The sequence below is a fragment of the Rhodococcus sp. P4_C10 genome (genome assembly GCF_056402135.1).
The window spans coordinates 1-53,133 of sequence record NZ_JBFUHZ010000019.1 but is presented as its reverse complement, the minus strand read 5'-3'; the positions used below and the strand labels follow the sequence as shown (position 1 = coordinate 53,133).

Annotated in this window: 67 protein-coding genes (1 of these 67 only partly in view); 14 read left to right on the top strand and 53 right to left on the bottom strand. The window is 68.5% G+C overall.

From position 1 onward, the window contains the following. The 42 genes from AC1DWC_RS15410 to AC1DWC_RS15205 form a co-directional block, all read right to left on the bottom strand. Window positions 1-448: the 5' portion of a hypothetical protein gene (locus AC1DWC_RS15410; protein ID WP_477909367.1), read on the bottom strand. 266 nt of this gene lie to the left of the window's left edge; 448 of the gene's 714 nt are visible here — the first part of the coding sequence; it begins with the start codon at window positions 446-448; its stop codon lies beyond the left edge, outside the window. Window positions 449-454: 6 nt separating this feature from the next. Further along, window positions 455-829, bottom strand: coding sequence for a hypothetical protein (locus AC1DWC_RS15405; RefSeq protein ID WP_477909365.1), 375 nt, complete (start codon window positions 827-829; stop codon window positions 455-457). 4 nt (window positions 830-833) lie between these two features. Continuing rightward, a complete protein-coding gene (locus tag AC1DWC_RS15400; RefSeq protein WP_477909363.1) occupies window positions 834-1,214 on the bottom strand; it encodes a hypothetical protein in 381 nt (126 codons plus the stop codon). Then, window positions 1,211-2,608, bottom strand: a complete 1,398-nt coding sequence (locus AC1DWC_RS15395; RefSeq protein ID WP_477909361.1) for a C39 family peptidase — start codon at window positions 2,606-2,608, stop codon at window positions 1,211-1,213. Before AC1DWC_RS15395 ends, AC1DWC_RS15400 begins: the two co-directional genes overlap by 4 nt. Continuing rightward, window positions 2,605-3,015, bottom strand: coding sequence for a phage gene 29 protein family protein (locus AC1DWC_RS15390; RefSeq protein ID WP_477909359.1), 411 nt, complete (start codon window positions 3,013-3,015; stop codon window positions 2,605-2,607). Before AC1DWC_RS15390 ends, AC1DWC_RS15395 begins: the two co-directional genes overlap by 4 nt. Further along, window positions 3,015-4,703, bottom strand: coding sequence for a Gp37-like protein (locus tag AC1DWC_RS15385; protein WP_477909357.1), 1,689 nt, complete (start codon window positions 4,701-4,703; stop codon window positions 3,015-3,017). The genes AC1DWC_RS15390 and AC1DWC_RS15385 overlap by 1 nt, the downstream gene beginning before the upstream one ends. Further along, complete coding sequence (locus tag AC1DWC_RS15380) at window positions 4,700-5,623, bottom strand: hypothetical protein (protein ID WP_477909355.1); 924 nt, start codon at window positions 5,621-5,623, stop codon at window positions 4,700-4,702. The genes AC1DWC_RS15385 and AC1DWC_RS15380 overlap by 4 nt, the downstream gene beginning before the upstream one ends. A gap of 3 nt (window positions 5,624-5,626) precedes the next feature. Further along, window positions 5,627-9,442, bottom strand: coding sequence for a phage tail tape measure protein (locus tag AC1DWC_RS15375; RefSeq protein WP_477909353.1), 3,816 nt, complete (start codon window positions 9,440-9,442; stop codon window positions 5,627-5,629). A 10-nt stretch (window positions 9,443-9,452) separates the two neighbouring features. Next, entirely contained in the window at window positions 9,453-9,854 is a 402-nt protein-coding gene (locus tag AC1DWC_RS15370) for a hypothetical protein (RefSeq protein WP_477909351.1), read from the bottom strand. After that, entirely contained in the window at window positions 9,851-10,396 is a 546-nt protein-coding gene (locus AC1DWC_RS15365) for a hypothetical protein (RefSeq protein ID WP_477909349.1), read from the bottom strand. The genes AC1DWC_RS15370 and AC1DWC_RS15365 overlap by 4 nt, the downstream gene beginning before the upstream one ends. After that, complete coding sequence (locus AC1DWC_RS15360; RefSeq protein WP_477909347.1) at window positions 10,386-10,679, bottom strand: hypothetical protein; 294 nt, start codon at window positions 10,677-10,679, stop codon at window positions 10,386-10,388. Before AC1DWC_RS15360 ends, AC1DWC_RS15365 begins: the two co-directional genes overlap by 11 nt. A gap of 76 nt (window positions 10,680-10,755) precedes the next feature. Continuing rightward, complete coding sequence (locus tag AC1DWC_RS15355; RefSeq protein WP_477909345.1) at window positions 10,756-11,568, bottom strand: Ig domain-containing protein; 813 nt, start codon at window positions 11,566-11,568, stop codon at window positions 10,756-10,758. Window positions 11,569-11,598: 30 nt separating this feature from the next. Then, entirely contained in the window at window positions 11,599-12,012 is a 414-nt protein-coding gene (locus tag AC1DWC_RS15350) for a hypothetical protein (protein WP_477909343.1), read from the bottom strand. Next, the gene (locus AC1DWC_RS15345) at window positions 12,009-12,284 is read right to left on the bottom strand and encodes a hypothetical protein (RefSeq protein WP_477909341.1); all 276 of its coding nucleotides are present in this window, start codon (window positions 12,282-12,284) and stop codon (window positions 12,009-12,011) included. The genes AC1DWC_RS15350 and AC1DWC_RS15345 overlap by 4 nt, the downstream gene beginning before the upstream one ends. A 4-nt stretch (window positions 12,285-12,288) precedes the next feature. Then, complete coding sequence (locus tag AC1DWC_RS15340; protein WP_477641553.1) at window positions 12,289-12,618, bottom strand: hypothetical protein; 330 nt, start codon at window positions 12,616-12,618, stop codon at window positions 12,289-12,291. Further along, window positions 12,605-12,976 carry a hypothetical protein gene (locus tag AC1DWC_RS15335; protein ID WP_477909339.1) on the bottom strand — a complete coding sequence of 124 codons (372 nt, stop codon included), beginning with the start codon at window positions 12,974-12,976 and terminating at the stop codon, window positions 12,605-12,607. Before AC1DWC_RS15335 ends, AC1DWC_RS15340 begins: the two co-directional genes overlap by 14 nt. Window positions 12,977-12,990: 14 nt before the next feature. After that, a complete protein-coding gene (locus AC1DWC_RS15330; protein ID WP_477909337.1) occupies window positions 12,991-13,365 on the bottom strand; it encodes a lipase chaperone in 375 nt (124 codons plus the stop codon). A gap of 1 nt (window position 13,366) precedes the next feature. Beyond that, complete coding sequence (locus tag AC1DWC_RS15325; protein ID WP_477909335.1) at window positions 13,367-14,275, bottom strand: major capsid protein; 909 nt, start codon at window positions 14,273-14,275, stop codon at window positions 13,367-13,369. A 13-nt stretch (window positions 14,276-14,288) separates the two neighbouring features. Then, window positions 14,289-14,663: a capsid cement protein gene (locus tag AC1DWC_RS15320; RefSeq protein WP_477909333.1), complete on the bottom strand. Its 375-nt coding sequence runs from the start codon at window positions 14,661-14,663 to the stop codon at window positions 14,289-14,291. A 2-nt stretch (window positions 14,664-14,665) separates the two neighbouring features. Continuing rightward, entirely contained in the window at window positions 14,666-15,922 is a 1,257-nt protein-coding gene (locus AC1DWC_RS15315; RefSeq protein WP_477909331.1) for a head maturation protease, ClpP-related, read from the bottom strand. Then, window positions 15,919-17,217: a phage portal protein family protein gene (locus AC1DWC_RS15310; RefSeq protein WP_477909329.1), complete on the bottom strand. Its 1,299-nt coding sequence runs from the start codon at window positions 17,215-17,217 to the stop codon at window positions 15,919-15,921. Before AC1DWC_RS15310 ends, AC1DWC_RS15315 begins: the two co-directional genes overlap by 4 nt. A gap of 10 nt (window positions 17,218-17,227) precedes the next feature. Further along, window positions 17,228-18,754, bottom strand: coding sequence for a hypothetical protein (locus AC1DWC_RS15305; protein ID WP_477909327.1), 1,527 nt, complete (start codon window positions 18,752-18,754; stop codon window positions 17,228-17,230). After that, window positions 18,732-19,070, bottom strand: coding sequence for a hypothetical protein (locus AC1DWC_RS15300; RefSeq protein ID WP_477641449.1), 339 nt, complete (start codon window positions 19,068-19,070; stop codon window positions 18,732-18,734). Before AC1DWC_RS15300 ends, AC1DWC_RS15305 begins: the two co-directional genes overlap by 23 nt. Before the next feature lie 106 nt (window positions 19,071-19,176). Next, window positions 19,177-19,542: a hypothetical protein gene (locus tag AC1DWC_RS15295; RefSeq protein WP_477909325.1), complete on the bottom strand. Its 366-nt coding sequence runs from the start codon at window positions 19,540-19,542 to the stop codon at window positions 19,177-19,179. Further along, entirely contained in the window at window positions 19,539-19,694 is a 156-nt protein-coding gene (locus AC1DWC_RS15290) for a hypothetical protein (protein ID WP_477909323.1), read from the bottom strand. Before AC1DWC_RS15290 ends, AC1DWC_RS15295 begins: the two co-directional genes overlap by 4 nt. Window positions 19,695-19,811: 117 nt before the next feature. Then, window positions 19,812-20,786 (bottom strand): DUF4185 domain-containing protein, encoded by a 975-nt coding sequence (locus AC1DWC_RS15285; RefSeq protein ID WP_477909321.1) that lies wholly within the window; start codon window positions 20,784-20,786, stop codon window positions 19,812-19,814. A gap of 418 nt (window positions 20,787-21,204) precedes the next feature. Then, entirely contained in the window at window positions 21,205-22,386 is a 1,182-nt protein-coding gene (locus AC1DWC_RS15280) for an RtcB family protein (RefSeq protein WP_477909376.1), read from the bottom strand. 19 nt (window positions 22,387-22,405) lie between these two features. After that, a complete protein-coding gene (locus tag AC1DWC_RS15275) occupies window positions 22,406-23,077 on the bottom strand; it encodes a DUF7341 domain-containing protein (protein ID WP_477909319.1) in 672 nt (223 codons plus the stop codon). Further along, a complete protein-coding gene (locus AC1DWC_RS15270; RefSeq protein WP_477909317.1) occupies window positions 23,074-23,442 on the bottom strand; it encodes a hypothetical protein in 369 nt (122 codons plus the stop codon). The genes AC1DWC_RS15275 and AC1DWC_RS15270 overlap by 4 nt, the downstream gene beginning before the upstream one ends. Further along, entirely contained in the window at window positions 23,439-23,771 is a 333-nt protein-coding gene (locus AC1DWC_RS15265) for a RusA family crossover junction endodeoxyribonuclease (RefSeq protein ID WP_477909315.1), read from the bottom strand. The genes AC1DWC_RS15270 and AC1DWC_RS15265 overlap by 4 nt, the downstream gene beginning before the upstream one ends. Before the next feature lie 254 nt (window positions 23,772-24,025). Further along, a complete protein-coding gene (locus AC1DWC_RS15260) occupies window positions 24,026-24,400 on the bottom strand; it encodes a hypothetical protein (RefSeq protein WP_477909313.1) in 375 nt (124 codons plus the stop codon). Window positions 24,401-24,532: 132 nt separating this feature from the next. Continuing rightward, on the bottom strand, window positions 24,533-24,916 hold the full coding sequence (locus AC1DWC_RS15255) for a beta-sandwich lipoprotein (RefSeq protein WP_477909311.1): 384 nt from the start codon (window positions 24,914-24,916) through the stop codon (window positions 24,533-24,535). A 32-nt stretch (window positions 24,917-24,948) separates the two neighbouring features. Further along, window positions 24,949-25,386 (bottom strand): hypothetical protein, encoded by a 438-nt coding sequence (locus AC1DWC_RS15250; RefSeq protein WP_477909309.1) that lies wholly within the window; start codon window positions 25,384-25,386, stop codon window positions 24,949-24,951. Then, entirely contained in the window at window positions 25,383-25,703 is a 321-nt protein-coding gene (locus AC1DWC_RS15245) for a hypothetical protein (protein WP_477909307.1), read from the bottom strand. The genes AC1DWC_RS15250 and AC1DWC_RS15245 overlap by 4 nt, the downstream gene beginning before the upstream one ends. A gap of 91 nt (window positions 25,704-25,794) precedes the next feature. Next, window positions 25,795-26,760 carry a hypothetical protein gene (locus AC1DWC_RS15240; RefSeq protein ID WP_477909305.1) on the bottom strand — a complete coding sequence of 322 codons (966 nt, stop codon included), beginning with the start codon at window positions 26,758-26,760 and terminating at the stop codon, window positions 25,795-25,797. Beyond that, window positions 26,757-27,644 carry a YqaJ viral recombinase family protein gene (locus tag AC1DWC_RS15235; protein ID WP_477909303.1) on the bottom strand — a complete coding sequence of 296 codons (888 nt, stop codon included), beginning with the start codon at window positions 27,642-27,644 and terminating at the stop codon, window positions 26,757-26,759. Before AC1DWC_RS15235 ends, AC1DWC_RS15240 begins: the two co-directional genes overlap by 4 nt. Further along, entirely contained in the window at window positions 27,641-27,856 is a 216-nt protein-coding gene (locus AC1DWC_RS15230) for a hypothetical protein (protein WP_477909301.1), read from the bottom strand. The genes AC1DWC_RS15235 and AC1DWC_RS15230 overlap by 4 nt, the downstream gene beginning before the upstream one ends. Beyond that, window positions 27,856-28,191 (bottom strand): hypothetical protein, encoded by a 336-nt coding sequence (locus tag AC1DWC_RS15225; RefSeq protein ID WP_477909300.1) that lies wholly within the window; start codon window positions 28,189-28,191, stop codon window positions 27,856-27,858. The genes AC1DWC_RS15230 and AC1DWC_RS15225 overlap by 1 nt, the downstream gene beginning before the upstream one ends. Next, window positions 28,188-28,382, bottom strand: a complete 195-nt coding sequence (locus tag AC1DWC_RS15220) for a hypothetical protein (protein ID WP_477909298.1) — start codon at window positions 28,380-28,382, stop codon at window positions 28,188-28,190. Before AC1DWC_RS15220 ends, AC1DWC_RS15225 begins: the two co-directional genes overlap by 4 nt. Further along, window positions 28,382-28,780 carry a hypothetical protein gene (locus AC1DWC_RS15215; protein WP_477909296.1) on the bottom strand — a complete coding sequence of 133 codons (399 nt, stop codon included), beginning with the start codon at window positions 28,778-28,780 and terminating at the stop codon, window positions 28,382-28,384. Before AC1DWC_RS15215 ends, AC1DWC_RS15220 begins: the two co-directional genes overlap by 1 nt. After that, a complete protein-coding gene (locus AC1DWC_RS15210) occupies window positions 28,777-28,947 on the bottom strand; it encodes a hypothetical protein (RefSeq protein WP_477909294.1) in 171 nt (56 codons plus the stop codon). The genes AC1DWC_RS15215 and AC1DWC_RS15210 overlap by 4 nt, the downstream gene beginning before the upstream one ends. Continuing rightward, a complete protein-coding gene (locus AC1DWC_RS15205) occupies window positions 28,948-29,091 on the bottom strand; it encodes a hypothetical protein (RefSeq protein WP_477909292.1) in 144 nt (47 codons plus the stop codon). It abuts the gene before it with no gap. Between the two features lie 169 nt (window positions 29,092-29,260). Here AC1DWC_RS15205 and AC1DWC_RS15200 point away from each other — a divergent pair, with 169 nt between their 5' ends. Further along, the gene (locus AC1DWC_RS15200) at window positions 29,261-29,977 is read left to right on the top strand and encodes a hypothetical protein (RefSeq protein WP_477909290.1); all 717 of its coding nucleotides are present in this window, start codon (window positions 29,261-29,263) and stop codon (window positions 29,975-29,977) included. Between the two features lie 104 nt (window positions 29,978-30,081). Here the strand turns inward: AC1DWC_RS15200 and AC1DWC_RS15195 are convergent, their stop codons facing one another. The 5 genes from AC1DWC_RS15195 to AC1DWC_RS15175 all read right to left on the bottom strand — a co-directional run bounded on the left by AC1DWC_RS15195 (window position 30,082) and on the right by AC1DWC_RS15175 (window position 31,968). Further along, window positions 30,082-30,297, bottom strand: a complete 216-nt coding sequence (locus AC1DWC_RS15195) for a hypothetical protein (protein ID WP_477909288.1) — start codon at window positions 30,295-30,297, stop codon at window positions 30,082-30,084. Continuing rightward, entirely contained in the window at window positions 30,294-31,058 is a 765-nt protein-coding gene (locus AC1DWC_RS15190; RefSeq protein WP_477909286.1) for a phage antirepressor, read from the bottom strand. Before AC1DWC_RS15190 ends, AC1DWC_RS15195 begins: the two co-directional genes overlap by 4 nt. After that, window positions 31,055-31,243 (bottom strand): hypothetical protein, encoded by a 189-nt coding sequence (locus AC1DWC_RS15185; protein ID WP_477909284.1) that lies wholly within the window; start codon window positions 31,241-31,243, stop codon window positions 31,055-31,057. The genes AC1DWC_RS15190 and AC1DWC_RS15185 overlap by 4 nt, the downstream gene beginning before the upstream one ends. A gap of 69 nt (window positions 31,244-31,312) precedes the next feature. Then, window positions 31,313-31,498, bottom strand: a complete 186-nt coding sequence (locus AC1DWC_RS15180) for a helix-turn-helix domain-containing protein (RefSeq protein ID WP_477909282.1) — start codon at window positions 31,496-31,498, stop codon at window positions 31,313-31,315. Window positions 31,499-31,737: 239 nt separating this feature from the next. Continuing rightward, window positions 31,738-31,968: an XRE family transcriptional regulator gene (locus AC1DWC_RS15175; RefSeq protein ID WP_477909280.1), complete on the bottom strand. Its 231-nt coding sequence runs from the start codon at window positions 31,966-31,968 to the stop codon at window positions 31,738-31,740. A 169-nt stretch (window positions 31,969-32,137) separates the two neighbouring features. On the opposite strand from AC1DWC_RS15175, the gene AC1DWC_RS15170 reads away from it, so the two are divergent. The 4 genes from AC1DWC_RS15170 (at window position 32,138) to AC1DWC_RS15155 (ending at window position 34,868) form a co-directional block, all read left to right on the top strand. Next, complete coding sequence (locus AC1DWC_RS15170) at window positions 32,138-32,560, top strand: hypothetical protein (RefSeq protein ID WP_477909278.1); 423 nt, start codon at window positions 32,138-32,140, stop codon at window positions 32,558-32,560. Further along, on the top strand, window positions 32,535-32,927 hold the full coding sequence (locus tag AC1DWC_RS15165) for an ImmA/IrrE family metallo-endopeptidase (protein WP_477909276.1): 393 nt from the start codon (window positions 32,535-32,537) through the stop codon (window positions 32,925-32,927). Before AC1DWC_RS15170 ends, AC1DWC_RS15165 begins: the two co-directional genes overlap by 26 nt. Before the next feature lie 45 nt (window positions 32,928-32,972). Further along, window positions 32,973-34,163, top strand: coding sequence for a tyrosine-type recombinase/integrase (locus tag AC1DWC_RS15160; protein WP_477909274.1), 1,191 nt, complete (start codon window positions 32,973-32,975; stop codon window positions 34,161-34,163). Window positions 34,164-34,565: 402 nt separating this feature from the next. Then, window positions 34,566-34,868, top strand: coding sequence for a hypothetical protein (locus AC1DWC_RS15155; RefSeq protein ID WP_477909272.1), 303 nt, complete (start codon window positions 34,566-34,568; stop codon window positions 34,866-34,868). 285 nt (window positions 34,869-35,153) lie between these two features. Here AC1DWC_RS15155 and AC1DWC_RS15150 read toward each other — a convergent pair whose 3' ends face one another. Continuing rightward, window positions 35,154-35,519, bottom strand: coding sequence for a PH domain-containing protein (locus tag AC1DWC_RS15150; RefSeq protein WP_072845466.1), 366 nt, complete (start codon window positions 35,517-35,519; stop codon window positions 35,154-35,156). Window positions 35,520-35,646: 127 nt separating this feature from the next. On the opposite strand from AC1DWC_RS15150, the gene AC1DWC_RS15145 reads away from it, so the two are divergent. The 4 genes from AC1DWC_RS15145 (at window position 35,647) to AC1DWC_RS15130 (ending at window position 38,541) form a co-directional block, all read left to right on the top strand. Next, complete coding sequence (locus AC1DWC_RS15145; RefSeq protein WP_477909270.1) at window positions 35,647-36,069, top strand: DUF2752 domain-containing protein; 423 nt, start codon at window positions 35,647-35,649, stop codon at window positions 36,067-36,069. 199 nt (window positions 36,070-36,268) lie between these two features. Then, window positions 36,269-36,466, top strand: a complete 198-nt coding sequence (locus AC1DWC_RS15140; RefSeq protein ID WP_072845468.1) for a hypothetical protein — start codon at window positions 36,269-36,271, stop codon at window positions 36,464-36,466. Window positions 36,467-36,574: 108 nt separating this feature from the next. After that, window positions 36,575-37,225: a GntR family transcriptional regulator gene (locus AC1DWC_RS15135; protein WP_477909268.1), complete on the top strand. Its 651-nt coding sequence runs from the start codon at window positions 36,575-36,577 to the stop codon at window positions 37,223-37,225. Between the two features lie 62 nt (window positions 37,226-37,287). After that, window positions 37,288-38,541, top strand: a complete 1,254-nt coding sequence (locus tag AC1DWC_RS15130; RefSeq protein ID WP_477909374.1) for an MFS transporter — start codon at window positions 37,288-37,290, stop codon at window positions 38,539-38,541. Here AC1DWC_RS15130 and AC1DWC_RS15125 read toward each other — a convergent pair. Next, on the bottom strand, window positions 38,538-39,461 hold the full coding sequence (locus AC1DWC_RS15125) for a tyrosine-protein phosphatase (protein ID WP_477909266.1): 924 nt from the start codon (window positions 39,459-39,461) through the stop codon (window positions 38,538-38,540). The two genes, AC1DWC_RS15130 and AC1DWC_RS15125, sit on opposite strands and share 4 nt — an antisense overlap. A gap of 262 nt (window positions 39,462-39,723) precedes the next feature. Here AC1DWC_RS15125 and AC1DWC_RS15120 point away from each other — a divergent pair, with 262 nt between their 5' ends. Further along, window positions 39,724-40,341 (top strand): TetR/AcrR family transcriptional regulator, encoded by a 618-nt coding sequence (locus AC1DWC_RS15120; RefSeq protein ID WP_477909264.1) that lies wholly within the window; start codon window positions 39,724-39,726, stop codon window positions 40,339-40,341. A gap of 69 nt (window positions 40,342-40,410) precedes the next feature. On the opposite strand, the gene AC1DWC_RS15115 is transcribed toward AC1DWC_RS15120, so the two are convergent. The 3 genes from AC1DWC_RS15115 to AC1DWC_RS15105 all read right to left on the bottom strand — a co-directional run bounded on the left by AC1DWC_RS15115 (window position 40,411) and on the right by AC1DWC_RS15105 (window position 46,645). Further along, window positions 40,411-41,754 (bottom strand): M1 family metallopeptidase, encoded by a 1,344-nt coding sequence (locus AC1DWC_RS15115; RefSeq protein ID WP_477909262.1) that lies wholly within the window; start codon window positions 41,752-41,754, stop codon window positions 40,411-40,413. Continuing rightward, window positions 41,754-45,644 carry a Pls/PosA family non-ribosomal peptide synthetase gene (locus AC1DWC_RS15110; protein WP_477909260.1) on the bottom strand — a complete coding sequence of 1,297 codons (3,891 nt, stop codon included), beginning with the start codon at window positions 45,642-45,644 and terminating at the stop codon, window positions 41,754-41,756. Before AC1DWC_RS15110 ends, AC1DWC_RS15115 begins: the two co-directional genes overlap by 1 nt. 203 nt (window positions 45,645-45,847) lie before the next feature. Continuing rightward, window positions 45,848-46,645, bottom strand: a complete 798-nt coding sequence (locus AC1DWC_RS15105; RefSeq protein WP_477909258.1) for a PaaX family transcriptional regulator C-terminal domain-containing protein — start codon at window positions 46,643-46,645, stop codon at window positions 45,848-45,850. Window positions 46,646-46,868: 223 nt separating this feature from the next. On the opposite strand from AC1DWC_RS15105, the gene AC1DWC_RS15100 reads away from it, so the two are divergent. The 4 genes from AC1DWC_RS15100 to AC1DWC_RS15085 all read left to right on the top strand — a co-directional run bounded on the left by AC1DWC_RS15100 (window position 46,869) and on the right by AC1DWC_RS15085 (window position 52,770). After that, window positions 46,869-48,500, top strand: a complete 1,632-nt coding sequence (locus AC1DWC_RS15100) for an acyl-CoA dehydrogenase family protein (protein ID WP_477909256.1) — start codon at window positions 46,869-46,871, stop codon at window positions 48,498-48,500. A gap of 84 nt (window positions 48,501-48,584) precedes the next feature. After that, a complete protein-coding gene (locus tag AC1DWC_RS15095) occupies window positions 48,585-50,114 on the top strand; it encodes an acyl-CoA synthetase (protein ID WP_477909254.1) in 1,530 nt (509 codons plus the stop codon). 322 nt (window positions 50,115-50,436) lie between these two features. Then, window positions 50,437-52,410: a CocE/NonD family hydrolase gene (locus tag AC1DWC_RS15090; protein WP_477909373.1), complete on the top strand. Its 1,974-nt coding sequence runs from the start codon at window positions 50,437-50,439 to the stop codon at window positions 52,408-52,410. Between the two features lie 84 nt (window positions 52,411-52,494). Further along, on the top strand, window positions 52,495-52,770 hold the full coding sequence (locus tag AC1DWC_RS15085) for a DUF1905 domain-containing protein (protein ID WP_477909252.1): 276 nt from the start codon (window positions 52,495-52,497) through the stop codon (window positions 52,768-52,770). A gap of 140 nt (window positions 52,771-52,910) precedes the next feature. Here AC1DWC_RS15085 and AC1DWC_RS15080 read toward each other — a convergent pair. Then, on the bottom strand, window positions 52,911-53,133 hold a 223-nt coding region (locus AC1DWC_RS15080; protein ID WP_477909250.1), incomplete at its 5' end, for an HNH endonuclease signature motif containing protein.

Genomic DNA, 53,133 nt, shown 5'->3' with positions numbered 1-53,133 from the left:
ACAACTGCCCGTCGGCAATCCAGAGCCCTCTGCTGGCCAGGTAGATCGAGCCGTTCACGATCGTGGCCCCGACGAGCGCGCCGATCTGGCGATCGACCGGGATGCGGATGTCGCCGGCGATCGCGGGCGACTGGCCGCCGTCCGAGTACGAGTGGCCGTAGCCGATGACGCCTTCGAGCTTCTGCGTCTTGCTCTGCAGGGTCGAGATGTCTTCCTGCTTCGCCTGCGCCCACTGTCCGATTCCGGCGAAGTGGCCGTTGGGGTTGAAGATGCCGAGCAGCGCGTTGGTGATGCTTCCGACGAACGCGGCGATCGGGTTGACCTTCACCTGGATGCGTCCGCGCTGCTCGGCCTCGTACTCCGACTGCTGCTTGTTGGACCACGCCGCGATACCGCCGAGACCGTTGAGAGTGCCATCCGGGGTGCGTTCTGGGAGAGAGGAAGCCATCGGCGATCACACCTCCTTGCCCACCGTCGCTGCGAGAAGCTGACGGCGCGTTTCCAGCAGCTCAGCCCGAATGAATGTCATGTCTTCCTCGTGCTGGGTGCGCATCGCGGCGATCTCCTGCGAGTGCCGATCATCGGCCTTCTGTCGCTCCTCGCGCGACTCCTCGAGCTGGGTGCGCAGCAGCTCCACCTCGCCGAGCAACTGTCCGTACGCGCGGGTGTCGCGACCGGTTGCCCACCGCCACGCGGGGACGACCGTTGCCCGGGCGGACGGAATCGCGAACCGCGCGAGGAGCAGGACTGCGACCAGGACGCCGACGGCGATCACGACGGGGTGGTGCAGCGACTCCGACGGGATGCCGATCTCTGCGTCGTCCGCCATGCGCCTACCGCCCCAGCCGCTGTTCGAGCCCGGCACGAGCCCGGTCGACGGCCGCGCCGCCAGCCAGGACGGCCTGATCGAAGGCGGCGGCCCCGGCGTTGATCACCTGACCGACCGGCGGCAGCGTGTGCCCCCGGGCGGCGTAGGCGTCGAGCGCATCCGTGATCACCTGCACGCCGTCACGCGAGATTTGCGCCGGCCGCGGCGAGATGTTCGAGGCGGCGAGTCCGCCGGTCGCGACGGCGAGGAGACTCGCCACCGCGGTCGCGATGTTGGCACTCGTGCCGGGGTCGATCACCCCAGCCGTGACGAGCACCAGCAGCACCGCCCCGACGACCGGGTTGACGACGTAGATCCACTTGCGGGCAGTCGGGGACGTGATCACTTCGCGCCTCCGATCTTGTTCTCCAGTTCGGCGATCCGCTGCTCGTTCTCCGCGGCGATCCGGTGCGCGTGGAAGGCGTGGTAGTCCGCGGTCCGCGCGTAGGTCGGCGAGTCGAACTCGCCGCGCGGCTGGCCGCCGAGGAACTCGTCCTCGACGAGCGACGGCCGGCGGCCACAGATCGCGTCGTACAGCTCGCGCTGCTGATCTTCGGTCAGTGCCATCAGGAACCCCTCCTCGGGGAGTAGCGCGGCACCCATGTCGAGGCACCGCTGGTAGCGGGTACTGCGGTCTGCGATGCCGTTCGTGCCACCGTTGATCGCGCGCGTTGCGCCGTCGAGGTTGCGGGCATCGGAGAGCGCATTGAGTTGCGGCCGGGCGACGGTCCAGTACCAGACCGGCCCGAGGAATCCGTACCGGTCGGATGCGAGCTCGTCGGGCCGATCGACGAAGAACGTCGGCGTCGGCACGAGTCCGCGGCCGTGCGCCCATCGTGAGCACTCGGTGTAGTTGTGGCGGCCGGTCACCTGGATCGGACCGCGGCCCTTGAACCGCCGACCGTCGCCCGGCTGGACGTTGCCGAGATCGGCGCGGCCCTCGTACCCAGAGCCGTCGGCGATCTCCTCCATGTACCGGAGGCCGGCCGACTCGTGGCCGAGCTGCGCACACCACATCGCCGCGCGTTCCACCGTGGTGCACCCGGCCTCGCGCATCGCCGCGGTGAACCCGGGCAGCAGCGCGGCGTACCGCTCGAGTGAGACGCCACCCCCCATCGCCTGCGCCAGGGCTCGGGCATCCATGCCGCGCGGCGGCGGGGGAGGCGGCGGCGCGGGCGCCGGGTCTACGTCGGCGTACGCGTACCCCTTCGGCGGGATCAGCGTGCACAGCTGGTCGAAGCTCATCCAGTACCCGAACGGCGGGAACCCGGAGTCGGCGATCCACACCGCGCGCCCGACCGGGCCCGCATCGTCGTAGCCCATCACCGTGAAGTAGTGGTAGACGTCGCCGCCACCGTACGCGGGCGAGATCGTCGACGGCGCCACCGCGCGCGGATAGTTCGACGGCGGTGCAACAACGTTCGCGATGACGCCCCACCCGGCATCGATCGACCGGACGAGGTCGCGCCACAGCCGCTCGCACTGCTCACCGGTCGGCGGGTCGTTCGGCATCGCCACCGACGTGTACCGGGCATCGGGCACGCGGGCGTCGAGGACCCGCTCGATCAGCCCGACGAAGTCGGTGCCGTTCCAAGTGGTGCCGATCTCGCGGGCGAGCTGCGCCTCGTCGACATGGATGCCGCGCGAGTTCAGCACCACCTGCGCCGACGCGGGCCCGCACCAGTAGCTCGTCTCCTGGCCGACGATTGTGCGGTCGTAGGGCAGTCGCTTCTGCGTCACTGGGCGTCTCCTCCGCTCTGCATGGATTCCTCGGCGCGGATCGTGTCGAGCGCCTGGTCGAGTTGGGATCGCAGTTCCTGCGGCATCTTCCGGACGAGGTCGACGGCTTCGATGCGCGGCGGGTCCGGCTCGTCGATCGGTACCCACTTGGCGTTGCCGGTCATCCAGTGCGCCTCGGTCTGCGGCAGCCGCAGTTTCAGAGTCGGCTCGGCCATGTGCCCGCAGTTGTCGCACTTCAGTCGGGCCCCGAGGTCGTGCAGACGCTTCGAGACGAGGCGGTAGTACGCGAACGGCAGCATCGCCAGCGCCCCCTTGAGTTCGGGCCAGCTGACGCACATCCACCAGAACATCTGCTCCGGGTCGTCGAGGTCGCAGTTCTCGCGCTGCGGAATGTCGTCGGGTTCCATCAGAACACCCCCGCTTCCTTGAGGTCGGACTTGGTTTTGTCGATGTGGCGCATGAGCCGGACGAGCGGATCCTGTTGCAGCCGTTCGCCGCCGAGCACGATCTCGTACTCGGGGAACTTGTCGGGGTCCCACTCGAGGACGGTCTTCGACACCCGCTCGACGTGGACTCGCCGGGTCAGGTCGCCGGGGATCCGGGTCACGACCCGGTCACCCTTGTCGAAGTGCCCGACGCCGGGTGCGCCGACGACGTACGGCGCGGCGTTGGTGATCTCCATCGCGCCGGAGAAGATCGTCCGCGTCTCGTACGCGCCGGCGCGCAGCACCATCAGCGAGTCGAGCGTGTACGCCTTCCCGGCGCTGGCGATGAAGTACTCGAAGTACCGGAAGTCGCCGGAGACCTGTGCGCGCTGGAACAGCTTCACCGCGATCCAGGCGAGGATGGTGTCTTCGTAGAACGGCTTGAGCAGGGCGTCGATCGAGCCGCCGACCGAGCCGACCTGCAGCGCGTTGCCGACGATGTCGAAGATGCCTTGCACCAGGGCCGACTGGGTCTCATTGACCCCCGGCATCGAGTGACCACCGGTGACGAGCTGCACCGCGGTGGCCGGCCGCTGCTTGAAGCTCGAGCGCCGCACGCCCGGACTGTCGGGCGGGTAGTAGACGTACGGCACCCGCGCGTCGGTCAGGCGCTTGCCCGGCACCCGGTAGTCGGCGACCACCGGCATGTCGGTGATCTGCTCCTCGAGGTTCTCGACGAAGTCCTCGGTGTACTGCCGCACGGTGCGGATCAGGCCGTCGAAGAGCGTGCCGCCGTTCGAGGTTCCGGCCTCGACGCCGGACTTGTCCTCGATCCACACGACGAGCGCGCCGTGCCGGACCTTCGCCCCGGGCCACGGCGGCGGGTCGCCGGTGAACCAGCGCCGCCACCGCAGCGACAGTTCGGCGTCCTCGAGGATCGACTGCGCGGCCTCGTGCCAGTACTTGAACCGTGACGTGAGGATCGCCCACGGCACGCCCTTGGCCATCCACTCCATGAAGCTGGTCGGCTTCACGACGACGGTCCAGTTGGCCATGTTGTTGCCCGACCACCACGCCGAGGGATTCAGCGGGTCGTCGGGGAACGTGAGCAGTGAGGAGTTCTCGCGGACGAGGTTGATGTGCAGCGCGGTGAGGCACACCCACGGCGCCGGGCCCGCGAGTCCGAACACCTTGATCGGCTGGAACCCGGCCGGCATCACCGGCGTGGCCCACAGCAGCTTCGTCTTGAGCTGCTGGAAATCCGACAGGAACGTCGCGGTCAGCTCCGAGTAGCCGAGCTCGTCGGTGTCGACCGACACCTCTTCCATGAGGCCGGACCACCGGTTGCCCATGTAGTCCATCGAGACGAGGACGTTGCGCTTCTCGCCGCGCTTGATGCGGCCGTACATGTCGTTGAGCCACTGCGCCTGCGGCAGCGAGAAGTCCATCTTCAGCGTGGCGGTCCCGGTGTCGTTGTCCGGGTCCTCCCACCGCGCCCGGTTCTCGCACTCGACGATGTGCACGAGATCGGCGTTGCCGCCCGTCCACAGACGGACCAGCGGCGGGACGCGGCGCAGCCGCTCGAGGTCCTGGTGCGCGCGCTCGGTGGCCTCCATGATCGCCGCGCACTGCTCGGCGAGGCTCAGGTTGAAGTCGACGGCGGCGGTCAAATCAGCTCACCTCCCCACGGTTTCGGCCACAGCCGCGGCTGATGGAGTTCGGCCCGGGCGCCACCAGACGGCGCTCCGGTGTAGGAGATCGGCAGCAACGTCTTCGGCGTGTACGGCGGGATCTTGTGCATGAAGAAGTTCCGGCCGCCGTTCTCGCCGAGAAGGTTCACGCCCGACCAGGATTCGAGCATCAGCCGCATCGGGTCGTAGTTGACCCGAGCCCCTGCGTGCACGGAGCTGATCGGTAGCAGCGGGATGACCCGGTTGCCGAACTCGCCGCCCGGCACCCGCTTGCCCTTCGGCCCGATCCACGACGGATCGGGGATGTTCCACTGGGCCCGCGTCAGCGTCCAGCACTGGAGCATCGTCAGCGGCGACGGGTTCGACACCTGGATGTGTCCAGACGCCGACGTGGTTTTGCCCTCGAAGAATGTGATCTTCTCGCGGCCCTCCCAGAACGGCATCCCGGCCCGGACCTTGTAGATCGGGTTCTCGTACTGCTCGTCATCCATCGTCGGGTCGAACTCGGGGTCGAAATCCGTGTCGTCGTACCGCTGGATGAACAGCCGGCGGATGTCCCGCTTCGAGCTGACGACCAGCCGCGCGAGCTGCTCGTTCGGGTCCCACTCATCCGGGGTGTCGGTGATCATCTGGTCGAGCAGGCTGTCGAGCCACTCGATCCCGTACGGGGTGTCGTCGCCGAACAGGTGCATCCCCAGCGCGAGGTCGCGCCACGCGAAGTTGCGGCCCTTGAAGCTGCCGCCGCGCTGCCGAGCGGCGCGCCGCCAGTCACCCAGGATCGGCGCACCGTAGATCCCCTTGACCTGGCCGGCCGCCAGGATGACACCCTGACGGCCGGCGTTACGTCCTGCGAGGTCGAGCCTCTTGCCGTTGGCTCCGAGGAGCGCAATGTCAACCACGCCTCAACCTCCGTATCGCAGAATGGCGATGCTGTCCCGCTCCGCCTGATCTCGTTGCCACGACGCCTGATCCGCGATCGTCTGGCTGTTGTAGTTGTTCACCACCACCCGCGGCCCGCCGCCGCCGACGCCCGCTCCGACGAGCTCGTCGACCTTGTCGACATTCGCCTCGGCGACCTTCCAGTGCGCGTCCTTGAGGACGTACTCGGGTTCGGTCAGGCCGTTGAACCCGAAGGTGCCCGGCTCCCAGACGCCGCCGGTGTCGAACAGTCCCGTGCTGTCGACGAGGGCCTGGCCGCGACTCATCTGCTGCGCGTAGCGATCTGGGAACGCGGACCGCTGCACGGACTGGGCGACGGCGCCGGGGTCCATCGACTCCCAGCCGGACGGGAACTGCTCGAAGAACATCAGCGCCGACTCGAACGGAGTCATCCGCTGAGCGACCGTGCCCCACGCACCGTTGTTTCGCTGCTGGAACAACCCGACCGAGTCGTAGTCCGAACCGACCGCATCGTGCGGGAAGTTCAGCGACTCGGGCACAGAGTTGTTCGCCCACATCTTCAGCGGGTCGCCCGCCTCGACGAGTGCGGTCGCCTCGCCGATCACTGCGGCCGCCTCGCCGAGGCCCTTCTCGTTCGCCGCACGGGCGATCTCGTAGGCGTACAGGTCGGCTCCGGCACGGTCGCCCGGGCCGCGATCCTGCACGGTGCTCGGGTCGATCGCCGACTCGGCCACTGACGCCGGGAGGTCAGCGCCCGGCGTCGACGGCGGGGCCATCGACGGCGCGCCGGATCCCGGCGTGGTCACCGTGCTGGTGCTCGTCTTCGTGTCCGCCTTGATCGTGTAGCGGTCGGCCAGGTCGAGATATTCGCCGAGCCCGAAGATCTCCAGCGACGAATCTGCCCACACACCGGCCACGTCGGTGAACATCGACTTCCAGCGATCACGCGCCGAGAACGTCTGCTCGAGCTCGCTGGTCGGCGTCGTGGTCGACGTCGTGGTTGTGGTCGGTCCGGTGCTGTCGGGACCGGACGGCCCCCAGTCCGGTACGGGCCCGGTCGGCGCCGAGTCCATCCGGACAACCTCCGGTGCCAGCGGCGCCGGCGCGGCCGGCGGCTCGTCCATTGCCGCGTGCACGTGGTGGGTATGATCTCCCGCGCCCGCGTAGAACGAGCCGGGCACGACCTGGCCATCCTTGATCTGCCGATCAAATCGAGGGTCGTCGTAGATCAGTTCCCGCAGCTGGTTCTGGTAGTGGTCGGCGAGGAAGTTCGCGAACCCGAGCTGGTCGTCCGTGTTGCCCGAACCGTTCGAGAAGTCCGCGGCCTTCCCCGCGCCGTGGTAGTCATTCGCGCCGGGGCGGAAGCCATCGGTGAGCTGGAGCGCCGGGAAGGTCCTGCTCGCGAGATCAGCGAGGCCGCCGACGACGCCGCCATCCTTCAGCCCGGTGAGCTGCCCAGCGTTGAGTGCTGCCACGATCGCGGCACCGCCGTTGCTCATCACGTCCTCGCGGACGATGCCCTCGCCGTCGGCCACCCGGACTATCGGGATGCCGGCGGCGTTGACGCCGACGATGCTGTCCGAGCGGCCATCGCCCGGACCCCACAGCTGACCGTCGCCGGTGCGCCCGGCGATGGTGCCGCCGTCACGCAGCAGCGGCAGATCCGGGGTGTCGAGGGAGAGTTGGATGCGCTTGTTGATGACCGGGATCGTGAAGTCGAAGCTGAGCCGGAAGTTGTTCCAGCGCTGGATGACCCAGTTCAGCGCCGACTTGAAGGCGTTGGTGATACCGTCCCACATTCCCGAGGCGGCGGAGCTGATCCGGCCCGGCAGCCCGGTGACGTATCCGACGAGGTCGTTGAACTTGCCGACGACCCAGTCCTTCGCCTCGCCCGCCTTGGTGCCGATCCAGCCCAGCGCGGCCCCGAAGGCGTCGATGCCCGTCGAGACGGCGCCCCACATCCAGTCCCAGCCAGCCTTGATCGCATTCCAGGCTTCGGTGACGATCTTCTGCCCGACCTCGGTCTGGGTGAAGAACCAGACGAGCCCGCCCACGAGGGCGGTGACGGCTGCGATGACGAGGCCGATCGGGTTCGCGGTCAGTGCCGCGTTGAGCAGCCACTGCGCAGCGGTCGCTGCCACGGTCGCGATCCGGGCCGCGCCTTGCGCGATTGCGTATCCGGTCAGCGCCAGGGTGTTACCCGCGAGCGACGCCGCCCCCGCGCCGGTGGCCGCGGCGGCTACACCCTGCGCGACGGCATAGCCCGCGATCCCGATCTTGGCCGCAACGAACCCAGCGGCCAGGACACCGACCGCGACACCCATCGCCTGGGTGGCGCCCTGGTTGTCGACCATCCACTGCGCGATCGAGCCGAGGGCATCGGTCAGCCCGCCCTGGATGGTGTTCTTGAGCTCCGTCATCGCGTGGTTGGGACCGGAGTTCAGGGTATCGGCGGATTGTTGCGCCGAGCCTGCGAAGCCCGCCATGCGGTCCTCGGCGCCGGTGAGGCTCTCAAGGAACAGCGGGATCTGGTCGACCGACAGGTCCTCGAGCGGCGTGCCGAACAATGCGATCGCCGCGTTTGCTTGATCAGCCGGCATCTCGATTTCGAGGAGCGCCTTGGCGGTGTCCTGCAGCGCGATCTGGGCATCCTGGCCACCCATCGCGACCATGTTCGACATATCCTGCGCGTCCAGCCCGATCGACTTGTACGCATCGGCCGACGCCTTCGACATATCGGAGCCACGAATCGTGAACTCCTTCAGGGCATCCCCGGTCTTGTCGAGGGCGAACTTGCCCTTGTCGGCCGCGGAAGCAAGGAGGTTGAACGACTCCTGCCCGTCGAACCCGAGGGCTCGGAAGTTCGTCCCATACTCATTGAGAATCTCGGGCAGCTCGTCACGCATCGCCGCCGGCACCCGCTGGAACGAGGCTGTCATCAGGTCGAACGCCTCGGTCGAATCCTTCGCGAGACCATTCGTCACGAGCTGCGACGCGGTCTGCACGGACTCGTTGACGTCGGTATCGAAGATCTTCGAGAAGCTCAGCGCCGACGCCGAGATCTGGTCGATCGACTTCTCGCCCTCGGACCCCGCCGTGACGAAGGAGGTCGCGACGACCGAGACCGCGTCTGCGGCCTCGTCCATCGAACCGGTCAGGCCCTGCTTCCAGAGGCTGCCGGCCATGTCGCCGTACTGCGCTGCGAGGTCACCGGTGGCGCCGAGCTGCGCCGCCAGCTTCGACTCGACGTCCATGTTGTCCATGGCCTGCATGCCGAGGCCGATCGCACCGCCGATCCCGGCCGCCGCGATCGCGAATTTCCCCAGGTCGTCAACGCCGCCCTTGATCTTGTCGCCGAGCCCGTCGAGGGCGCCGCCCCACCTACGCGTCGACTCCTCGCCCTCGTCGGCCGCGTTGGCAGCACGGGCGCGGGCCGCAGTGAGGTCGTTGACGGCCTGGACTCTGGCCCCGGCGGCCCGATCCGAGTTGCGCTGCGCAGTCGCGAGCCGCTCCTCGGCCGCCGCGAGCTGGGAGGCCGACATGTTGCTCTTGTCCCGGAGCTCCTCCAGCTTGGCCTCGGCGATCCGGACCTTGCCGGCAGCGTCGGCCTCCTTGTCCCGCGCTGCGGCGAGCTTCCCGGACGCCTTGCTGACGGCAGCCTGTGCGGCCTCGAGCCCCGAGGCCATGCCCTCGCCGGCCGCGCGCCCGGCAGCCTGCCCCGCCTGCCGGGCGGGGCCGGCGAGCTCGCTCGTCATCGTGCCCGCGACACCACGCATCGACGGGATGACCTGCAGTGTTGCCCAGCCGATAGTTTCCACAGGCCGCCTCCTATTCGGTTGTGTCGAGCTCCCGGGCCCGTCGTGCCTTGGCCCGCTCGAACGCGCTTCGCTTCGACTTGTGGCTGCGCGCGGTCTGGCGCTTGACCATCTCCGTGCGTCGCGGATGCTTGACTCGTGGCTTTCGGCCGCGGCCCGCGTTGGCCTTCTGCTCCCACAGGTCCGCGATCAGGTGTTCGGTGATCGACCAGGGCTGCGTGCCGCCGTTGTCGGCGATCGCGAGAGCGGACGTGGCCGGCAGGTACTGGATCAGGACGTACAGCAGGCGCAGCGTCAGCTGCGCGGTACCCCCGCCCGGCCGCCACAGATCACGGAGGTCGACCCGATGGAAGCGGCGCAGGTCCGCCTCGATCGGGTCGCCCTTCGTGCGCAGCAGGTCGAGCAGGCCAATCATTTTCCCGGGGTGCCGATCCCGACCGCGTCGGTGAAGAGGTTCATCACCTCGAGCGCGGCCTGCGCCGGAGCCTTGCCCTCGGCCTGGGCTCGTGCGGCGAACCAGCCGAACCGGGCGTCGCCGAGGAGTCCCTTGACCATCATGAGGGGGCTCTTCTGGATCGCACCGATCTGCCAGTCCCAGGAGTCGAACAGGTCGGACTGTTCGATCCGGATCTCCTCGCCCCACAGGGTGAGGACGATCGTCGATCCGCCCGAGGCCGCCTCGGCCACGCGGGCATCTCGCTTCGCGGGATGGTCCCGGGGCTCGGGTGCGTTCGCGGGGATCTCCTTGGCTTTCCCCTTGCCGCGGTGCTTCTTTCGTCGTTCGGCCCGGTTCGGGTGCGAGCTGTCGGCGATGGTGAGAAGGTGGTCGACCGCAGCGCCAACCGCGGCGGGGGCATCGACGTGGGCGATCAGTCGGCGAGCGGCCTCGATGTCTTCGGCGGTCGGCTCGTCGGTCGTGTCGTCGTCGAACGAGTCGAAGTCGTCGTCAGAGGGCATGTGCAGCTCCTTGGGTCGTGCGCCAGACGTCGGGCGCGATTGCCGCGACGACGAGGTCGGCGGCGTGGTCGGGGATGCCTGCGGCGAGCAGGCCGGCATGTGTGGCAGAGATCAGCTCGGCGAAGTCGGCTGCCGACTCCGCAGCCGCGGCCTCGTGGGCGTCGATCTGTGGTGCGAGTTGGGCCGCTTTCGCGACCTTCGCCCGGTCTCGCGGCGTGACCGCAGGCATGCCGAGACGCGCAGCGACCGAGGTGATCTCGGCGTCGGATGGAACGCGGGGCATTGCGCCTCCTGTGCAGCTGGTGTGCAGCAGTGGTGACCGGCCGCCCSCGGGCTGCACTCCGCGGGCGGCCGGGGCATCAGGTGGCGGTGACCGTGACCGTGATCGACTTGGTTGCCTCGACCGCCGGCGTGGCCGAGTCGGTCACCTTGAAGGTGATGCTCGGGGTGCCGGCCGCGGTCGGCGTACCGGAGAGGACGCCGTCGGTCGCGAGCGTCAGGCCGGTGGGCAGGGTGCCCGTCTTGGTCCACGTCTTGGCCCCGGTGCCGCCGGACGCGGTCAGCGTCTGCGAGTACGGGGTTCCGACGACGCCGGCGGGCAGCGTCGACGTGGTGATCGCCAGTTCGCCCTCGGTCTCGACGCGGATGAACACGTCGCCGTTCGAGTCGTTCGCGTGGTGGCAGGTCATCTCGTACGACTCCTGCCCGGCCTCGGTCTTGCCGCTGTGCGAGGACAGTTCGAGCAGCGCGGACCGGGTCGTGACGAGGATGTCGACGTAGCCCTCGTCCTCGAATCGGTAGAGCACGTAGAACCGCAGGCCCTTCGGTGCGCCGATGCGCTTCGGCCCTGAGCCGGGAAGGACGAACTTCCGGGTGACGGCGTTGTCCTCGAACGCGGTGAACCCGGTCGTGACCGATCCGCGGCGCGCCTTGGACCGGTACCGCGGGTGATTGAATCCGTCGTAGTGGATGATCTCGAGCTCGGTCGAGATCGGCACACCGGCGTCCGCGTCCTGCAGGCCGATGAACAGCCACTTGGGGTCGATCGGGTCGTCGACGTTGGCAGGCACCAGGGCCTCGATGTCACCGCCCGGGACGTCGGTCGCGGCGATGACGTACGTCTCGGCCCCGTCCCAAATTCTGGTGGCGTCGGCATTGACTTGAGCGGTCATGGAAAAGCACCCCTTCCAAAGGGTTTCGGGTCACGGCGTGACCGGTGGGAGTGGTTTCGTGCGAATGGTGGTGTTGACCGTGAACGAGGCCATGTCGCCGCCGTTGCTGGGGTCGAGGGCGTCGATGATCGACGAGCCGGGGGAGACCTTGACGCCGGGGACGCGCAGCGCGAGCAGCCATCCCAGGCACAGGCCCGCGAGATCCCGTGCGCGTGTGCGGCCGTGGGCCCACACCGTGATGCGGATCTGCGGCTTCGTGGCCACCGGCCACCGCATCGGGCCGCCGTCGTCGAACACGACCACGGCGGGCGGATGAGTCTCCGGGGACCACTGCGGCGGCAGGACGAGCTGGACGGTGACGTCCGGTTCGGGCACTGCCAGGCGAGCCGCGAGGAACTCCTTGACCGGGACCGCGGCCTCGGCCGGCTGTCGCTGCGCCTTCACCGCGACGTCACCGTCAGGCCGACGGCCGCCGCGGCGCGCGTGAGCGCGCCGTCGGTGGCCTGCATCGCCGCGCCTCGCGGGTGCGCGATGGTGACGGACGCGGCGCCTCGGTCGGTCGTGTACGGGGTGACGCGCACCTCGACGTCGGGGCCGACCGTTGTTCGTACCGCCGCGCCGAGTCGCTCCGCAACGGCGGTCGTCATCTGGGCGACCGGTTCCGACTTGAGGATCTTGCTGACGCCCGCGCGGTTGAGCCGGAAGGTCTGTGCCATGCGACTACCCCTCGCCTCTCGAAGCGGTGATCACTGGACCCGCCAGCTCGGGGTCCTCGTCGACCCAGTCGTCGGCGTGACCGTCGATTGCCCACTGCACGCCACGGGCCTCGACGACGTCCGTCGCGGTGATGGGCCGCGAGATTGGACCGGGCGAGAAGATGCGGATGCGTGTCACCTTGATCCGCCGGCCGACCTCGCCGACTTCCTCGCTGCCGAGCGGCTCGATGACGCAGCCCTCGATGTCGAAGGTGGTGCCACTGGCCGGGACTGGGTCGCGCTTGCTGTCGAGCGTTGTGCCCGGCCGGACGGTGACGGTCTCACCAGCACTCATGGAAACCTCCGTCCCCGAACGTGGCGCGCGGCTGCGCGGCCGCCGAGATCCCGAGCTGCTCCTTCATCCACGGCAACCACGTGAGCGCGGCGTCCGGGTTGGCGAGCGTGCCGGACTTCGACCGTGGGCCGAGCGTCTTGGAAAACGAGCTGTACCCGGCGTGGTCGCCGGGTTGCAGTGCGTTCCTGACGACGGCGATCGACACGATCTTCGCCGCTGGGTCGCCGTCGGCGATGCCCGGAGCCTTGCCTCGGATCCACCGTTCGGCCGCGCCGAGGAGCAGGGTGGCCCAACTCTTTTCGGTGGTGGTGAGGGGGCGCCAGTTCTGTTCGATCTCATCGGATGTCGCGAAAGGCATGACACCCCCTCCCGTCAGTTCTCGGCTTCGGCAGCGTCGACGAGCGCGATGATCGCGTCCTTATCGGACTTCACCGTGTCGACCCGGTCGGCGTCGATTCCGATCGCCTTCGCGTAGGCCGCCCACTTCTCAGCGGTCGCGGTGGCGCGGGGCCGGCGCGGCTGGTCGACCGTTGGCTCCTTGATCTCGTCGGCTGGCGGCTGGTCGGCGTCGGGCTCGGCGTCGGGCGCGGGCGCCGGCGGCTCGGGCTGGTCGAACGCTCCGGCCGCCGTGCCGCGCGCGATCTCGGACTCGGGGAGCTCGACGGAGTCGCCGAAGTAGGCGAGCCGCCGCTTACCTTCGTCGTTGCGGTACTCCCAGACCGCGACTCGGATCTTCTTGCGCGCCATGTCAGCCCGCCAGCCCGGTCAGCTTCTTGATGGAGTACGGGTTCGTGACACCGAAGATCGGCTGCACGTAGGACTGGACCCAGTTCTTCCGCGTCTTCTCCTCGCGCCAGGTCTCGGTGGTCAGGCCCTGCTCGTAGTCGAGGAACCCGACCTGGCCGCGAGCGACGGCGTAGCCGGTGCCGGCGGCGACGCGGTTCGACGGGAAGATCTCGAGTCCGGCCTCCTTGAGGATCTCGTCGAGATCCGGACCGTAGGCGATCCGCAGGTTGTGCTTCTCCTGCGGGTTGAGCAGCCACAGGTCGTAGACCACGCCGAGCTCTTCGACGTCCGCGGCGAGCTGCACCTTCGCGAAGTCCGCGAAGGGGCGCTGGTTGTTCGGCGTCGGCGTGGTGCCGGTGAGGGTGACGTCGGACCAGTTGTTGCCGGGAACGACACCGGCGCCGCCGAGACCGGTGATCGCAGCGTCGAGGGTCGCGACCGTGCGCTGGTTGACCTTGCGGACGATGGTGTTGCCGAGCTGAGTCACCTGGTTGTTGAAGTGCACAACGTCGTTGCGCGACTTCGCCTGATCGGTGATCCAGAACTTGCCGCCCCAGTCCTCGGCCGCCGCGACCTTCGGTTCGCCGCGCTCGCTGCCGACGATCGCGTACTCGGCGCCGGCCGCACGCTCTTCGACGTCGCGGGTGGTGTAGAGCTCGTTCTTGGTGACCTGGTCGTAGATCACCGCGCCGGACGCGACCGTCACGCCCGAGGTCGCGAAGATCTTGTCAATGATGAACTGCTGCAGGGTCAGGTCGGCGATCCGCTTGGTGATGCGGCCCGGCTGCTTGAGCGCGGTATCGACGGTGAGGTTGCCCCCGGAGACGGTGGGCGCGCCGAGCGGGTAGGAAACGGGTGCGGGAGAGGTCATGTCGTCCTCGCTTTCAGTAGAGGCTGATCTCGGCGTCGCCGCCGGATGTGGCTGCGGTGACGGCGTAGCCGACGGCCACACCCGATGCCTTGGTGGCGGCCTGGCCGTTCGCGCCGACCTCGACCTCCGCGAACGCGGCGATCGCGGCGGCGGCGGTCACGAAGACCACTCGGCCCGATCCGCGCTTGACGTCGACCAGCTCGCCGCTGGCGGCGTCGCGGCCGGACACTCCGCAGGTGCGGCCCGCGGCGTCGGCGTGCGCGACGGCGATGTTGCCGGCGGCCCGGTTTCCGGAGATCTTGAGGAACCGCTTCCCGGTCACCGCAGCGGACGCGCGGCCGGAGATGTCCTGGCCGGGGCTGTAGATCTCGATGTTCTCGTTCGCCATGATCAGGCTCCCTTCGTGGAGGTGGTGTTGAACCAGCCGAGGTCCTGCGCCGAGTTCTCGGTGCCGACGCCGTGGCCGACCTCCTCGACCGGGACGAGGCCGGGCGCGAGGGAGGAGAGGGTCTGGCCGGCGCCGCCGGGGTCCGCGGTCAGTGCCGCGAGCCAGTGGTCCTTGCGGGCGGCCGCGATGCGGCCGTCCTTGATCGCGGCGGAGACCAGCGCGGTGCGCGCTTCGGTCTCCTGCTGCGCGCGGGCCTGGGCGCCGCGCTGCGCGTCGAGGCGGAGCGCGTCGAGCACCGACGACTCGACCGCGACCACACCAGCGGGCAGGGTGGCCGCCGACGCCGTCGCGCGGTTGTCGGTCCCGGTCTCGGGCGCGGTCTCCTCGGGGGCGGTCAGCTCGTCGAGCACCGCGTCGAAGATCTCCTGGTCGGTTGCGTCCTCGGGGAGGCTCAGAGCCTCACGGAGTTCACTCGTCTGCTCGTCCGTGAATGCCACGTCCGAACCTCCTCTTTCGGTGGTGGTGTTCGCGCCCGGGGACTCGGGTGCGGTCCTCGCCACGGGGGCGAGTGGCTTGGGCGCCGGCGCGGCGCGGCGCCCGGCGTAGTTGAAGATCGACAGGTCGAACGACGCCTTCGCGTCGACTTCCTCGTCGGGTTCGCTCGTGGGCTTCGCCTCGACCCGGTCGGCGAGGCCGGCCGCGACCGCCTCGTCGGCGGAGTACCAGGCCTCTTCCTTCATCACGTCGCGCCATTCGGCGGCCGTGGTGTCGGTGCGCTCGGCGTAGATCGAGGCGATGTTGTCGCTGACCCGGTCGAGATCGGCAGCCATCTTGCGCATCTCGGCGGCGTTCCCGGAGCAGTAGCCCCAGGCGTCATGGATCATCATCTCCGCGTTGCGGCACATGACGACTTCGTCGCCGGCCATCGCGATAAAGCTCGCCGCGGACGCTGCGAGGCCGTCGACGTAGACCGTGATCCGGGCCTTGTGGTTGCGGAGCGCGTTGAGGATCGCAATGCCCTCGAACACGTCACCGCCGGGCGAGTTCACCCGCACGGTGATCGAGTCGGACTCGATCGCGGACAGGTCTTGGGCGAACTGCTTCGAGCTGACCCCGCCGCCCCACCAGTCGTCGTAGCCGATCTCGTCGTAGATCAGGATCTCGGCGACGTCGCCGTCGGTTCCTGCGTTGCGGATCTTGTACCAGTCGCGGCGCCGGTCGGCGCGAGGTCCGGACGGTGGCCGGCCTGCTCGGGTCACGAGGGCTCTCCTTCGGTGGGCGCGGTGTCCGCGCGGTTCGGGTCGGCATCGCCAGCGCCGTTCGCGGTCGGGATGCCGAGGGACTGACGGACAGTGATCTTCACGACGTCGTCGGCGTCGAGCAGCCCGGACTGCACGAGCATCGCGAGTGCCGCCGCGGTGGCGTCCTGCCGAGATCCGATCTCGTCGAACACGATTCGCGGGGCCGGTTCGTCTTCACCCCAGTTCACGTCGACCAGGTCCTCGACGATGTGCGCAGTCGCGGTGTCCGCGATCGTCTCGGCGAATGCGTTCAAGGACTGCACGAACGGGTCGGCCAGCACCGACGCGAGTGCGTGCGAGCCGCCGCGGTCGAGGTTCAGGAAGTGCGCCAGCCCGGCGAGGGCGATCTGCTTGTCCTGGTAGTCGATTGCCTGCTGGATGTCGGGCAGGTTGCCCTGCACACCGAGCAGCTCCAACGTCTGACCATTCGCAAGGCCGACGCCGGAGTTCATGCCGCCGCGGAACTTCGCCGCGATCTCGTGCATGTGGTCGACCTCGGCCTGGTCGTCCGACTTCGAGGCGGTCCCTACCGGGACGCCCATGCCGTTGCGGCGGGCGGCCGCGGCCTGGATCCGCATGAACTCGTCCTTGAGGATCCAGTGCTTGTAGGCCGGCCGCAGGATCGACTCGCCCTGCCACTGACCGGCTTCCGGATCACGGACGTACGCGACGAGACGATTGACCGGGATTGTGAACCCGTCCGGGATGAACGCCGCCGCAGTCAGCGGACCGGCCGGCGGCGACTGCGTGATCGACTCGAGTCCGCCGTCGAGAGCGACGGTGATCTTCGAGATCGTCTTCTGCGGCCGCGGCGCCAGCTTCCGAATGTGTGCCCGGTCGTTCTCGTCGATCCGGTACACCTGCTCGAAATAGCTGTGCCCGTAGCGCAGCATCAGGAGTACCTGCTGCAGGTGGTTGTTCCATGAGAACCGGCCCTTCGTGCGTGAGGTCGCCAACGCTCCGTCGGCGCCCGCGATCGACAGGCCCAGGTCACGCGCGACGAACTCGACGATCTCGTCGCGGGCCCCGTTCGGGTCGATGCGCCACGTGGTGCCGCGGATCGGCAGACTGATCGCCTGCAGCAGCGACGACACGCGGCCGTCCTCTCGGGACATCCGGCTGTAGACGTGCACGGACTCGGGCCACTGCAGGTCCGGGACATGCTCGTCCTGGTCCCACTGCTGCCAGTCGGTGCCGTTCCCGTTGACGTACCCGACCTCGGCGACCGGGCGGGCGGCCATCACTTCGGCCATGGGTACCTCCTCAGAATGCGACAGCGAACACGTCGAACGCGTCGTGGTTGTCGTAGGCGCGGGCCCCGTCGGTGACGGGCTGCGCCGCGGTGCCTGCTGCCCGGGCCTCGAAGGTGAGCAGCGCCCACCGGGCCAGGATCACGGCGAGCAACGGCGCGACAACTGGATCGCCGGCGAACGCGTCGACCACCCAGTCACCACGCGGCAGGGTCCGCTTCTCAGCTGCCGCGAGTGCCTGCTCGAGCACCAGTTGGCCGGTGTGGCAGATGAGTCCGTCATCGGCGTCGTCGACGAACCCGCTGCACATCAGCGCGGCCTGGTTGGTGCTGGACTTGATCAGCTCGATGCCGGCGTTCGTCATCAGTGGCTCGAGGACCACTGCCGGCGAGCGGCCGTCCGTGGCGATCGCGCACGGCTCCACTGCCTCGTCGACCCGGCCGAGCAGCGCGACGATGTCGGGGTTCGACGCGATCCTCAGGTATGCGACCTCGACGTGGATCCGGCCGTCGTCCGTTCGTTGCGCGCCAGCGATCACCCACTGGGTGCCGATGCGCGCGAGTCCGATTCCGACCGTTCCGACCAGCTCGGGCCAGACGTCGACGAGGCCATTCCACTGGTCCTCTGCGACGATCTGCCACGTCTGCGTCTCGTCCTCGGGTTCCGGCCAGTCGCCGCGGCCGAGAGCCTCGACGTCGAAGCCCTTGCGGCCCGCCGGAGTCGACAGGTTCCGCATGATGTCGAGGATCTTCTCCGCGGTCTGGATCACCCCGAACGACGGATTCGCGTAGCGCCAGGTCTCCTCGGCGTCGCGCGGCATCTCCTCGGGCGCCATGTACTCCGCGAAGTACAGGCCCGCTTCCTTCTCGAGTCCGCGCCTGCGGACCGCCGCGAGGACCAGTCCGTTCGAGTGCTCGTCCTGATTCACCGCCGACGAGGCGTAGATCCGCTGCGGGTTGTTCGCGGCCATCTGCGTGAACGCCATCGCCGAGATCTCGCCGTCGGTGAGGTTGTACGCCTCGTCGTAGACGATCAGGTCGACCACGGTCAGGCCGCGGCCGGTGTCGTTCGAGCGGGTGCCGAACGAGATGACCGCACCCGACTCGAGTTCGATGATGCCCTCGCCCTGCGAGCACGTAGCGCGGACGACCCGACGTTTGAGCCACGGTCGGCCCTTGATCAGGGCCATCATCCGCCGCCACCCGTCGCGGGCGGTCTTCCACCGCTGCGCCGTGTAGATGATCGTCTCGCCCAGCTTGAACAGCCCGTACAGGCAACGCTGGATCAGGACCTCGGACTTGCCGTTCTGCCGCGGAATGATCAGGCAGCACGTCGGATGCGTCCAACGGCCTGACGCCGTCCTCGACAGGATCGCGTGCTGCGCCTCGACCTGCCACGGCATCGCGATCGACCCGACGCGCCGGCCGAGCTCGACAGCCTTCTCGCCGTGCATGACATCGCCGTCGAGGACAGACAGGTGGTGCGGCTCCTGGCGACCGGTCAGCGTCGGGAAGTCATCACAGATCAGCGAGGCCGTCATCGCCATCACCGGCAGGCGCGGTCCCCTTCTGCGACTGGATCGACGACACCAGCTGGCGAAGCGCGTTCGCCTGCTGCCTCGACTCCTGCAGCGCCGAGTCGACCCGGATCTCGAGGATGTCATCCTCACCGCGCACCTCGACGAGGCTCAACCAGCAGTCGGAGTCGCCTACGAGCACCCGGTCGAACTGGTCGAGACGGTCCTTGATCCGGGCCGCCTCGACGATCAGCGCGGTCAGCGCGTACGGCTCGTCGTCGGTGTGCAGCGAGTCGTACAGGCGGCGGCCGGCAGAGCCGAGAGAGTCCAGGTCAGCCACACGACCACCCCCTCCCCGGCCCGTACAAAATCCGGGCTGTAAAAAAATGCCTGACTGGACCGTGGAAGTCAGGGACCCTCCCCCCCTCGATAATCTCGAGGGGGGGTCAGGGCCAGCCGATGAGCCGGATTCCGAGGCCGTCGTCGCCTGATAGGCCGCCTGCGGGGTCTGATCCGGTGATGGCGGGTCTGAGGTGGTCTCGGCTGCCGTCCTGGCGCTGTTTGTTGCAGCGGCCGTGGAGGAGTCGGTCTGCATGCGTGCCACCATGTGCCCGGGCCTGACTGTGATCGGCCGCGAGCGATCCGGATGCCGCGTCGGTCGAGGTTGGGTCGTAGTCCCAGTTGCGCGTGCGGTCGCGGTACATGGGGCGGTCGCACCACCAGCATGGTGTGCCGTCGACGTGGGCGCGGAGGAGTTGCTCGCGCTGCTTCTGGTGTGTCCAGCCGAGGCCGCGGTCCGTGGTGGTCTTCATCGTTCGTCTCGTTCGTCTCGTGCGGCGTTGAGCGCGTCGAGCTCGATGTCGATCTGAGCTTGGACGACGTGGACGCGCTGCTCGTTGTTGTCGAGGCGGGCGTCGCGTAGGCGGATGCGGAGGTCGCAGAGGCGGTCGTACACGGTGGGCATCGCTACCTCCTGCTGTCGTATATCGATCGCTCGTCGAGCCAAGTCACCGCACGAGTCCACAGGCGAGCACGCCGACGCGCGCGGCCGCAGCCACGCGCGTCGGTGTGACGATCGGCTCTACGCAACCAGACCGTCGAACTGCATTGCCCAGTACGGCCAATTGGTGGTCGTGTTCCACTGCGAAACAATGAGTTTGAGGTTCGTCAGGGTGCTCTCCGGGTGGATGAATCCGCCGTACAGCTGCGGAAAGCTGGGCTTGCCGGTCCACCCCGGCGCCACTCCCCAGACGTGCTGCTTGGGGGCCGACCACACGCCATCGAGGCTCGTTGCGGTCCGTGTGGAGATGCAGTAGCCGACGACATCGAAGTAGGACATGACCCACTTGCTGCCGACCTTCCGTACGGACAGTTCACCGATGGAGCCCATGCCCGGGAAGATCTTGGTCGGGTACTCGGGACCCCAGTGCCAGTTGCCTCCGGCGAAGTTCCAGTACTCGTAGGTGGACTTGTTTCCGATGTCCGATGCGCGGAACAGGATGGGCCCGTCCGAGTTGTTTCGGCCCCAGGGCTTGGACATCATGTAGTGCTTGCCGCCCTCGCTGCCACAGAAGACGATGTTGGTGAAGTTGATGTCATCAAAGGTGACCAGTCCATCGTGCATCACAGGGTTGGTACTGTTGTCCCAGTAGCAGATTCGGCCGCAGTTAACCGTGCCGGCGTGTACATCCTTCACCGATGCGTAGGCCAGGTAGTTGTTGTTGCTTGCACTCATGACATCGGTGGGAATCCGGGTTCCCTCGAAACCAAGCCCATTGTTGGCGTTGTGCGCGTAGTTGAGCATCTGCGTTGCGTAGCTGCCGCCGTATGCGCCGTTGAAGGTGATGCCGTTGGCGATGGATCCGCCCGGACCGTAGAGCATGACCGGAGATCGCCAACCTGCGCCGCCGACGCCGTTGTTGTTGAACGTATCCCCGAGGACGTAGCCGACCGTCCCGTCCCAGCGCTTGTAGGGGATGGCGAGATCTGTACCGCCGACGCCGAACTGGCCGCTGCTCGTGCCGGTGCCAGTGATGACTGTGCCGTAATTGGCCATCGAAGAACTCCTCTGATAGTTGAACTTGCTGGCGCCAGACAGCACCCCGAGGGGTCGCCAAGTCGGCATGCAGTAGTGCCTCCTCCGCTGCGCGGCGCCGGTCCGGCGGGAGGAAATCGAGGGGAACAGCAGATCTGGGCACAGCTCTGCCAGGGACTATTTTCGCTGGGATGTAGGCGAATTGAGTTCGCAGAGGCTTGGCATCAATTTCGCCTGCCGAGGTTGATGCGCGTTGTTGTCGCTGCCGTCGCGCTCACCGATGGGGAGCTGGCGTGAAGGGTTCAGCGATCCAGGCGCGCCCCTGGACGTTCGGGGTCCGGATACGACAAACGCCAGACCGTGTCTTGGAGACACGTCTGGCGCAAGTCGAACTATATCAGGAAATCACATCAGTGCGATTCGGATCCCGGTGTGTCGATCACGTGCCCTTCACGTTGAGGATCTGGCGCAGCTCGTGCATGACCTCCACCAGATCGTCGGCGTCGGCCATCACCTGGTCGATGTCCTTGTAGGCGTCGGGGATCTCATCCACCCACTCCTCGCCATGCCGGTACTCGATGCCTTCCATCCGGGCAGCGAGATCGGTAGCGGTGAACCTCTTCCGGGCTTCGGTTCGGGAGAACCTGCGACCAGCACCGTGCGGGGCGGATGACAGGCCCGGGCGGCTGCCCTTCCCGGAGACGACGTACGAGCGGGTGCCCATGCTTCCGGGAATGACGCCGCGGACGCCTTCGTGGGCGTTGATCGCTCCCTTCCGGGTGAGCCACACCTTCTCGCCGTAGTGCTCTTCCTGCTCTGTGTAGTTGTGGTGGCAGTTGATCCGCTCGTCCTCCACCACCTCGGCCCCGATCCACTCGCCGAAGACGTGAACGAAGCGGTCCATCATCTCGGCGCGGTTCAGGTAGGCGAACCGCTGCGCCCACCGCAACTCGCGGATGTACTCCCAGAACTCGGGGACGCCTTCAGGGAGGTACGCGAGGTCACGGTTCGGCAGGTCGATGTGCCATGTCTTGCACAGCTGCTGGGCAACCTTGATGTGCTTCTGCGCGATCTTGTTTCCGACGCCGCGGCTGCCAGAGTGCAGGAACAGCCACACCCGGCCGGTTTCGTCCAGGCACAGCTCGATGAAGTGGTTTCCACCTCCGAGGGATCCGAGCTGCTCTCGCCACTTGGGGGAATGGGTGAGGTCGACGTCGTCCTTCTCGGCGCGAGCCTCGAGTTCGGCGATCTTCGGCTCCGCGTACCACTTGCCGAGGGCGTCGGTCAGGTTGTAGTTGCCGGGCGACAGCGGGATCGACTGCTCGATGGTCTGCCGGAGTTCGGCGAGTCCCCGACTGTTGGCGTCGACGTCGGCCTTGGTGAACTGCGTTCGGACCGCGATCATCCCGCATCCGATGTCCACGCCGACGGCTGCCGGGATCACTGCCGCCCGGGTGGGGATCACGGTTCCGACGGCGGAGCCTTTGCCGCTGTGCGCGTCGGGCATCAGCGCGACGTGCGGGTGGACGAACGGCATCGACGCCGTCTCCTGCGCTTGGCCGAGGGTGTTGTCATCGAGGTGCGATGCCCAGTTCAGCAGCTTCTGGTCGAGCTTGGCGATGGTCACAGTGTCCACTCTTTCAGGTAGTCGGGGCTGTGTGCGAGCGGTTTTCGTCCTCGGTGATGACTCCTTCGATCGGCGTGCAGTCGATGACCTTGGCGAGGTGCATGAAGTACTCGAGGCCCCAGTGGTGGCCGCACGCGGCGCAGCTGCAGCCCATCGACGTCACGTTCAGCGCTGCGGCCCTGACGTGTTCGCCGAGCGTGTCGACGTTGGTGATCCACTTTTCCCCGCACGCGGGGCATGGTGCGTCGAGGGGGAAGTGGGTGCGGCTGCCGTCGAGCAGCGCGTCAGCTTCGGTGACCCACCCGGTGATCACGGCGGCGACCTGCTCGAGGTATTGGCTGTCCTGCGGGCGCCAGCTCGCGCCGGTGAGCGCGTCGAGACGCTCGACGGTCCCCGCCTTGGCGGCGGGCCACCACGCCTTGACGGTGTCGTCGACCTTCCGGAGCCAGTCGCATCCGTCGATCCAGATCGGAGGCAGCGAGCGTGCGGCCCCGCCGAACGCGGTTCCTCGTGCGGCCTGGGTGGATTCGACCATCTCGGTGTAGATGCTCGGCTTCGTGACGATCCGCGATCCGTCGTCGGTGGCGATGGTCTGGGCCTGCGGGGCGACGAGCGCGTTCACCGCTGTGTTGAGGTTGCGGAGCGCCACGGCGAGGTTCTCAGTGTGGATGTACTGATCGGTCATCGGTTCCTCCTGGATCGGGTCGGATCGTTCGCCCACATCGGTGGGGTGGAGCTGGGGCGAGGCAGGGCGCGCTGCTGCGAGGTCCGGGGATCCGGATCGGGGTCGCCTATGAGCCATCGGTGGTGAGTGATGCGCAGCGGCGCGAGATCGCCGAACTGCAGGGCGACTTGGAAGTGCTCCTCGATCATGCGGATCGGTTCGCCATTGAGGTGTCGGCCGAGCGGGCCTCGGCCGCCGCGTAGGTGATCGGCCCCGGCGAGGTGGCCGATGGGGTGCCATGCGCTGTAGTAGGCAGTGGCCGTGGTGGGCAGCAGTGTGCCGAGTGGTGCGGCTGAGATCGACGCTCCGGCGGGAATGGTGGTCATCGGGCCTCCCAGGTCAGTTCGAGCCACATCGCGCCTCCTGCGCCCTTCTGGGCGGGTTCGATGCGGGGCATGTGCTTGGTCATGAGGTTGGGGGTGTCGTCTGCGGTGAGGCCGTGGTCGACGAGTCCGTCGCAGAGGGCTTTGAGGACGGGGACGATGTTGTCGGCGTCGCGGCGGATGTTGGCTCGGGGGCGGTAGACGAGCTCGATGGTGACGTGGTCGAGCGCCGTCGGCAGCCGGTGGGTTCGGGCGAGGAGTCGGGCGGTCTTCCGGATCGCGTTGGTGAGCTTCGCCTTGGTGGCCCAGTGCATTCGGTCGTTCATCGACATCGGGGGCTTTGTCCACGGGAGTGGGATAACCCTGTGGATAACTCGATCTCGGTCTGCCGGCGAGTCGGCCGCGGCGCGCGAGGTGGTCTCGGTCTGGCCCGGATCTGCTGCGAATCCCGTTGCCCCCCTGCGCGCGTTCACAAACGTGAGACGAGTGCTTGTGGTGGGTGCTTCTCCGTTAGTTACGTCCGTCCGTCCGTCCGTCCGTGCACGTGCTTGAAGCAGTGCTTCCAGGCAGTGCTTCAAGCACGTGCTTAGGCACCTGCTTCGTCGCGCCAGCATCCGCATTCCGGTCCATGGTTCTTGATGCACCCGCCCTTCTTCGCTCGCTGCTTCCTGGCCTTCGATTCGTCGTCGCTGAGCTGGTATTCGTCCCATCCGTGGATCTCCCAGCCGCCCGCTGCCGCCTTCCAGAGGCCGACGCGGACGAGGCGGTCCGCATCGGCCTTCCGGCCGTGGATGAACGGCAGAGCACCCTTCGGGATGAACCCGTCTGTGCCGTGTTTGCCGGCGTAGGTCATCGCGAGGAGGTGCGTGGCCATCGCCTGAAATGCCTTGCCGTCGGCGAGATCGAGCATCTTCGGGTGGTCGGCGATGGCCGTATCAAGCCGAATCCATGGCAATCCCACGGGTGTTTCCTTCCTGAACTGGGCCGAGATTGCGGGAGGTTTTCATCCGGCAGTCCGCGCACACCCCGCCGTGCGCGTTGATCGGGCGCCCGCACCGGACGCAGGCCGGCACGGGCATCCGGCGGGCTGCCTTCACGGTCGGTCCACGTCCGGCACGATGACCTCCGGCTTGAAGATCACCCGGTAGTGGTCCGCGCTCACAGAAGCTCCCTCGAGCTGCTCCGCGACGTAGGACACGTTGTCGCTCAAGCCGAGGAAGTGCTTCTTGTACTCCCCGCCCTGGGTCTTGCAGGTCACCTCGAGCTGGTTCCCGTCGTCGTTGATGGCGCAGCGGCCCTCGATGGTGAGGAGGTAGGTGTCGGTGATGCCGTTGAAGAAGACGATCCGGCGGTTGATCTCGAACTGGTCGGCTGCCTTCGAGAGGTTCTGGGACACCACGTCGGCGTCGGTTGAGCAGCCGGTCAGTGCGAGTGCGGCGAAGGCGGTTGCCGCGATGAGGGTCTTGGGGTTCTTCACGGGGCGCTCCTGGCGTTGGGGGTGGTCGGTGATCACTCGCCGGCCGCCTTCACGTCAGCGATCCAGGCGTTGAGCCGGTCGCGTAGTTCGGTGGCGTCGTTGACGTTCAGCTCGACGGCGGTGCGGGGGTGGTCGTCGTCGGTCTCTTCAGTCGTCCGCAGCCAGAGGTAAGTGCCCATGGCATTGGACGAGGTGGCGAGGCTGATCACGTCGCCGTCGTCGGTGCGGATCGGGGCGGCGCCGTACTTCGCCAGGCCGCGGGTGCCGACTTGGATGCGGTCGACTTCGCCAGTGCGGACGACGGCCACGGACACAGCACGGGCGAACGCGGTCAGCTCGGCCTGCTCGGTGACTGGCAGTCCGTCCCACGGGTTCAGTGCGCGGCCAGCCTCTGTGGCCCGCGTGGTCTCCCATGCGTTCTCGGTGAGCTCCCGATGCACGGCGTCGGCGGTGGTCAGTTCGGTGGTCATGCGGTGACTCCTTGAGCGTCGGGGGCGTTGGGAGCGGAGCGGTTCCAGTTGGTGCCGCATTGGCAGCGGTGGCGGTTGTCGGGATGCAGGTGCGTGGATCGGGTGCAGGTGCAGCCGTTGAACGCGAACATCGGGTGCGCCCTCCCGCACTTCCGCGCGGGCCGGGCGTCGAGCACCGCGTCGCGGACGAGATCGTGAGCGTGCTCGGCGCGGGCGTCAGCGAGCTGGTCGGCGTCGTCCCAGCGGGCCGCGGGGTCGCGGCCCCACTCGTCGGCGGGGTCGGCGCCCGGGTCGCCGTACCCGTTGAGGTCGCTCATCGCAGCACCCCGGGGATCGCGAGGTACCGCAGCAGGTTCGGCTGGCCGGTCAGCAGGCGGTAGACGATGGTCTGCCAGTAGTCGGCGTGGGTCACTGCTGCGCCGCCTGGGCATCGGCCGGCTCTTCGCCGGTCTCAAGGAAGCGGATGGTCGCGGCGATCTCGTCGCGGGTCATCTCCTTGGACGATGCGAGCTCACGCCCGACGCGTCCCCGGAGGAACGCGGCGGCCTCCTCGACGTCGGTGATGCCTGCCTTGTCGAGGGCGGCGGCGAGCTTGCGGAGGTCGGCGGAGGTGGCCAGGACAATCGGTGCGGGCTCCGGCTCGGCCGGTGCCGAGATGCCCAGCGCGGCACCGAGCCCGGCGACGCCACGCTGCGGCGGCGCGACTCGCTCGACAGTGGCGCGGATCGGCTGCTCGAGCTCGAGCTCCTCGCGGGTTCGGGAGATGCCGAGCAGTACCTCGGGCGCGATCTTGCGGCAGACCTCCGCGGCGGCCTTCGCGTAGAGCATGGCCTGCGGGTCCTTCAGGTACTTCTCGTTGCCGATCAGCTTGCCGTTCGCGTTGGTCGCGAACTTGCCGGTCTTCTCGTCGACCGTCGGCACGTAGCCCGCCTGCGCGGCGCGGTCGATGGTCCAGGTCGACTCTTCGAACACACCGGTGCGCGGGTTGGTGCCGCGAACGGTGACCTGCTCGTTGGTCGACTCGACCGTTTCGATCAGGTATCCCTTCACCTTCACCAGGGCGACCATCGTGCGGGCGTAGATCGACGGAGTGCCGTGCACGACGAAGATCTGCTGCAGCGACTGGATCGGGTTCAGTCCGAGCTCGGCTCCGTAGAGGATCGCGGCCGTGCCGTCCTCGGGCTTGCCGCGGTAGATCTGCGGGACCAGCGCGGTGCCGCACATCTTCTCGGCCAGCTCGTAGGCGATGTTCATCGCCTCGGCGTGCTGCCTCAGCTGACTGATTGCGCCCTCCGATCCGGTGGTCGCGGCCAGGCTCGCGCCGGCGGGGATGATCTCGACCTCGGTCACGGGGGCGATTTCGTTGCTGGTCATGCGGTCTCCTTGAGGTTGTGGATGTCGGTCTTGGTGTTGGCGACGAGGGCGACGCGGCCGCTGGCGTGGTTGCGTCGGTCGGCGATCTTGTGGCCGCGGCAGGTCGCGTACTGCGCGTTGCCCATCGCGTCGAGCAGCTGGGTCTTGAGGCCCTGCGCACGCTTCTCCGTGTCCTTGAGCTCGCGGGTCCAGCCCAGGTAGTCGGCGGCGAGCCTCGGGTCGAGCTCCACCTCGAGGTCCCGCTCGATGTCCGGATGCAGTCGCCGGACGGTCTCGTAGCAGCTGATCGAGTCGTCAAGCTCCGGGGGCACGCCGTCCGCGAGGCTGATCACCCACGCGGTCGCCCGGTCGAGGACGGCCATGGCGAGCGGGTGGTTGTAGTCCTGCGTGTAGATCCGCGGCCTGCCCCACGTCGGCCACAGGACGAGGTCGGCCGGGTCGGTCAGTCCGCTGATGTACTGCTGCCAGACCAGCTGCGCGGCATAGTCAGTCGGGATCTCGCCAGATCCGTCATCGCCCCACGCTTCGAGGGACTCGGCCGTCTTCACCTCGACGACCTTCCGGGCCCGGCCGCGGGATGCGCGGCGGTCGACGGTCGCCGCGTTCGGGAAGAGCAGTTCGTCGCGGCTGTACTGCACCTCGCCGGGCGAGAGGCGCCACCCGGGGTTGCGCCACTTCCAGAACTCAGCGGCCGCGACCTCGGCGGCGTGACCGTAGTCGAACAGCTCCTGCGTCTGCTCCGAGATCGGCTCAGGCTCGAGCAGGCCGGCCATCTCGTGCCAGAGGGCGTACTGGCTCTTGAATCGGGAGACGCCCAGGATGCACGGGATCTTCGATGCGGTGATCGCGCGGAGATGTTCGGGTGAGCCGACTTTCAGCTTCACGAGTTCCTCCTGATGAGGGCGAGGTTTGCGGGGTGGGTGTCGTGGATCGGCCCGTCGCGGCCGCCGTAGCGGACCTGCACCATCTGTCTGTTGATGCCGACGATGACGCCGGCCTCGACGGGCTCGCCGGTCGTGACGGAGTGGTAGATGACGCGGCGTTCGGCGAATGGGCGAGAAACGAGGGACTGGGCCTGGTCGAGGGCGATCGGCATCAGGCACCACCGATCGTGAACAGCTCCATCTGCTCCCATTCCCGCGGCGCTAGCTGGCGGTGGCAGTCACAGAGGCAGTGGGAGGCGTGCGCGGGTTCGACGATCCGCACCGCGGAGTGGTTCCCGAACTCGGGGTAGTAGACGACCTGGGCGTCGGGGCCGGTGCCAATGGTGAGGTACCCGGGGGTTCGATGCACACCGTGCTCATAGGCCCGCCCGGACTGGTGCCCGCAGCGGTCGTGCTCGCCGGCCTCGCAGAAGACGGAGGCGCGACAGTCGGTGTTCCAGAGCCGGTTGTCGAGGAGCCAGGCGCCCCAGTCCGCTGCGGAGGTCATGCGAATCCCCTTGCTGCGTAGGCGGCGCGGGTGTCGCGGTCTCGGGTTGCGATCTGGGCTTCGGTCAGTGCCACACCGGCGGGCCGGAGCTGGTCGCCGAACTCGCGTCGGCAGGTCGTGCACACCTCGCCGATGGACTCGACGATCGAGTGGCAGCCGGGGAGCACGCAGTCGAGGAACAGGCCGGCCATCACCCAGCCACCGCCAACCGTGGTGCGGTGATCGCCTCGACGCGGCGGCCCCGCTGCTCAAGGGACTCGTCCGGATCGACCCACGCGGCGAGCGCCATGATCAGCTGCGCCATCACCAGTGGATCCGCCTCGCACTGCTGCGCGAGGATCGACAGCACGACCTTCGGGTCGACCTCGCGGACGTCGTCACAGATGCAGGCGGCCCGCTGCGCGATCCGCTCGATGTCCTGCGTCTGCTGCCGGACACCCGACGGCGGAATCCAGCAGCCCGCTGACCGGACGCGGTTGTCCATCGTCTTCGGGTTCAGTCCGAGGCGGGCCGCGCATTCGGCGCGGGTGAGCCCTTCGGCGCGCAGCGCCCTGTACCTGGCGGCGAACTTCTCACGGTTCCACGTCATCGGGTCACCCCTGCAGCAGCGAGCGCCTCGGCCGTCGCGGCGTCGCGCTCGGCCGCGATCCGCGCCGACTTGAACTCGCACGGGTCGATCCGATCCGCCGGCAGGCACACCGGCGCGCACGCCGCGTTTCGCCGCTTCATGCAATCGGGGCAGTTCCACGAGATCATTCAGGCCACCGCCTTCGGTGCGTACTCGGTACGCAGGCGGTCGATCAGCTCGGCGGCCGGAACGGACCGGGCGCGGCTGGTCGGGACGAGGACATCCAGCGGAGTCAAGGACCCATCGGCCTTATGGTGCAAGAACGTGAACATGGTTGTGGTCTCCTGTTTTTTGGGTGCAGAAGGGCAGCGCAGGTGGTGTCCTGCGGGAAGCTTGTTGAATACGGCGAGGACTAGAGGCTCACGGCGGACGACCTGAAGACGCAGGACTGCCTCGCAGTCGGAGCAGGAAGCGGAGCCGGCCCAAGTACGATCTGACGCCATGGCGAACCCCGCGAAACTGCTGCACGAGGTCTTGGCCGGATGGTCTGTGCCCCCAAACACCCATGTTGAGACTGTTCGCGGCGACGCAGCTGCGATGGGGACTTGGGAGGTTCATGCTCGGGCTGCAGGATTCCTCAAGGCAATCGAGCGTGCGCTTGACGGAATGGAAGCAATGGGCGAGGAGGTCGACCATTATCGCGAGGTTCTTCCGGCTTGGTATCAGGCGGTTTTCGCCTGCTCGACCCCTTGGTCCAGCCTGACTACCAGTCACCGGTATGTCGTTCAACCGTCCGATCTCCGGCTGCTCAAGGCCCTCGGTGGACAACTCGCGAGCGTGAACTACGCGCGCCCGGTGGCCGCAGACCAACTTGCAGCCCTCCTCACCCACCTCGACACCACCGACGAGCTGGTCCGGACCAGCAGCGACATCAACGATGATGTCCGCAGATACATGCTGGGTCTGATCTCTGAGGCGCGTCGCGTCGCCAAAGAGCTCCAGACTTTCGGAGACGTCGAACTCCGCACCATTACCTTTGAGCTCGGCGCGGCCATGCTGAATGTCGCCGACACGTCGGTGCCTGAACAGAACCGCCAAGGTTGGATCGACGGCGCGAAGGGCATGCTTTCGCGTGTTGCGTGGAAGGCCGGCGAGAAGGCTCTCGAGAGTGGATCGGGTGCCGCCATTGACGCCGCTATGAATGCGATCACTGGCTGACCGCTCCGCGTTTCGGGCTCGAGCCAGTTCCTCCTGGATGACCCTTTGTGCTTCTCGATTGGCGCCAGTCACTGCGAGAGCTTGCGCCCGGGCGTCCGCGCAGGTCACTGCGCGCGGTACCAGTAGCTGGCCGCGGCGAGGACGACGGCGAGGACCAGGCCAGCCGCGAGGATCACGTACGGGATCCACCCGGCGTCGAACCTCTGCACGTCCACGCGGGGCTCAGGAGGCGCGGGCCGAGGTGCACGGCCTGCCTGCGCCGGGGCCTGCGCCGCGTCAGACGACAGGATCTCCTCGGCGACGCCATCGACCGCCGTCACGCTGCCTCCTCAGTCCACCGAGCCAGGTTCCGTGCAATCGCCTCCGCGCCCGGCGGCGTGACCATCAACGTCTGCTGCACCTCGCCGTTGATCCGCGGCGCGTCATGCTTCGCCCGCAGCCGGAAGTACTCCTTCTTGTCGGCGTACGCGCGGTACTGGTGGATCTCCTCCTTGCGGCCCTTCGAGTTCGACCAGCGTGTGCCCGTGGTCTTGTAGATCCAGTTGCGTTCGATCAGGACCTCGCGCAGCGAGGACTCCTTGACCACGAGCTGATTCGCGACCGTCCGGAACAGGATCAGGTCCTCGTCCGCGACGAACTCGTTGACGTACGCGGCCTTCGGGGCGAGCTGCGCGATCGTCGAGTCCTTCGCCGCGAGTGTTTGCTGCGCCTCGACGAGCGCGGCCGCCATCAGCTCGGGCCCGGAGAGCGCCGGCGCCGAGCTGTAGCCGCCGGTGCGCCGGATCGCCGGGAGCACCTCGTGCGTCAGCCAGCGTTTGAACGGCTTCACGAGCGGGGACCGGCTGAGCATCATCAGCGACCAGATGCCGGCCTCGGTGACCGCGGTCATCTGCTGGGCTCCGCCGAGGGTGTCCACGGCCACGGACACCCTTTCGTCGGCGTCGAGCTGCGCGAGCGCGTCGCGGTACTTCGAGATGCCGACTGCGTCGCAGACGTCCTTGCCGATCCATACCGGCTCGTCGGCGACGATCACGTGACGAACATCGGCGCCCTGGAAGGTATTTGCGATGGCGGTACTCACGCTGCCACCAGCCGGGCCTCGAGGGTGGCGAGGGGCACGGTCACGTCGAAGCCGCCGAAGCGGTCGAGGGTCACGTCGACCAGCCGCTCGCCGGTCTGGCTGTCGGTCCGGTAACCGCGGACCTCGGCGACCGGATGGGCGAGCCCTTCGAAGACGTCGACGAGGCTGTAATCTGCAGTAGGCATTTGGTTCTCCAATCGGTGTCGCTGGCCGTCAGGTGGTGGTTCACCTGGCGGCTTTTCTTCGGGCTCGGCTCACATCGCCTCGGTGTAGTAGTGGTTCTCGATGTACTGCTCGACGTCCTTCGAGTTGATAAGCACCCGCCCTCGCACTCTCACGTGGGGGATTTGGCCAGACCGGTACATGCGCCCGACCGTCCGTGAGGAGATGGAGAGCCGCTCGGCCGTCTGCTCGACTGTGAGTAGTTGTGTTGGTTTCACCTCAGCTCCTTGCCTCGGTAGTTGCTTGATGTGTCACCACACCCATGCGTTGGGTGTGTTTGACCTGGCGGCATCGGTCGTCGCGTTTCCTCCGCAGTGTCGAATGTTGCTGCGGGTCTGCACCTTTGAACCAATGGCAGGTGTATGAGCGGCGCGCTCGCCAGGTCGAATGTCTCCGCTGTGAAGGTATGAAAGGGCGCGCCAGGTGGATGCCTGGCGAAAAGCGTTGAGAGAATGGCCTATGCGGCCTGAGTGACTCGGCAGACGAAGTCGAGTCGATCGCGGCCGGTGATGGCCGCAATGGCGAGAGCCGTCACGTATGACGGCGCGGCGCCGTGGCGGAGACTTTCAACCTCCTTGGCGGTGCATCGGATCGCGGCCCCGAGTGCTTCGTCCGACGGAAAGCGATGTGCTTCCTTCAGTCGGTCAATCAGACCTGGCTCGAGAGCCGCCTTGAAGCTGGTGGTCACTGATCTCACCTCCTTGCGTTCCGATCGGCTGTCCGTCTTGCGTTCCGATCGGCCGTCTTTCAAGTTGCCAGACTCTCTATCGAATTGCAAGCCTGTGATTTTCCTTGAACGATTCAGAAGGCGAAGGTGCAGGTTGTATGGCGCTCACGTGTCTGGCAATATGCAAGACATGGACCACGAGGCATGGCTCGCAGGCATCACGGCGGACACTACGAATGGCGCAGCAGAGCGCGCCGGGATTACCCCAGCAACGCTCTTCCGGCAGCTCAAGCGGGGGAAAGTTAGCGCCGAGAACGTCATCGCGATTGCGCGTGCGTACGGGCGTCGCGCTGGCGACGAGCTCGTAGCCACCGGATACCTCGCACCGGAAGACCTCGAAGGTGTCGGCGTCCTGCCGGCCTTGAAGTCCGCGACAAACAAGCAACTGCTCGAGGAGATCGACGGGCGGATGGCAGCCGGCATGGGAGACGTGTTCAGCGAGCCTGTCGGATCTGTCGCACCAGACAGGGAAGATCTTCACCTACGTGCTGTTGCGGACAGCTCGGAACGTGAGGATGGCGTGAGAGGTGACGAGAGTGATTGGGACGCTTGAACGTATTGCATCCGGGCTGGGGCTGCGGATTCTCGACGAGGAACCCGCTGTCGGGAAGGGCTGCTACGTTCACCACTCCGGTGTGATCGTTCTGGCGCCATGGCTCAGCGGTCGGGAGCGGACATGCACTCTGGCACATGAGGTTGGCCACGCAATCGCTGGCGACGAGCCCGTCGATGATCCGCGGTTCGCGGCTCGTCAGGAACGGGCAGCGGATCAGTTCGCCGCCCGGATCCTTATCGACCAGCACGAAGTCCAGCAGGCGGAGAGGGCGTACGGGCCAAACTGGGTCAAGGTCGCACACGAACTCGGTGTGACCGAGCATCTACTCAGGGTCTGGCTGGAGATGCACACCCGAAGGAACTGATGGCGAGAATGGCCCACTCGATGGGCTGGAGTGGGAGCGTGACCCATGGCCCGTATCCGTGACCTGTGGATGACAAAGGACGACCGCGGCAAGAAGACAATCCGCACGGCCCGCTACGGCAAGGGAAACCGGTGGCTGGCCGTCTGGGACGAGAACGGCCGCGAGGTGTCCAAGTCATTCACCACGCAGGATGCTGCGGATGCTGCGGTATCCCGGGCGCGCACGTCCCAGGAGGACGGCACCTACATCGCGAAGGCGAAGCGGGACATCACGGTCGGTGAAGTGTGGCCGATCTGGTGGGCCACGAAGGCCGGCAAGTCGAAGTCGACGCGCGCAGGGTACGAGGCCGCGTGGAAACACGTCCAAGCGAGGTGGGGCGACGTCGCGTGTTCGTCGGTGACGCGCGCCGGCGTCGCGGCGTGGCTACCGACGCTGACAACGACTCGCGGCTGCAGGGCGGGGGAGTCGAAGCCGGTCGGCGAAGCAACGCAACGGAAGGTCGGGATCGTGCTCGGCGCGCTTCTGCAGACCGCAGTCGACGAGCGGATCATCCCGTCATCACCGATGCGCAAGGGCGACATCCCGCGGCAGAAGGTGAGCGAGCGACGGTACCTGTCGGTGCCCGAGCTGGACCGACTGCGCGCCGCGGCGCCGAGCTGGCGCGAGCGACTGGTCGTAGACGTCCTGTCACGCACGGGCGTCCGGCCCGGCGAGGCATGGGGATTCCGTGTGGGAGACCTCGACCCCGTGCGAGGTCGACTTCGGGTGATGCGTGACGTCGACCAGTCGGGAGTCGCCGACGAAACGAAGACCCGCCGGCACCGCGACGTGCCGGTCGGTGGCGGACTCCTGCTCGACCTCGAGAACGCAGTCGAGGGGCGCGGTCGGGGCGAGTGGCTGCTGACCACCGCGGTGGGCGACGGCTGGACGGCGCACCGGTGGCGCGGTGTCTGGGCGGATCTCGTCGAAGCCGCGGCCCTTGACGACCTCGATACGTACGAGCTGCGGCACACCGCGGCGTCGTTGGCGATCCATTCGGGCGCGAACGTGAAGACGGTGCAACGGATGCTCGGGCACGCCAGCGCGGCGATGACGCTCGACATCTACGGGCACCTCTGGGACGACGAGCTGGACCTGTTGCCGGCGGCGATGGACGCCCACATGCGATCCGAGCGGGACCGCTTCACCGAGCGGCGTAGAAAGGCCGAAACGGAACACAGACGGAACGTGGGGTAGTGCCCCGCTGGTCAGTGAGCTTTGTCACGTCACTCGTAATGAAAAGGTCGACGGTTCGATTCCGTCAGGCGGCTCCACAGAAAGCCCCTCACCTGGAACATCAGGTGAGGGGCTTTCTCGTGCTCGGTTGTTCGCCCCGGTGCTCGGAGCTCGACGAGCGGCCGGTCCGTGAGGGCGTCCTTGACGTTGTCGCCGGGCTTCCGACGGCAACTCCGCGAGCCCCGTCGGGGGGCGTCGACGCGGACGGAACATCCGGATCACTTCGGGGCCGGCCCTTCCGGTCCTCCCCGGCGAGGGCGAGACTGTTGGGGGCGGCATTTCCGCCGTCGAACGTACAAAACGAAAGAGCAGGCGAGCCGCACCTGGCTCACGCGGCATTCGGCTGCGGATGAGGGGTCGACGATGATCACTTCACACGGTGCGCGGCGCCCGGCCAGGCTGTTGACACAGGCCGCGCTCGTCGGACTGCTTGCGGTGGTGCCGATTACCACCGCCGCGGCGCCGGCCTTCGCGGCGGACCGAGGGGACGGCTTCGACCACAGCCCGCCCGGCTACGGCCCGCAGTACGACTACAACCGGCCGTACCTGTTCCCCGACGAGGGCACGGGCAACGGGCCGGACAGCCTGCCCCCGGTGACGACCTGCCCGTACCCGGAGCGCAGCCCCGGGTGGGGGCAGAACTGCGTCCCGTCGGACGGCTACTGAGCGGCGGCGGGTGGTGGCGCGCCCCGGGCAGGTGTCCACGACAGGGGGTGCTGTGGACAACTTTCGGTGCTGTGGACAACTTTCCGGGGCCGCGTTGTGATCACCTCCGACACCGCGTGCTCACCGGCCGGCAATGTCGTGTTTGCAAATCTATCCACAGTGTGGGTAAGGGAATCGATGCAGGTCAGACAAATATCATCCGCGTAGTTCGGCAAACCATCCACAGGTTGCCCACAGCTCGGTGGGTGATGTGCATAGGGTTGTCCACAGCTGTGGGCAAGTGTGTTACCGGGTGATCCGGTCCAGGATCACCGAGTGGACGTGGTGTGCCTTGTCCAGGCCTCGGAAGTCGGCCTCGAAGGTGTCCGGTCCCGCGGTCACCGCGATGCTGCTGGACGAGAAGAACTGCCCGGCCCAGGACTTGTTGCTCAGGAACGACACCGACCGCACGTTCCCGTAGGGAATGGACGTGATCGCGGTCCGCTTGCCGACGAAGCTCTTGTCCTGGATCACCACCCGGAGGTTCGTCAGGCCGATGAATCCGGTGCCCGCGCCGATGCAGTCGTACACCGCGATCACCGTCTCGCCGTCGAGCAGTCCCTGCTGGACCTGCTTGAGCTGTTCGGACTTGTCGTAAATCGGTTCGGTCATGGGTGTTCTCCTGCTTCTTGTTCGCGGCCGCGAATGTCGGGGTCGAGCGTCCGGAGGGGCCGGCCCCTTCGGACTACTGTCATCTCACCCTGCTTTCAGCCGATTCCGGCGGAATGGAAGTGATCCGATGGTGGTGTCGCGGCACGGGAGGCTGGTGCGACGGGTCCGGGCCCCGCTCGCCGCCGCGTCCGGGGTGGCGGCGGCCGCGACGCTGTTGTACCTGCGCGACCCGCACCGGCCCGGCGCCTACGGAGTCTGCCCCTTCCACGCACTGACCGGACTGTGGTGCCCGGCCTGCGGAGGTCTGCGGGCGAGCGCCGACCTCGTCCACGGCGAGGTTGCGGCCTCGCTGTCGAGCAACCTGTTGGTCCTGCCGCTGGCCGTGGTGGCGGTCGTGGCATGGTGGGGATGGGCGCGTCGTCGTTGGAACGGGGTCGAGGGCGCGGGCTTCGTGTCGGGACGGACCGCCACGGTCGCGGTGCTTGCGGTGCTCGCCGTGTTCACGGTGCTGCGGAACAGCCCGTGGGGTGCGGCGCTCGCGCCGACCTGACCGCGCCGACCGGCTCGGCAGTCGAATCTCGGAGGTGGCTCGATGGCACTGCAGATCTTCTCGGTGATCGTCCTCGTCGGTGCGTTGGTGGCGCTGATCCCGGTGGCACGACGGGCATTCGGCAAGCAGGACGAGAACGACGACTGAGCGTCGAACGATCCGGACTCGACAGCGCCGCGCGGCGGGGCCATGCTCAACTATGAGCGATTCGCTGAAGGCTCGGGTGCGCGAGAAGATGCTCCGCCAGATCACCGAGGACACGGGGTACGCGTCGGGTGGTGCGGAGGAGGACGATCCGCGACTGGTCTCGCTGGACGACGACCTCAACGCGCTGGACGGGGCGTCCGAGGGCGACCCGGTGATCGAGGAACTCGCGGCCAAGTACTGGGTGCCCTGACCTGGGTCGTCGACCGGCCGAGGCGGCCTCCTTCCCGGCCAGGGTCGGGCTGCCGAAAAACATACCCACCTGCGGCTACGGCGGCTTCGGAGCGTATAAATACGTCTTGTGTCTAAGTTGCATTCTGCTGCGGAGCAGGTCTACCGCGAGGTCAAGGAGCGGATCCTGTCCGCCACGTTGCCCGGCGGCGAGCTGATCAGCGAGGGCGAGATCGCGGCCGAGATGGGGACCTCCCGAACCCCCGTGCGCGAGGCCTTCCTGCGGCTCGAGGCGGAGGGCTGGATGCGGCTCTACCCCAAGCGTGGGGCGCTGGTGGTTCCGGTCGCTGACGGCGAGGCCGAGCACGTGGTCTCCGCGCGCCGCCTGGTCGAGGCCGACGCGGTCCGGGCCGTCGCCGCGGCGCCGGCCGCGCGCGCCGAACTGGTCCGGCGGTTGCGCGCCGGTCTCGACGAGCAGCGGGCCGTCGCCGCGGCCGGCGACGTCGCCGAGTTCAGCGGGCTCGACGCCGACTTCCACCGGCTGATCGTGCAGGCCGGCGGGAACCCGCTGCTCGACACCTTCTACGCGGGCCTGCGTGAGCGTCAGCGCCGGATGACCGCACGCTCCCTGGCCCGCGACCCGCTGCAGTTGGCGTCGATCATCGACGACCACGCGCGGCTGGTGGAGCTGATCGACGCCGGTGCGGCCGAGCAGTTCGAGACCGCCGTCGGCGAGCACATGCGCCGGGTGCACGGCCTGCCCCGGGGCGGCGACCGATGAGCGTCCAGGTCCAGGAAAGCTGGGACACAGCCACGTCCGGCCGGCGGCGGATCCCGCCGTGGATGCTGGTGGCGGCGGCCATGTTCGCGGTCGCCTGGGGCGGCAACCAGTTCACCCCGCTCCTGGTGATGTACCGGCTCGACCACGGCTTCTCGCCGGTGGTGGTGGATGCCTTCCTGTTCGCGTACGTCTTCGGCATCGTGCCCGCGCTCCTGGTCGGTGGCCCGCTCTCGGACCGGCTCGGCAGGCGGGCGCTGATGCTGCCCGCGCCGTTCGTCGCCGCGGGGGGCTCGCTGGTACTGGCAGTCGGCGCCGACAGCACCCTGTTACTGGTCGTCGGGCGCATCCTCAGCGGCATCGGACTCGGGCTCGGCATGGCGGTGGGCGGCAGCTGGCTCAAGGAGCTGTCGAGCGGCCGGTGGGAGACGGCGGCCGGTGGCGGCTCCGGTGCGCGCCGGGCCGCGATGAGCCTGACCGCCGGGTTCGCGGTCGGCGCCGGCCTGGCCGGGGTGCTCGCACAGTGGGCGCCGTGGCCGAGTGCCCTGGCGTACGTGCTGCACATCGTGCTTGCCCTCGCCGCGGGCGTCGCATTGCTGTGGGCGCCGGAGAGTCGTCCGGCGACCCCACCCGCCGACCGGGCACCGTTGGCCAAGGACCTCAAGATCCCGGCCGCCGCGCACCGTCGGTTCTGGTTCGTCATCGCACCGGTCGCGCCGTGGGTGTTCGGCGCGGCCAGCTGCGCGTACGCGGTGATGCCGTCGCTGATGGCCGAGCACACCGGGGGCCGGCCGGTCGCGTTCTCGTCGCTGCTGTGCGTGGTCGCGCTGGCGTGTGGGTTCGCGATCCAGGCGCTGGGCCGGCGCATCGACACCCCGTCGAGCGCCCGGGCCGTGCTGGTCGCGCTGGGGATCCTGGTGCTGGGCATGACGGTCGGAGCCGTCGCGGCGGACCGGCTGACTGTGCCGCTGGCGCTGCTCGCCGCGGCGGTGCTCGGCAGCGGCTACGGCATGGCACTGGTCGCGGGGCTGCAGGAGATCCAGCGGATCGCCCGGCCCGACGACCTGGCCGGGCTGACGGCGGTCTTCTACTCGCTGACCTACATCGGGTTCGCGGTGCCCGCGGCGATGGCCCTGGCGGCGGCGCAGTGGCCCGGAATCGTCAGCTACCCGATGCTGTTCGGCGTCGGCGCGGTGGTCGCGGCGTCGAGCCTGGTGCTGGTGGCGGCAAAGTCCCGCGCGCATCTCCCCGGAGCCCGGGGAGATGCGCGCGAATCGTGCGAAGGTACCGAATTGACCTGCCTGGGGCAGGAGGCCTAGCCGACCAGCTTGTCCTTCAGGGCGTCGATGGTCTCCTCGCTCAGGCCGAGGCCCTCGGCGAGGTACTTGTCGAAGGTGCCGTAGGTCTCGGTGATCTGGTCGAGCCCGGCCTGGAGGAAGTTCTTCTCGACCGTGACCACGGGAGTCAGGTTGAGCGCAGCCTGCGGGCTGATCGCGGAGCTGATCATGCCCAGGGTCTTCGCGGTGGCTTCCTTCAGGTAGTCGTTGCTGAGCATGTAGTCGTTCATGACGGTCTCAGCGGGGACGCCTGCGATGGTCTGCAGCAGCATGGTGGTCCAGCCGGTGCGGTCCTTGCCCGAGGAGCAGTGGAAGAGATCGACGCCCTCGCTGGTGGCGAAGTTCGTCAGGACCTCCGTGAATGCGGCCCGGCGCACGGGGTCGGTGACGTAGCTGCGGTTGGCGTCCTCCATGAACTTGACGCCCTCCTCGGGCGACTTGATGGTCGTGGCGAGCTGGACCAGGTCCCCGAACTCGATCGGGACCTGGGTGTACTTGACACCGTCCGGGAGCTTGTCCGCGCCGCCCACCATCGGGTTGGCGATCTCGGATGCGCCGCGGAGGTCGACGACCTGGGTCAGTCCGAGCTCGAGCAGGGTCGCCTTGTCGGCGTCGCTGGTCGAGGTGAGGCCGTTGGCGCGGTAGATGACGCCGCGGTTGAGGTGCTTGCCGTCGGCGGTGGCGTAGCCGGCGCCTTCGTTGCCGGCGACGTCGCGGAAGTTGACGACGGAGGCCAGCTTCGGGGTGGGGGCGGCCGGAGCGGCCGAGCCCGAGCCGAGCAGCGCGCCGAGCGAGCCGGTGCCGAGGGAGCTGAGGTCGAGTGCATTTGCGGTGGCAGGCGCGGCGAACAGCAGCCCGCCGGTGACGAGCAAGGCGGCGGCCTTCGCGATGCGTGTGGACATGTGGAGCCTCTCTGTCTGCAAGAACGGGCCGACCGAAGTGATTCCGGGCGGCGCGGCCGAAACCGGGGTCGCTGGACCGGTGAGGGAGCGACGTCGCGGGTCCGGTGAATCCGTAACGCTGGTGGGCCGACGACTCCTCCATCCAGGAGCGGGCCACTGCGGGAGAGCTGGTGTGCACAAACCTCTAGTCGATACAGGGTGTAACGACTAGGGCGTGACACAATGTAGCCGCTACCACAGTGCGATGTATGGGGTTTTGAAATTGTCGAATGAATTCGAGACCCGGCGTCGGCTGGGCCCGCAGCGGGATCCGGCGATCGACGCGGCGGTGCTGGATGCGACCCGGCAGTTGTTGGCCGAAAAGGGCTACGCCGGTACCTCGATCGACGCGATTGCGAGCCGGGCGGGTGTCGGGCGACCGGCGATCTATCGGCGTTGGCCGTCGAAGGCCCACATCGTCAACGACGCTGTGTATCCGGTGCTGGACACGGAGCGCGGGGCCGACGTGGACACCGTGCTCGGTGTCGACGGCACGATGGCGGAGCAGGTCCGCGCGCTGGTGCACGGTGCGGTCGCCCTTTTCGGCGCCCCCGCAACCCGAGCCGCCGCACCCGCGCTGATGAGTGAGGTGCGCACCGACGAGGCATTGCGTGAGGACCTCGTCGTGCGGCAGCGTGCAGGCGTCCGGGCCGAGTTGAAGCGTCGCCTGGACGAGGGGCGTCAGCGGGGCGAGGTACGCACCGGTGTCGATGTCGACGTTCTGCTCGACGTCATGGCCGGAGCGGCCATCTACGCGATGTCCGTCCGTGATCTCGACGACCCAGGACCGTTCGCCGATGCCTTGGCCGACATCGTGCTGCGCGGCATCCTCACGGACTGAGGCGCCCGGCGCTCGTGCGTGCCTTCGGTGTCCACCGGGGCGGAAAGTGCGCACGAGCGGCGAGGCCGCCTACGGCAGCGGCTTGCGCCAGAGCCAGGCGTCCCACAGCGGTCGCAGCGGTACGTCGGTGAAATGTGCTGCCAGGTCGGTGAATTCCTCGGTGGTCACGTTCGAGTGCCGGTACCGCGCAGTCCACTGCCGGAGCAGGTCGAAGAACGACTCGTCGCCGAGGGCCTGGCGCAGGGCGTGCAGGGTCAGGGCGCCGCGCTTGTAGACCCGGTCGTCGAACATCAGCTCCGGTCCGGGGTCGCCGAGCAGCAGGTCCTGCGGCAGCAGGCCCAGGTTCAGGTGGGCCTGGGTGGCGATCTCCTGCGCGGACGGGCCGCCGGAGTTCTCCGACCACAGCCACTCGGCGTAACAGGCGAAGCCCTCGTGCAGCCAGATGTCGCGCCACGACCGCAGCGTCAGGCTGTTGCCGAACCACTGGTGCGCCAGCTCGTGCGCCACCAGCCGCTCGGAGCCGCGCCGGCCGTCGCAGTGGTTGGCGCCGAACACCGAGATGCCTTGCGCCTCTATGGGGATTTCCAGCTCGTCGTCGGTGACGAGCACCGTGTAGTCCGCGAACGGGTACGGGCCGAACAGCCGGACGAAGGTGTCCATCATCTCGGGCTGCCGGGCGAAGTCGTGCTCGAACCGCGTCCGCAGCCGCTGTGGCAGCACCGCGTGCATGGGCGTCGCGGCCAGGTCCGACGGCACCCGCCGCCGCTCGTACGGCCCGATCTGGATGGTGGTGAGGTAGGTGGCCATCGGCTCGCTCTGCTCGTACACCCACGTGGTGTGGCTGGCCCGGGTCTGCTTGCGCAGCAGGGTGCCGTTCGCCAGCGCGTAGTAGGGCGAGTCGGTGGTGATCGAGATCTGGTAGCTGGCCTTGGAACTGGGGTGGTCGTCGCACGGGAACCACGACGCGGCGCCATTCGGCTGACTGGCCACGATCGCGCCCTCGGTCAGTTCCTCCCAGCCCACCTCACCCCAGATGCTGCGGATCGGGCTGGGGGTGCCCGCGTACTGCACGGTCACCGACAACGCCCCGCCGGCCGGGATCTTCTGCGCCGGTGTGAGAGTCAGCTTGCCGTGCTGATGGGTGTACTTGGCCGGGCGTGCGCCGTTGACCGTCACCTTGGACACCGTCAGCGCAGGGGAGAGGTCGAACGCGAACTTCGCCCGCACCTCGGTGGCGTTCGCGGTGATCGACGCCTTGCCCGCCAACCGGTTGCTGGGCACCTTGTAGGTCAGCTCCAGTTCGTACCGCGAGACGCGGTAGCCGCGGTTGCCGTTCTGCGGCAGGTACGCGTCGACTGGTTCCTCGTAGAATTTGCCGGCACCGCCGGCGGCGAACTTTCCCGGCTTCACCATCAGGACACGCTCCACGGGCCGATGGGGTTCCCCTGCCATCGAGTGCTCGGCGGCACGGTGTCGCCCCGCATCACCAGCGACGCGGGCCCGACGGTGGCGCCGTCGCCGATGCCGGACGCGGGCAGCGCGACGCAGTGCGGCCCCAGGGTGGCGCCGTTGCCGAGGGTGACGGTGTCCATGGACATGATCCGATCATGGAACAGGTGGGTCTGCACGACGCACCCGCGCTCGACGGTCGCGCCGTCGCCCAGCGTCACCAGATCCGCCTCCGGCAGCCAGTAGGACTCGCACCAGACGCCGCGGCCGATGCGCGCGCCCATGCCGCGCAGCCACACGTTCAGCACCGCGGTCCCGGTGGCGGCCCGCGCGAACCAGGGTGCGGCGACGGTCTCGACGAACGCGTCGGAGACTTCGTTGCGCCACACGAACGAACTCCACAGCGGATGCTCGACTTTGCCGATCCGGCCGACGACCAGCCACTTCGCTGCCACCGACACCGCGCCGGCGACCGCACCCGCAACCAGCAGCACCAGCCCGCTGAGCAGCGCCGCGACCGCGAACCCGGCCGCACCGACCAGCGCCTGCAGGGCGAACAGCACGCCGAGGCCGATGCCGAAGGTGACCGTCACCGGGATCAACCGGCAGGTCTCGACCACCGCCCGGGCGATCTTGAGCCGCATCGGCGGCGCGAACGTGCGGGCCGCGTCGGAGGTGTCGACGGCCCGGCGCAGCCGCACCGGCGGGCTGCCGAGCCACGACGAACCGGACTTCGCCTTGCTCGGCGCGGCGGACAGCACCGCGACCAGACCGTTCTTCGGGACGCGGCGGCCCGGCCCGGCCATCCCGGAGTTGCCCAGGAACGCCCGCTTGCCGACCTTCGCCTCCTGGATGTGCAGCCAGCCGCCGCCGAGTTCGTACGACGCGATCATCGTGTCGTCGGCGAGGAAGGCGCCGTCGGCGACGGTGGTGAACTTCGGCAGCAGCAGCACCGTCGAGGCCTCCACGTTCTTGCCGACCTTCGCGCCGAGCAGTCGCAGCCAGCCGGGGGTCAGCAGGCTCGCGTACAGCGGGAACAGGAAGGTGCGCGCGGAGTCCAGCAGCCGTTCGGTGGCCCAGACCTGCCAGCCGACCCGGCTGCGCACCGGGTGGTAGCCCTCGCGCAGGCCGATGCCGAGCGCGCGGACCGCCGCGAGCGTCACCGCGGCGAAGACGAACAGGGCGAGCAGCGTCGCCGCGGGCAGCCAGGCCAGCGCCCGCACCATCGCGTCGCCGAGGTCGGCGGCGTCGTGGACGCCCCAGCCGACCAGCACGATGCCGGCGGCCAGCGCCAGGATCGGCAGGCCGGAGATCAGCAGGGAGGTGGCGCCGTAGACGGGCACCCACCGGGTGCCGCGGGGTGGGCGCTGCTCCGGCCACGGGTGTGTCGCCTTGCCGACCTTGACGGCCGGGGAGCCGGCCCAGCTCTGCCCGGCCTTGACCCGGCCGAACACCGCGGAACCGGGCGCGACCTCCGCGTTCTTGCCGATCCGGGTGCCCGGCAGGAGGGTGGAACGGGCGCCGACGGCAGCGCCGTCGCCGATCCGGATCATGCCGATGTGCACCACGTCGCCGTCGATCCAGTGCCCGGACAGGTCCACCTCCGGCTCCACCGAACAGCCCTCGCCCAGCTCGAGCATGCCGGTGACGGGCGGCAGGGTGTGCAGGTCGACGCCGCGGCCGATCTTGGCCCCCAGCGCCCGCGCGTAGTAGATCATCCACGGGGCGCCGGACAGGTTCGCGGCGCCGCTGGCCTCGGTGAGCCGGTGCGCCACCCACAGCCGCAGGTGCTCGCGGCCGCCGCGCGGGTAGGTGCCGGGCTTCAGTCCCCGCAGCAACAGCCGGGACCCGGCGACGGCGAGGGCCATCCGGCCCACCGGGCTGATGAACAGCGCGAAGGCGATCAGCACCCACCACCAGGACACCGTCGGTGCCCACGACACGGGGACGAACCAGGCCAGCACGTTGTTCACCAGCGCCAGCCACGTCACCCACTGCAGCCCGGTCAGCGTGGTGAGCGGGACGGTCAGCGCCACCTGCGCCCACTGGGTGGACCGCGGGGTCGGCGCGACGATCCGGGGCTCGGCCGCGACGGTGGGGGCCAGCTCGTCGAGGTAGTCGGCCAGCGAACCGAGCCGGGGGTGGTCGTAGAGCTGGGCGACGGTGACCTCGGGGAACCGCTCGCGCAGCGCCGTCACCAGCTGCGCGGCCGCCAGCGAGCCGCCGCCGCTGTTGAAGAAGTCGTCGTCGCGACCGGTGATCTGCGCGCCGAGGATCGACGCCCAGAGCCCCGCCACCCAGGCGGCGGTGCCGTCGAGTCCGGCGGCGGTCGCGGCGTCCTCGGGTCCGGCGCCGGGCAGCGGCCAGGGCAGGGCGGCCCGGTCGACCTTCCCGGACGTGCGGGTGGGCAGCTCGTCGAGGAGCGCCAACCGGGGCACCAGCGCTGCCGGCAGCTGCTCGGCGAGCAGGGTGCGGGCGGCCGCCACGTCGAAGTCGGGGTCGGTGCTGGCCAGGTAGCCGACCAGGATCGAGTGCCCGGAGGCGGTCTTGCGGACCGCCGCGGCCGCGCCGCTGACGCCCGGCAGGTTCTGCAGTGCGTTGTCCACCTCGCCGAGCTCGATGCGTCTGCCGCCGATCTTGACCTGGTCGTCGGCGCGGCCCTGGAACAGCAGCCCCTCGGGGTCCAGCCGGACCAGGTCACCGCTGCGGTAGGCGCGGTCCCACCCGAGCGAGGGCATCGGCGCGTACTTCTCGGCGTCCTTGGCGGGGTCGAGGTACCGGGCCAGCCCGACGCCGCCGATCACCAGCTCGCCGACCTCGCCGACCGGAACCGGGACGGAGTCGGCGTCCACCACGGCCAGGTCCCAGCCGTCGAGCGGCAGCCCGATGCGGACCGGGCCGACGCCGTCCATCGGCGCGGCGCAGGCGACCACGGTGGCCTCGGTGGGGCCGTAGGTGTTCCACACCTCGCGGCCCTCGACGGCGAGGCGTTCGGCCAGTTCCGGCGGGCAGGCCTCGCCGCCGAAGATCAGCAGCCGCACCGCCTCGAGGGCCTCGGCGGGCCACAGTGCGGCGAGGGTGGGGACGGTGGAGACGATGCTGACGTCGCGGGAGACCAGCCACGGGCCGAGGTCCATGCCGCTGCGGACCAGCGCGCGGGGAGCGGGGACCAGGCAGGCGCCGTGCCGCCAGGCCAGCCACATCTCCTCGCAGGAGGCGTCGAAGGCGACGGACAGGCCGGCCAGCACCCGGTCGCCGGGGCCGATCGGCTCCTGCTGCAGGAACATCCGGGCCTCGGCGTCGACGAACGCGGCGGCGCTGCGGTGGCTGACGGCGACGCCCTTGGGGGTGCCGGTGGAGCCCGAGGTGAAGATGATCCAGGCGTCGTCGTCGAGGGTCGGCGGGCGCGGCGTGGCCGGGACCTCGCGGCTCGGCGCGGTGCCCGGCAGCGGCCGGCCCCCGGTGAGGACCGCGGTCACCTGGGCCTCGCCGAACACCAACTCGGCCCGCTCCTCGGGGTCGTCGGCGTCCACCGGCACGTAGGCCGCGCCGGCCGCGAGCACGGACAGGATCGCCAGGTAGAGGTCGCGGGAGCCGGACGGCATCCGGATGCCCACCCGGTCGCCGCCGCCGACCCCGGCCTCGCCGAGTCGCCGTGCGCCCTCCCGGATCTCGTCGAGCAGTTCGGCGTAGCTCAGCGTGACGTGACCGTCGTCGATGGCGGGTGCGTCCGGGAACGTCTCGGCGGTCGCGGTGACGATGTCGACGAGGGTGCGCGGTGCGGGCGCCGACGACGAACGCAGGAAGGTCGGAGGGATCAGCTCGGATCGGTCCGTCTGTGACTGGAGTTGCAAACCCGGGGGTCCTTCTCTTAAGTCGGCTGGCTGTCGCTTCGTTATCCCATGGCAAGTTGTCGAGTTGGTGAACAGGTCCCAGCTGCGGGCGCGGAACGACTCGGCCACCGCGCCGCGGCATGTGTGCAGATTACGCCGGTGATTGCCCGGGTCGGCGGTGCCAGATCCCACGGCGGGGCCCGTCGTCCGGTGACCGAGGGCCGCTACTCGGCGGCGGTGGCAGCCCGCGGGGTCGAGGCGGTGGCCCCGGGGTGGACGGCGGTGGCCCGCAGCGCAAGGAATTCCGCCTCGTAGGCGGCGCAGGCGGCGCGCAGCGCGGGACCCGGCCAGGTCGACGGCAGCAGCTCGGGCGGCAGTGCGGGATCGCGCAGCAGGTGGCGGATGCTCGCCGCGGTGACGGTGAAGCGATCCACGCGCCGGCTTGCCTCGCCGAACAGGGCGAGGAGTTCCTCGGCGGTCGAGGCCCAGCCGTCCAGGTCCCACAGGTCGCGGGCCAGGCCCTGGGGGTCCTCGTTCGGCCGGCCGGTGAACCTGCGGATCTGACTGTCCAGGTGCGGCGGCCACTCCTGGCTGAGGTTCGCCGGACGCATCCACACGCCCTCGCGGACCTCGCCGAGGCGCTGCAGGTCGAGGTCGGCTCGAAGTGCGGCGCGGTCTGCGGCGCTCCGGCCGGTGGTGGTGATCACGGCGATGTCCCAGTCGCCTTGCCACGGAAGAAGTTTCGGTGCAATTGCTTCGTCCTGGCGGCGCTGACGGTCCAGCAGTCGGCGGCTGAGTCGGTAGGTGTGGTCGGCGCGCTCGAGGTCGCCCGCGGCGACCATGCGGGTCAGTGCCACCCGCAGTGCGGACTCGGAGATGTCGAACATCTCGACCGCCCGGACGAGGTCGCGCACGGCAAGCGCCGGCGGGTGCAGGCTCAGCAGGACGCTGAGCACCACCGAGCGTGCGGTGAGCCGTCGAAGCGAGAGTTGCCCACCCTCACCCGCCCCTGCCCCGGTCATGGCCTTCCTCCCCGCTGCCGCCGCGGCAGGTTCTCGATCTGTCGTATTTGTCCAGGTCGTCGGCGATTCACGTGCTACGCGCCGCCCCTGTCGATGGGGGACAACGGTATACGACCGCCGCAAAAATTACGGATCTTCCACAAACGTCAGAAATATGTAATATTAATTGTGACAACGGCCACACCAGGCCCACGGAGATTTGCCCGACCGGAGGAGTAGCGCCATGCAGACCCATGAGGTTTTCAATCAGGTACCGCGACTGGTGGACTTCGACGCCGCTGACGATCCGGCGTTGCTCGAGGGCCTGGACCGCGAGGGCGCGGGTTGGGCCGCCGACGAGGTCCACGAGCTCGGCCGGCTCGGTGGCACCTTCGAGGCGCAGGAGTGGGGCCGGCTGGCCAACGAGAACCCGCCGATCCTGCACACCCACGACCGCTACGGGAACCGGGCCGACGAGGTCGAGTTCCATCCGGCCTGGCACGAGATGATGCGCACCTCGGTCCGTTACGGCCTGCACGGTGCGGCCTGGAGCGACGAGCGGCCGGGCGCCCACGTGGCGCGGGCCGCGAAGTTCTACACCTGGCGAGTCGACGCCGGCCACACCTGCCCGATCTCCGCCACCTACTCGGCCATCCCGGCGCTGCGGGCCAACCCGGAGCTGGCCGCCGTCTACGAGCCGCTGCTCAGCAACGCCAACTACGAGGTCGGGCTGCGCGCGCCGCTGACAAAGGCGGGCCTGATCGCGAGCATGTCCATGACGGAGAAGCAGGGCGGCTCCGACATCCGCGCCAACACCACCGTCGCCACCGAGCAGCCCGACGGCAGCTACCGCCTGCTCGGGCACAAGTGGTTCACCTCGGCGCCGATGGCCGACGTCTTCCTCGCCCTCGCGCAGACCAAGGCGGGCGTGACGTGCTTCTTCGTGCCCCGGGTCCAGCCCGACGGCACCCTGAACCCGATGCAGCTGATGCGGCTCAAGGACAAGCTGGGCAACCGGTCCAACGCCTCCTCCGAGATCGAGTACCACAACGCGCTGGCCTGGCGGGTGGGCGAGGAGGGGCGTGGCGTCCCCACCATGATCAAGATGGTCAACATGACCCGGCTGGACTGCCTCACCGGCGCCGCCGCGGGCATGCGTCAGGGCGTCACGTTCGCCGCGCACCACGCGACCTACCGCAAGGCGTTCGGCAGCTACCTGATCGACCAGCCGCTGATGCGCAACGTCCTCGCCGACCTGGCCGTCGAGTCCGAGGCCGCGACCACCCTGATGATGCGCCTCGCCGGCGCCAACGACCGTGCCATCCGCGGCGACGAGTCCGAGGCCGCGTTCCAGCGACTGGCGCTGGCCATCGGCAAGTACTGGGTCTGCAAGCGCTGGCCGCAGCACGCCGCCGAGTCGCTCGAGTGCCTGGGCGGCAACGGGTACATCGAGGAGTCCGGCATGCCGCGGCTCTACCGGGAGGCTCCGCTCAACGGCATCTGGGAGGGCAGCGGCAACGTCGCGGCGCTGGACGTGCTGCGCGCGATGGCGAAGTCCCCGCAGAGCGTCGAGGCGTTCTTCGACGAGGTGGACCTCGCCGCGGGCGCGGACGCGCGGCTCGACGAGGCCGTCCGTTCGATGAAGGCGGACCTGGCCAGCCCCGACAACGTCGAGATCGGGGCCCGCCGGATGATCGAGCGGATGGCGCTGGTCCTGCAGGGCTCGCTCCTCGCCCGGCACGGCAACCCCGCGGTCTCGGATGCCTTCATCGGCTCCCGGCTGGCCGGAGACCGGGGGAGCGTCTACGGCACGCTCTCGCGCGGTGTCGACTTCACCTCGATCCTGGCCCGCACGACGCAGAAGATGACCCCGTAGTCACCCGCACCACCCTCTCTCGCCGCCTCACCTTCCTCACCGACCCACCATCCCCGCTGGCGTAGCAATCTTCAGGAGGACTTCATGGACAACGGAATTGGCCGCTGGGCGACGAGACGTGCCCAACTCGACGGGGACAGTGTCGCGTTCGTCTGCGGCGACAAGCGCTGGACCTACGGGGAATTCGAGACCAGGACCAACCGGTTGGCGCACGCCTTCGTCGACCGGCTCGGGGTGCGACGCGGGGACCGGGTCGCGGTGCTCATGGCCAACTCGGTGGAGTTGCTGGAGACCCTCTTCGCCTGCGCGAAGATCGGGGCCGTCTTCTCGCCGATCAACTTCCGGCTCTCCGCTCCCGAGATCGGTTACATCCTGGCCGATCTCGGCGCGGACGTACTGGTCCTCCACGAGCAGTTCTCCGCGGGGCGGGTCGCGCTCGAGGAGCAGGGGGTCCGGGTGCGGCACGTGGTCGAGGTCGGCGCCGCGTACGAGGAACTCCTCGCGTCCGGGGCCTCGACCCGCCTGGACATGGACGTCGATCCCCGTGACATCGCGATGATCATGTACACCTCGGGGACGACGGGGCAGCCCAAGGGCGCGATGCTCTCGCATGCCAACACCATCGCCAACGCACAGAACGTCGCCTCGACCGTGGGACGCGGCCTGCGCAAGACCGACGTGACCGTCACGGTGACACCGATGTTCCACATCGGCGGGCTGGGCATGCACACGCTGCCGTTCTTCTACATGGGCGCTCGCAATGTCATCGTGCCGGCATTCGATCCCGTCGGGACGCTGGAGTTGATGGCGCGCGAGCGCGCGACGGTCCAGCTCATGGTGCCCGCCATGTGGGCCGCGTTGATGCGGATCCCGAACCTCGCGTCGTACGACCTGTCGGCGCTGGACCTCGCGCTCTCCTCCGGTGCGCCGACCCCGCTGCCCGTCATCGACTTCTACACCGAGTTGGGGGTGCCCTTCCAGGAGGGATTCGGGATGACCGAGGCGGCCCCGGGGATCTCGTTCCTCGATGCCGAGTACGTGAAGACGAAGGCGGGCTCGGTCGGCCGGGCGCTGTTCGCGATCGACACCCGGATCGTCGATCCGAACGGGGTGGAGGTGCCGACCGGCCAGGTGGGTGAGCTGGTGGTACGCGGCGCCAATGTGGCCGCCGGCTACTGGATGCGTCCGGAGGCCACCGCGGAGGCCTTCCGGGACGGCTGGTTCCACACCGGCGACCTGGGCCGGGTCGACGACGAGGGTTTCATCACCCTGGTCGACAGGAAGAAGGACATGATCATCACGGGCGGCGAGAACGTCTACCCGATCGAGGTCGAGCAGGTCCTGTGTCGGTTCCCGGGCATTGTCGAGGTCGCGACAATCGGTGTGCCGGACGACAAGTGGGGCGAGACGGTGGTGGCCTACGCGGTCGTGGAGGAGGGTGCGGAGGTGACCGCCGAGGCGCTCGTGTCGTATGCCCGGGAGCGCCTCGCACACTTCAAGTGCCCCACCCGGGTGGAGTTCATCTCGGAGCTGCCGCGCACCGCCACCGGCAAGATCCGGAAGACGGAACTGCGTCAGCGCGAAACGGGTCAGGCGTGCGCGGTCACCCGGTAGTGATGCCGCGGTAGCGACCCGTCAGGTACGTCGAAGCAGGCCCCGAGCAGCGTTGCTCGGGGCCTGCTCGCGTCCGGTTTCTGATGGCCGGTGGATCCGGGCGGACCGGCCGAGCGGCCGGCTGTGAGCTTCGTTACAGTGTAAAAGTTAACCGCTAATCCACGCCTAGTGTTTCGCGGTACTGTCCGTCCTCGCAGGTTGGTGCCCGAATTGCGGGTCGTTCCGGCCTCGGTGAGCGGGCAGTCCGTTCGTCGACAGGGGAGAGACGTTGACCGTGAAGGTGGCAAAGGCCGCGCTGGTGACCGCAGTCGGGGTTCTGCTGATGCTGCCGCTCGCACCCCCGGCCGCGGCCGTCACCCCGGACGGCGGGAGCCTCGGGGCGCAGTGGACCGAGACCACCGACGGCCCGCAGCAGTACCCCGGCGTGCACACCGAGTGGGACGTGCCGATCACCATGAGCGACGGGGTGGTGCTCAAGGCCAATGTGTACCGGCCGGCGGATGCGGCCGGACGGGCCGTGGACACGAAGACGCCCGTCGTCGTCAACATGACCCCGTACACGAAGCTGGTCTCGGCGGTCGCGAACGCGGCGCTCTCGGTCCCGCAGCTCGGCGAGCCGATCATGGACTTCGCCCGGAACCTGAACCTGTCGGGTACCCCGGTCAGTGGTCTCGCCGACCTGATCAAGACGGCCTCCGGCGGCGGACTGAGGACGTTCAGCGTCGACCCCAAGCTGATCCAGAGCGGCTACACCCAGGTGGTCGTCGACGTTCGCGGGACCGGGTTCTCGCAGGGAGCCTGGCAGGTCTTCCAGTCCCGGGAGCAGCAGGACACCCTCGAGACCATCGACTGGGCGTCGAAGCAGCAGTGGTCGGACGGCAAGGTCGGCATGAACGGGGTGTCCTACTCCGCGATCAACCAGGTGCAGGCAGCGAGCAAGCGTCCGGCCGCGCTGAAGGCCATCGTCCCGATCGAGCCCGGCGGCGACATCCTGCGTGACGTGGTCGCGCCGGGAGGCGGCATCGGCATCGGCTTCATGCCGGTGTGGCTGGCCGCGGTCAACGGGACGAAGTGGCTTCCGGACGTGCAGTCGCTCCTCAACGGGACCTTCGACTGGAAATGGTTGGCGGACCGGCAGTCCGACCCGCTCACCTTCGTGCCGCTGCTGCTCAACGCCCTCACCGTGCCGAGTGTCGACGCCGTCACGCCGGATCTGAAAACTCTTCTCGCGGAAGACAGCTCGTTGCGCCGCGACCTGGCCTCGAGTCCGGAGAACATCACCACCCCGACGATGGTCTACGGCGGGTGGCACGACATCTTCGCCAACAGCGAGCCGAAGATCTACAACGCCATCCCGCTGCCGCCCGGCCAGAAGCAGCTGATCATGGGCGACACCTACCACCTGAGCTTCGGCTCCGCGTTCGGTGAGCCAGGCAACCCGCCGCGGCTCGACGTGCTGCAGCGCGCCTGGTTCGACCGCTGGCTCAAGGGCATCGACAACGGGATCGACAGCTACGGCCCGGCCACCCTCTACCAGCAGGGCGGCGGCTGGACCAGCACCGACCAGTTCCCGCGGTCGGGCATGACGCATCAGCGGATGTACCTCGACGCGCGGTCGAGCGGCACCGCGAACGGCAGCATCCACGACGGCAGCCTGGTGGCAACCAAGCCCGCCGACGGCGCGACACTGACGGTCGCGCCGGGCCTGGCGACGCTGTGCTCACGGGACTCCGCGCAGCAGACGATCGGCATCACGGCGGTACTCGACGCCTGCGGCAAGGACTCGAGGTTCAGTCAGCAGAACGCGCTCAGCTTCACCAGCGAGCCGGTCACCGTTCGGACGGAGATCTCCGGCTCGGTGAACGTGCACCTGAACACCGTGCTCGACGCCACCGACGGCTACTGGGCCGCCACCCTCAACGACGTTGCGCCGGACGGGACTTCGACGGTGCTCACCAGCGGACAGCTCACGTCGTCGCTGCGTGCGATCGACGACGCGAAGAGTGGGAAGTCGGCGAACGGGGACTTCACCGACCCGTTCTACCGGCTGACCCTGGACAGCCGGCAGCCCGTGGTTCCCGGGCAGCCCCTCGCGCTGGACGTGGGCCTGACCGCCACCGATGCGGTGCTGGCCCCCGGCCACCGGCTCAGGGTCGACGTGTACGCCGCCAACTTCCCCAAGGGTTTGTTGCTTCGCCCGCTGCTCGACGAGAGCGGCCTGGGGCCGCAGCGTCTGGTGCTGGATCCGAACGCGCCCAGCTTCGTCAACGTCCCGGTCGGCACGCCGATCCGCTGAGGTCGATGAGTTTGCGCGCGCCGGCGGGTCTACCTCGGTGGAAGCTGTCGTAGGTAGGCGGTCGACAGGCTGGGAGGAGATCCGATGTTGGATCAGGAGTTCACGGCGGTACTGCAGAAGAGCCCGAACAAGGGCGGTTGGACGTACGTGGTGTGGCCGCAGTCGGTGGAGTTCTTCGGCACCCGGGGCCTGGTGAAGGTCGGCGGCACCGTCGACGGTCACCCGTTCCGCAGTTCGTTCATGGCCATGGGCGACGGCACGCACAAGCTGCCGGTCAAGGCGGATGTCCGCCGGGCCATCGGCAAGGAGGCAGGGGCGACGGTGACGGTTCGGCTGACCGAGCGGATCGTGGAGGACTGAGGTCGCTCGAGGCGGTTTGTCCCCGACGCGGGCTGGGCGCTGTCATCGATTGGGTGCCGAAACAGTGCAGACCGATTGCGGCCGAGTGTGTCTCGGCCGCAACCGGTCTGGTTGTGGGTGAGTGTTGAGGCCTTGCCTGGTCAGGCTCCGTGGTTCACGCGCCGGTTGTGGGCCGGCCTGGGTCTTCGCAGCGGGTCCACCCACGCGGGTGGGGTGAACGACGGGAACCCGTCCGATTCGATCTGCACGGCCCAGTGGTTCCTGTGGATGATCGTGTGGTGCTTCTTGCAGAGCAGCACGAGGTTGGACAGGGCGGTGGGACCGCCGTCGCTCCAGTGCCGAATGTGGTGGGCGTCGGTCCAG

What these genes read in the sequence shown, in the direction of transcription:
- AC1DWC_RS15105 (WP_477909258.1), bottom strand. Translation starts at nt 46,645, where the DNA reads ATGACCGGGGCAGGGGCGGGTGAGGGTGGGCAACTCTCGCTTCGACGG.
- AC1DWC_RS15090 (WP_477909373.1), top strand. Translation starts at nt 50,437, where the DNA reads ATGCTGCCGCTCGCACCCCCGGCCGCGGCCGTCACCCCGGACGGCGGG.
- AC1DWC_RS15085 (WP_477909252.1), top strand. Translation starts at nt 52,495, where the DNA reads ATGTTGGATCAGGAGTTCACGGCGGTACTGCAGAAGAGCCCGAACAAG.
- AC1DWC_RS15310 (WP_477909329.1), bottom strand. Translation starts at nt 17,217, where the DNA reads ATGGCCGAAGTGATGGCCGCCCGCCCGGTCGCCGAGGTCGGGTACGTC.
- AC1DWC_RS15160 (WP_477909274.1), top strand. Translation starts at nt 32,973, where the DNA reads ATGGCCCGTATCCGTGACCTGTGGATGACAAAGGACGACCGCGGCAAG.
- AC1DWC_RS15290 (WP_477909323.1), bottom strand. Translation starts at nt 19,694, where the DNA reads ATGCCCACCGTGTACGACCGCCTCTGCGACCTCCGCATCCGCCTACGC.
- AC1DWC_RS15145 (WP_477909270.1), top strand. Translation starts at nt 35,647, where the DNA reads ATGGTGGTGTCGCGGCACGGGAGGCTGGTGCGACGGGTCCGGGCCCCG.
- AC1DWC_RS15125 (WP_477909266.1), bottom strand. Translation starts at nt 39,461, where the DNA reads ATGTCCACACGCATCGCGAAGGCCGCCGCCTTGCTCGTCACCGGCGGG.
- AC1DWC_RS15405 (WP_477909365.1), bottom strand. Translation starts at nt 829, where the DNA reads ATGGCGGACGACGCAGAGATCGGCATCCCGTCGGAGTCGCTGCACCAC.
- AC1DWC_RS15150 (WP_072845466.1), bottom strand. Translation starts at nt 35,519, where the DNA reads ATGACCGAACCGATTTACGACAAGTCCGAACAGCTCAAGCAGGTCCAG.
- AC1DWC_RS15245 (WP_477909307.1), bottom strand. Translation starts at nt 25,703, where the DNA reads ATGAGCGACCTCAACGGGTACGGCGACCCGGGCGCCGACCCCGCCGAC.
- AC1DWC_RS15295 (WP_477909325.1), bottom strand. Translation starts at nt 19,542, where the DNA reads ATGAAGACCACCACGGACCGCGGCCTCGGCTGGACACACCAGAAGCAG.
- AC1DWC_RS15210 (WP_477909294.1), bottom strand. Translation starts at nt 28,947, where the DNA reads ATGATCTCGTGGAACTGCCCCGATTGCATGAAGCGGCGAAACGCGGCG.
- AC1DWC_RS15325 (WP_477909335.1), bottom strand. Translation starts at nt 14,275, where the DNA reads ATGACCTCTCCCGCACCCGTTTCCTACCCGCTCGGCGCGCCCACCGTC.
- AC1DWC_RS15270 (WP_477909317.1), bottom strand. Translation starts at nt 23,442, where the DNA reads ATGACCACCATTCCCGCCGGAGCGTCGATCTCAGCCGCACCACTCGGC.
- AC1DWC_RS15330 (WP_477909337.1), bottom strand. Translation starts at nt 13,365, where the DNA reads ATGGCGCGCAAGAAGATCCGAGTCGCGGTCTGGGAGTACCGCAACGAC.
- AC1DWC_RS15140 (WP_072845468.1), top strand. Translation starts at nt 36,269, where the DNA reads ATGAGCGATTCGCTGAAGGCTCGGGTGCGCGAGAAGATGCTCCGCCAG.
- AC1DWC_RS15240 (WP_477909305.1), bottom strand. Translation starts at nt 26,760, where the DNA reads ATGACCAGCAACGAAATCGCCCCCGTGACCGAGGTCGAGATCATCCCC.
- AC1DWC_RS15220 (WP_477909298.1), bottom strand. Translation starts at nt 28,382, where the DNA reads ATGGCCGGCCTGTTCCTCGACTGCGTGCTCCCCGGCTGCCACTCGATC.
- AC1DWC_RS15340 (WP_477641553.1), bottom strand. Translation starts at nt 12,618, where the DNA reads ATGAGTGCTGGTGAGACCGTCACCGTCCGGCCGGGCACAACGCTCGAC.
- AC1DWC_RS15185 (WP_477909284.1), bottom strand. Translation starts at nt 31,243, where the DNA reads ATGCCTACTGCAGATTACAGCCTCGTCGACGTCTTCGAAGGGCTCGCC.
- AC1DWC_RS15130 (WP_477909374.1), top strand. Translation starts at nt 37,288, where the DNA reads ATGCTGGTGGCGGCGGCCATGTTCGCGGTCGCCTGGGGCGGCAACCAG.
- AC1DWC_RS15155 (WP_477909272.1), top strand. Translation starts at nt 34,566, where the DNA reads ATGATCACTTCACACGGTGCGCGGCGCCCGGCCAGGCTGTTGACACAG.
- AC1DWC_RS15250 (WP_477909309.1), bottom strand. Translation starts at nt 25,386, where the DNA reads ATGACCACCGAACTGACCACCGCCGACGCCGTGCATCGGGAGCTCACC.
- AC1DWC_RS15205 (WP_477909292.1), bottom strand. Translation starts at nt 29,091, where the DNA reads ATGTTCACGTTCTTGCACCATAAGGCCGATGGGTCCTTGACTCCGCTG.
- AC1DWC_RS15225 (WP_477909300.1), bottom strand. Translation starts at nt 28,191, where the DNA reads ATGACCTCCGCAGCGGACTGGGGCGCCTGGCTCCTCGACAACCGGCTC.
- AC1DWC_RS15335 (WP_477909339.1), bottom strand. Translation starts at nt 12,976, where the DNA reads ATGCCTTTCGCGACATCCGATGAGATCGAACAGAACTGGCGCCCCCTC.
- AC1DWC_RS15115 (WP_477909262.1), bottom strand. Translation starts at nt 41,754, where the DNA reads ATGGTGAAGCCGGGAAAGTTCGCCGCCGGCGGTGCCGGCAAATTCTAC.
- AC1DWC_RS15345 (WP_477909341.1), bottom strand. Translation starts at nt 12,284, where the DNA reads ATGGCACAGACCTTCCGGCTCAACCGCGCGGGCGTCAGCAAGATCCTC.
- AC1DWC_RS15095 (WP_477909254.1), top strand. Translation starts at nt 48,585, where the DNA reads ATGGACAACGGAATTGGCCGCTGGGCGACGAGACGTGCCCAACTCGAC.
- AC1DWC_RS15285 (WP_477909321.1), bottom strand. Translation starts at nt 20,786, where the DNA reads ATGGCCAATTACGGCACAGTCATCACTGGCACCGGCACGAGCAGCGGC.
- AC1DWC_RS15305 (WP_477909327.1), bottom strand. Translation starts at nt 18,754, where the DNA reads ATGACGGCCTCGCTGATCTGTGATGACTTCCCGACGCTGACCGGTCGC.
- AC1DWC_RS15320 (WP_477909333.1), bottom strand. Translation starts at nt 14,663, where the DNA reads ATGGCGAACGAGAACATCGAGATCTACAGCCCCGGCCAGGACATCTCC.
- AC1DWC_RS15170 (WP_477909278.1), top strand. Translation starts at nt 32,138, where the DNA reads ATGGACCACGAGGCATGGCTCGCAGGCATCACGGCGGACACTACGAAT.
- AC1DWC_RS15355 (WP_477909345.1), bottom strand. Translation starts at nt 11,568, where the DNA reads ATGACCGCTCAAGTCAATGCCGACGCCACCAGAATTTGGGACGGGGCC.
- AC1DWC_RS15265 (WP_477909315.1), bottom strand. Translation starts at nt 23,771, where the DNA reads ATGTCGATGAACGACCGAATGCACTGGGCCACCAAGGCGAAGCTCACC.
- AC1DWC_RS15215 (WP_477909296.1), bottom strand. Translation starts at nt 28,780, where the DNA reads ATGACGTGGAACCGTGAGAAGTTCGCCGCCAGGTACAGGGCGCTGCGC.
- AC1DWC_RS15100 (WP_477909256.1), top strand. Translation starts at nt 46,869, where the DNA reads ATGCAGACCCATGAGGTTTTCAATCAGGTACCGCGACTGGTGGACTTC.
- AC1DWC_RS15360 (WP_477909347.1), bottom strand. Translation starts at nt 10,679, where the DNA reads ATGCCCCGCGTTCCATCCGACGCCGAGATCACCTCGGTCGCTGCGCGT.
- AC1DWC_RS15230 (WP_477909301.1), bottom strand. Translation starts at nt 27,856, where the DNA reads ATGCCGATCGCCCTCGACCAGGCCCAGTCCCTCGTTTCTCGCCCATTC.
- AC1DWC_RS15365 (WP_477909349.1), bottom strand. Translation starts at nt 10,396, where the DNA reads ATGCCCTCTGACGACGACTTCGACTCGTTCGACGACGACACGACCGAC.
- AC1DWC_RS15370 (WP_477909351.1), bottom strand. Translation starts at nt 9,854, where the DNA reads ATGATTGGCCTGCTCGACCTGCTGCGCACGAAGGGCGACCCGATCGAG.
- AC1DWC_RS15200 (WP_477909290.1), top strand. Translation starts at nt 29,261, where the DNA reads ATGGCGAACCCCGCGAAACTGCTGCACGAGGTCTTGGCCGGATGGTCT.
- AC1DWC_RS15390 (WP_477909359.1), bottom strand. Translation starts at nt 3,015, where the DNA reads ATGGAACCCGACGACATTCCGCAGCGCGAGAACTGCGACCTCGACGAC.
- AC1DWC_RS15275 (WP_477909319.1), bottom strand. Translation starts at nt 23,077, where the DNA reads ATGACCGATCAGTACATCCACACTGAGAACCTCGCCGTGGCGCTCCGC.